The following is a 56,079-nucleotide window of genomic DNA, read 5'->3' as shown; positions in this document are numbered from 1 at the left end:
CTCGACGGCCGTGGGCTGCTCCTCGTCCCGACGGTCTTCGGGGCCCACTACCCGCTCTTCGACCACCCGGAGGACGGCCGCCCCTGGGTCTCCTTTCCCATCCGCGACGGCTTTCGCTCCACGCTCGCCCCCGTCGCCCTCACCGCCGGCGCGCTCGCGGACGCACCGGCGTCCCTGCGCGCCCTGCTCGGCCGGACCCGGGCCGTCGTCCTGTGCGCCATCGCCGAGAACCCGGGCTGCACCACGAGCCAACTGGCCGCGCACGCCCGCATCTCCCCGGCCAGCGCCAGCGAGCACGCGAGTGTCCTGCGCAACGGCGGTCTGAGCACCCTCACCCGGTACGGAAAGCACGTGCTGCACTCCCCCAGCCCCACCGGGCAGGCACTTCTCGACTCCGCGACGCAGGCCTGACCGGCCGGCGCACCGACCGGGCCGCGGCGGTCGTTTCGGCCTCACCCGAAACGAATCGACGCCCCCTGGGTCGCCGGTGCAGGCTGAGATCGCTCCGCCGGGCACGGATACGGGGGCGTGCCCGGCGGAGCAGACAGCGACGGCAGCGACAGCGACAGCGACAGCGACAGCGACAGCGACAGCGACAGCGACAGCGTGGAAACGGAACCGGCAGCCCGGAGGGGGCGGCGCGGTGATCGCGTTGTCAGTGGCTTCTCCTATGGTTCCTCCATCGAGACCCGCCGGAGTCGCCGCGGGTCCGCCCTGGGGAGGGGTCTGTCATGTCTGCCGGGTCCACGGTGACGAAGACGTATCTGGAGCTTTCGCAAGAGGGCGCGGGTGCGCACAAGTTCTACGAGGTGATCGTCGACGACCAGACGGTGACCGTGCGGTACGGGCGGATCGGCGCCGCCGGGCAGACGCAGACGACGACGTTCGCCTCCGCGGCGAAGGCGCAGGCGGCGGCCGCCAAGAAGATAGCGGGGAAGGTCAGCAAGGGGTACGCCCCGGCGATCCAGGGGCAGCGCGCGCCGCGCGCGGTGACGCGGCGGCAGGTGACGTCGGCGCCGTCGACCGCCCGCGCCGTCGCCCCGGTCCTGTGGCGCTTCCGCACCGGCTCGTCGGCGTTCGGCATCCACGTCGACGACGAGCACTGCTGGGTCGGCAACCAGGCGGGCGACGTGTACACCCTGGACCACAATGGCGGCGTCCTGGCCCGCTTCTCTCTGCCCGACGGCGTCAAGTGCCTGGTCGCGGACGACTTCTGGATCTACGCGGGCTGCGACGACGGCAGCGTGTACGACCTGTCGTCGAAACTCCCGTTCGCCGCCTACGACATCGCCGCCGACGTCGACATCTTCTGGCTGGACATCCACCAGGGAATCCTCAACGTCTCGGACCACGACGGCCGCCTGACCGTCATCGACCACGAGGACGAGCACCAGTGGGCGCGCCGCAGTCCGGGCGAGCGCGCCTGGATGGTCCGCGCCGACGACCGGGCGGTGTACCACGGACACAGCGGCGGGGTCACCGCCTACGCCCCCGACGGCGGCGGCGAGCTGTGGCACACGAAGACCCGTGGAGACGTGCTGTTCGGCTGGCAGGAGGACAGCGCTGTGTACGCGGGCACGGCGCACCGCGTGGTCCAGCGCCTCGCGAAGGCGAGCGGCGCGGTCGAGGCCACGTACGCCTGCGACAGCGCGGTGTACTCGTGCGCGACCTCGCCGGGCGGCCGGTTCGTGTTCGCGGGTGACGCGGCGTCGTCCGTCTACTGCTTCGACCGGGACGGCACGCGGCTGTGGAAGCTCGGCACGGGCGGGGGCTCCGCCCTGTCCATGCAGTACCGCGACGAGAAGCTGTATCTGGTGACGACGGACGGCGCGCTCGTGTGCGTGGACGCGAGCGAGGCGGCCATCACCGCGGCGGAGCAGGGCACGGTGCCCGCCGCCCGGGACGTCAAGCTCGCCGCGGCCCTGCCGACCTACGCTCCGGCCACGGCGGCGGCCGCGGTCACCACCGTCGACCGGGCCCCCACGGGCGCGGTCGTCCTGGAGTGCGTCCAGGACGGCAGCCGCCTGCGGGTGCACGTGGTGTCCGAGGGCTACAACGGGTCCTGGAACGTCCAGTTCCCGCACGCGATACGGCAGCCAGGGGCGCGCTACGTCGTGGACGCCCTGCACGCGGCGGCTGGCGGCTTCTACCGCGTCCGGGGTGACATCCGACGACTCCAGTGATCGCCCGCGGCGCCGAGGCCGTGGCTCCGCTTCGTCAGCTTCTCTGTCTCCCGGCGTAGTTGCTGTGCACAATGCTTCCTGTGCCGCATTACGACTACCTGGAGTTCGCCCTCGACGACGGAGCATGTGTCCGGCTCGAACTGGCTGCGGCCGGTGAGGCACCGGCCGCGCCCGGCGACGGGGACGCCGATCTGCCGGGCGGCATCTCCGGCGTGACGCCGGTGGGGCGCGCGCGGGGCGCGCGTGGGCACGCTCGCCACCGACGCGCTGCGCACCGTGCTGAGTCCGCTCGGCCCGGTCCTCCAGCAGGTCCACGACGCCGTCAGGGACATCCCCGACCCGCCCCAGGAGATCTCGGTCGACTTCGGCATCCAGGTCGGCCAGGACCTGCGGCTCGGCATCGTCGGCGCGGGCGGTCAGGCGAGCATGACGATCTCCGCGACCTGGCAGCTGACGCCGCGGACCCGGACGTGGCCTGGTCCCGGACGGCCGGTGACGACCGGCACGCCGACGCCCGCGGAGCACTCGGGCCGTGCACCGCTGCCACCGCCGGGGCATCGTGCACGGTTCGCTCACGCCGGGCGCGATCCTGGTGACGGAGTCCACGCTGCACATCATCGGCTGGACGTCGGCGCGCCCCGGGCCGCCGTCCCCGCGCGTCGCTCAGTCGAGGCGCCGTGCGAACACGTCGGGGACGCCGTTGGTGTCGCCGGGGACGAGGTTGCTCGCCGGGGAGTCGAACACCACCGTGCCGCCGTCCCCGCTGACGCCGGTGCACGGGCCCGGCGCGGTGTCCTCGCTCACCGGTTCGCTCTCGACGCTGACGAGCCGCACCGCGCCGGTCAGCATGTCCCGTACGAAGACGTCGGCGCTGCTGTCGTCGGGGTCGGCGGTGAGGTTGGAGGCGGTGGAGGTGAAGGCCGCGTGTCGTCCGTCGCCGCTCAGGGAGACGTGGTCGCTCTCGCCATCGGCCAGTGTGCCGTCCTGCGCGGCGCTGACCAGGCGCATGCGCTGGGTCTCGCGGTCGTGGAGGAAGACGTTGCGCGTGCCGGTCGGGGCGGGGCCTTCGGGGCGGAGCACCCTGGAGGACGAGGTGAACGCCACATACCGGGCGTCGCCGCTGAGGGCCGCGTCCCAGGACGGGGTCTTGCGGTTGTGGGCCTTCGGGACGCTGATGAGTTCCGTGGTGCCCTTCTCGCGGTCGCGCAGGAAGACGTCCGTCGCTGCGGAGTGGTCCTCCACTCCGGCGAGGCCCGAGGCGTTGGAGGTGAAGGCGACGTACCGGCCGCCGGCGTCGCCCGCGAACGCGGGGGCGAACGCGTCGCCTTCACCCTGTTTGCCCGCGTTGTCGAGTTGCACGAGTTCCGTGGTCTTCTTCTCGCGGTCGTACAGGAACACGTCGTCCCGCTGGTTGGCGTCCCCCGCGACGAGGTCCCCGGCGCCCGACGCGTACGCCACGTAGCGGCCGTCGCCGCTGACGGCGGGGTCGTACGTCAGCGGGGTGCGCAGCCCGTCGTAGGAGGCGCCCGTGGGGCTGATCCGTTCGGTTCTGCCGGTGCGCCGGTCGTGCAGGAAGACGTCGTCGAGGTCGTTGGGGTCGCCGCGTACGAGGTCGTCGGCGGTGGAGGTGAAGACCACGTACCGCCCGTCGGGGCTGAGGGAGATCTCGCGGACGACTCCGTGGCTCGGCTTCCCGTTGCTCTTGACGCTGACGCGCTCCGTCGTGCCGCTGCTCAGGTCGCGTACGAAGGCGTCGGGGGTGCCGTTGGTGTCGTGCGCGACGAGGTTCCTGGACGCCGAGACGAACGCGACGTGGCGGCCGTCGGCGCTGATGGCGGGGTTCGTGGAGGCGGTGTTGCCCTGGGTGCCGCCAGGGGCGACGCTCACCCTCTCGGTGCGCGGCGCGGCGCCGGCGGTGTCCGCGGCCGCGGACACCGGCACGGCCACGGCGCAGAGGACGGCGAGCGCGGCTCCGGCGGCCGCCGTGCGGTGCGGGACGGGCATCGGTTCCTCCTGCGTCGACAACGGTCGCGTAGGGGAGCGAACACCGCGGGACCCCCGGGGGTCAATGCGCGGGTGTCGGCCACGGTGCGGATGCGTCGGTTGCATCAGCCGGGCAGGGCGCCGCGGCGGACTTCTGGGCCGTACTCGCGTGGCTGGGGCAACCCTCGGTGCCGTCCTTCGACACCCTCCTGGGTGCCGTGGTCGGTGCCGTCCCGCGGACCGGCGGGCGGCCCGTCCGGTCCGCGGGTTCCTCATGTGTGCCGCGGGCACCTCATGTGCTCAGGAGTCCGGCGCGGAGTTTGCCGAGGATGCGGCTGAGCAGCCGGGAGACCTGCATCTGGGACACCTTCAGCTCGCGTCCGATCTCCGCCTGGGTCATCTCCTGCCCGAAGCGCATCTCGATGATGGCCCGTTCGCGCTCGTCGAGCTGCTGCATCGCCGGGCCGAGCGCGTGCAGGTTCTCGAACAGGTCGAGGGCCGGGTCGACTTCGCCCATGGTCTCGGCGTACGTCATCCCGCCGTCGCCCGAGTCGTCCTCGTTGCCGGGGGTGTCGATGGACCCGGCGACATAGCCGTTCGCGGCGACCAGGCCCTCGACGACCTCGTCCTCGGTGAGCTCCAGGTGCGCGGCGAGGTCCTTCACCGTGGGCGGGTGCCCGAGTGTGGCGGAGAGGGTCTCCTTGGCCCTGGCGAGGGTGACGCGCAGTTCCTGGAGGCGGCGGGGGACATGGACGGCCCAGGTCGCGTCGCGGAAGAATCGTTTGATCTCGCCGACGATGTAGGGGATCGCGAACGAGGTGAACTCGACCTCACGGGACAGGTCGAACCGGTCGATGGCCTTGATCAGACCGATCGTGCCGACCTGGACGATGTCCTCCATGTCGCCGCTGCCCCGGTTCCGGAAGCGGCGGGCGGCGAAGTTGACCAGGGAAAGGTTCATCTCGATCAGCGTGTTGCGGGCGTACTGGTACTCCCGCGTGCCCTCTTCCAGGGACTGCAGCCGGTCGAGGAACAGCTTCGTCAGCTCGCGCGCGTCCCGCGGCGCGACGTCGGCGCCGTCCTCGATCCACGGCAGGTCCTCGGTGGCCTCGGCCGGTGCCGTGCGGGAAGCGGTCGCTTCTGGGACGTTGACGGAGTAGGTCACGTTGCCGCCTTAAAAGTAAGGGTGGAGAACAGAGTCAGCGCCGGGTGCCCACTGCTGGAGCATCCATGTTCACTGCGCACCCACTTCTTCCACGACGACCGAGAACACCCGGTCGTCACTTCCCGGACACGCCCGTGCCCGCCTCCGCGGTGCGGAGGCGGGCACGGGACCGGAGCGCGGTCGTGCGGGTCAGACGCCCGACGGGTTCCTCTCCTGCGGGTGCGGGGCCACGGGCCGCGGCGCGGGCGCGGCCTCGGGGCCGTTCTCGCTCAGGCCGAACCGGTCGTGGAACCTGCGCAGCGGCCGGGGCGCGTACCAGGCGGAGCGGCCGAGCAGCCGCATCGCGGCCGGTACCAGGACACCGCGGACGGCGAGGGCGTCGATGAGGATGGCGAGGCCGCTGCCGAGGCCGAACATCTGCAGGAAGCTGATCTTGGCGGTGCCGAAGGCGAAGAAGCTGACCGCGAGCAGGACGGCCGCCGCGCTGACGATGCGTCCGGTGTGCCCGAGGCCGTTGGCGACGGCGGACTCGTTGTCCTCGCCGAGTTCGTGCAGCTCCTTGATCCGGCTGGTGACGAACACCTCGTAGTCCATCGAGAGCCCGAAGGCCACGCAGAACATCAGCACGGACATCGAGGTCTCCATCGGCTGCGCGGTGAAGCCGAGCAGACCGGAGAGGTTGCCGTCCTGGAAGATCCAGGTCATGACGCCGAGGGTGGCGCCCAGGCTGATCAGGTTGAGGACGAGGGCGCGCAGCGGCTGCACGACGCTGCCGGTGAAGAGGAAGAGGAGCACGAAGGTGGTGACGGCGATCAGGCCGATGGCGAGCGGGAGCCTGCCGCCGATGGAGTCGTTGGAGTCGACCAGTTCGGCGTCGCCGCCGCCGACCAGCGGGTCCGTCCCGGCGGGCGGCGTGGCCGACCTGACCTTCGCCACCAGGTCCTTGGCCGCGTCGGACTTCGGCGTCAGCTTGCTCACCACGTTGAGCTGCTGGCCGTCGTCGCGGCCGAGCGCCGCGTTGCCGGGTCCGGTCGCCTCCGCCCGCCCCTTGGCGTAGACGCCCGCGCTGGTCTCGACGCGGGCGACGCCGTCGAGTGCGGAGAGCTTGGTCGCGTACGAAGCCAGCGGGGCCTTGTCCACGGCCTCGTCGATGACGACGTGGAGCGCGGCGGCGTCGTTGCCGTTGAAGTTGTGCCGCAGCGACGCCGAGACCTGGCGGCTCTCGGCGCCCTCGGGCAGCACCCGTTCGTCCGCGGTGCCGAAGGTGATGCCGAGCAGCGGGCTCGCGGCGAGCAGCAGGACGGCGAGCACGGGCAGCGCGGTGAGCGAGGGCCGGCGCATGACGGTGCGGGCCAGGCGTCCCCACACGGAGGACCCGGAGTCGGCGGTGCGCCCCGGCTTCACCCACGGCATCCGCCCCTTGTCGACCCGGTGCCCCAGGACGTTCAGCAGGGCCGGCATCACGAAGAGGGTGGCGAGGGCAGCGATGAGGACGACACCGACGCCGGAGTAGCCGAACGAGCGCAGGAAGTACTGCGGGAAGACCATGAGCGCGGCGAGCGCCGCCGCCACGGTCGCGGCGGAGAAGGCGACCGTGCGGCCCGCGGTGCTCATCGTCCTGCGGACGGCGTCCTCCACGCTCGCACCCGCCGCGAGCTGCTCCCGGAAGCGGCTGATCATCAGCAGGGCGTAGTCGACGCCGAGGCCGAGGCCGAGTGCGGTGGTGAGGTTGATGGCGAAGAGGGAGACGTCGGTGACGCTGCCGACGACGAAGAGCTGGGCGAACACGCCCACGATGGCGATGAGCGCGATGGCGAGCGGCAGCAGCGCGGAGACCACGGTGCCGAAGACGGCGAGGAGAAGCAGCAGGATCAGGGGCACGGCGATGGACTCGGCGAGGACGAGGTCCTCCGTGGTCTGCGGCCCCATCTCGTAGCTCACGCCGGCACTGCCGCCGGCCTTGACCGTGAGCGTGTCCTCGTACGTTCCGGCGTAGTCGTCGATGAGCGCCTTGGCGTTCTCCTGCAGCTCCGCGTCCTTGCCCGCCACGCGGGCGAGCACCACGGCCTCACGGCCGTCCTCGGAGCGCAGGTCAGGGCTCCTGGTGTCCCAGAAGGAGACCACGTTGGCGAGGTCCTTCTCCTTCTTGAGGTCGGCGACCAGCGCCTTGCCGCTCTTCTCGGCCGCCCCGGAGTCGACGCGGCCGTCGGCGGAGCGGACCAGGAGGACCAGGTTCGTCTCGCCGCCGAACTTGTCGTCGATGACCTCCCTGGCGCGGGAGGACTGCGAGGCCGGGTCGTCGAAGCCGCCCCCCAGCAGCTTCCCGAACGCACCGGCGCCCAGGGCGCCCATGAGGACCACGACCACGGCGGCCACGACGAGTACCAGCCGGGACCGGCGGATCGCCAGTTCCGCTATGCGTTCGAACACGCTCTTTCTCCTTCGGGTGTTGCGGTGAAAGGAGGGCCAGGCCCGGTGATCCGGGCCCGGAGCGCTGCCTTGCGCTCCCCGGCTCCGTCGATGACGCTAGCGGGGTTCAACTTGATTGAGCAGTGTTAGATTTTCTTCACAGGCGACGGATTCCTGGTGCCGTGCAAGGGAAATTGGACGTACGGTCGCCTCATGTCCCCAGACAATGCGCAGACCGCCCGACCGACCCTGCGTGAGCGGCGCCGGGCCGTCGCCGTCCAGGAGATCGTGAGCGCCGCCGAGGCCCACATCGCCGAGGACGGACCGCACGGCCTGTCCCTGCGGGCGGTGGCCCGGAGCCTCGGCATGACCGTGCAGGCGCTGTACCACTACTTCCCGAGCCGGGACGACCTGGTGACGGCGCTCATCACCAAGGCGTACGACGACCTGGCCGACGCCGTGCAGCAGGCCACCGAGATCGCACCCGAGGACCCGGACCTGCCCGGACTCGTCGTCGCCGCCGAGGGCTACCGCCGCTGGGCCATCGACCATCCCGAGCGGTTCCAACTCCTGTACGGCACGCCCCTGCGGCACTATCACGCGCCCGTCGACGGTCCCACCACGGAGGCGAACCGCCGGATGAGCGCGGTCTTCGAACGGGAGCTGTTCGGCGGCTTCACCCGGGCCCAACTGGCCGCGGCCGACGTCCGCTCCCTCTCCCCCGAGTTCCTCGTGCACCTGGAGCACATGGCGCCGTCCGACGGCCTCGCCCTGCCGCCCGCCGCCACCGCCCTGCTCCTGAGCGTGTGGGGGTACGTCCACGGCATGGTCGTCCTGGAGGTCTTCGGCCACACCGGGTTCCTCGGCGTCCACCAGGCCGAGCTCTACCGCATGGCGATGCGGAACCTGTACGAGGACGTGCACCGCAGGGTCCCGGGGCCCGGCGCGGCCTGACCGGCCGTCATGCGCGGGCGCGCCGGGACCCGGCACATCGCGGTCAGGGCCGGTCGAACCAGGAGAAGGCCGCGATGCGCCAGCCCTCCGGCGTGCGGACGAACTGGATGGTCTTGGTGCCGCCGCCCTCGAAGGGCTCGCCGTCGAGGACCCCGGACTTGCGGTACTCACCGAACCGTGACGCGATACTGCCGACGATCTCGGTCCGTTCCGATATCTCCCACTCGGAGAACTCGACGAGCCGGCCGTCGGCGAGGAGCCGCTCACGCGGCTCGATGAACTCCTCCACCGTGTAGGCCGCGTACTCCGGTTCGGTCACGACGATCACTCCGCCCGGCAGCATCAGCCGACGCAGCCGGGCCACGTCCGCGGCCTTGCCGCCCCGGTTGTCGAAGGACCCGAAGAACTCGGCGGTCAGCGTGTCGATCTCAGCCTTGGACATGTCGGGACAGTAACACCGCCCCCTTCAGCCCCATGAGCCGTGACCTGGATCACAGGCGTCCGGCATGGCGGGGAGCGGGCTCCGGTGCGTTTACTCCTGGCATGATCCGAGGTCTGCGCCTTCGTCCCGTGGCGGAAGAGGACTTGCCGCTCCTGCACGCGCTGCACAACACCGACCCCGAATCCGGTGCGGCCTTCGACTGGTTCGGGTTCTCGAACCCGGTGAGCAGGCGGCGCGACTGGGAGGAGAACGGCCTCCTCGGTACGGACTCCGGACATCTGGTCGTCGCTCTCGACCGGGAGTTCCTCGGGTCCGTGTCCTGGCGCAGGACCGCTTTCGGCCCGCTGAACCACGGCTGGAACATCGGCATCGGCCTGGTGGCCGAGGCCCGCGGACAGGGCATCGGCACCGAGGCCCAGATCCTCCTCGCCCGGTACCTCTTCGCCCACACCCAGGTGAACCGGGTCGACGCGCACACGAACGTGGCGAACATCGCGGAGCAACGGGCCCTGGAGAAAGCCGGGTTCACCCGCGAGGGAGTCATGCGGGGCGCCCAGTTCCGCAACGGCTCCTACCACGACATGGTTCTCTACAGCATCCTGCGCGGCGAAGTCCCGCCCGCCTGAGTTCTCCCGGGCGTGCGCGTGCGCCTCCCTGGCCGCTCGTCCGGCCCTTCCCGGCGGGCTCACACGACGAGGGACGTGAGGGCCGCCCACAGCAGGGGCGAGTGCTCGATCCCGCCGTCCGCGCGCCAGCGGGCGAGTTGCTCGCGCTGCCAGCGGCCGAGGCGGTGCACGGGGTCGGGATCCTCGTGGGCGGTGTCGACGGCGACGACGGCCTCCGTCAGCGGACGTACGGACGCGGGCACCCCGGCGAAGCGGTGGAACGCGAAGCTCGTCGGCAGCACCCAGCGGGTGGCGGTGACCAGTTCGGCGCCGTTGTGCAGCATCGCCGTCGCCAGGCCGAACGACTCGGCGAACCGGAGATCGCCGCCGCTCTCGCAGCCCAGCAGCGCCACCCGCCGCGGCGCCGGCCACATCCGGGCCCCCGGCTCCCCGTCCGCGCGCAACGGCAGCGTGCCGAGGAGGAGGTCCTTGGCGGAGAGCGGACGATGCGTACGGAGCGGTACGGCGAGACCACTGCTCCCCGGGCCGCAGCACAGGTGGAGCGCGCCGTCCTCGCTCTGCCCGCCTTCGAGGGGCGCGCCGCTCACATGCCCGACGTAGAGGAGCCGGCGGGCACCGGCGCGGAGCACGCCGCCGAGCCAGTCCCGATCCAGATCGGTACGGCGCAGGGCTTCCTCGGGCGTCGTGACGTCCGGTACGACGGCACCCGCGTCCAGGCGCCTCCGGACGAACGACAGGAGCTCCGGGTCCGACCCGGGCGGACCGAGCACTGAGCCGAGCGGGGAGTCGGCGCGGAAGCCGGGGACGCGGGGGTCGAGCACGAGCACGACCGGGCCGACCTCGCCGGGAGCAGGGCTCGCCCCGGACACCGGCGCCCCCGCCCCGGCCGGACGGGCCTCCCCCGGCCGGCTCCGCCGCAGCGAGGCGGGGGCCGTGGTCACGACGTCCGCCAGCTCGACCAGCCGGACGTCGTCGTCCACGGCGAGCAGTTCCCAGGGCACCTGGGCGACCCGGGGTGAAGGCTGGACGCGTACCAGCGGTCGGCCCGCGCGCGCCGTCACCTGCCGGATCTGCGCGGTCAGGCCCTCCGGCCAGAGCGCTTCGGCGAGGAGTCGCGCCAGCCGCCGCTCGGCCGCGCGGTCGGCAAGCGCCCCGGACGTGAACGCGCGCCGCACCCCCTCCGCGCCCATGCCCGCCCCGTCGGCCCCGGGCAGCGCGGTGGCGAGCTCCCGTACCGCCGCGTCGACTTCGGCGGCGGGCCCGCGGCCCGTGCCGAACCCGCGCGCCCCGCCCGCCCAGGTCCAGGTCATGAACAGATCACCGGCGTCGACGAGGCGTACCTGCACCACCGGACGGCTCGTCAGACCGCCGGTCGCCCAGAACGGCACCTCGTGCTCGTCGACGATCCGGCGCCGGTAGCGGTGCTCGGCCGCCGCGATGTACTCCTGGAGCGCGACGCGGCCGGACTCCGGCGACATCCGCACCTTCGGCGGCGGCGCGACGCGCAGCCCGGCGGAGACGGCGGCCTCCGCGGCCGCACCACCGAGCACGTCCGGGCCTCCCGCGTCCCCGTACGCCTTCATGGCCGCGTCCGGGGACACGGGCACGGCGTCCCGGCGGGGCGTGCGCTCCAGGGCCAGGGAGGCACCCGCACACCGGTGTTCCACGACTTCGAAGAGCAGCCCCTGGTCCTGACGGCGTTCGACGAGGCGGAGGACGAGACGCATCGCGTCGTCCGCGAGGGCCAGCCACTGGCTGCGGGCGTGGGCGGTGACGAAGTCGTAGCGCGCCGCCTCCAGGGCCAGCGCCGCCGGAAGGGCGAGCGAGAGCGCGGTGTCCACGGACTGCCGCTCGTGCGCGCCGTGGTCGGTGCGGTTCAGGTTGTCCTCGAGGGTACGGGCCAGCATCAGGTCGACCTGTGCGCACCGTTCGTACACCGCCCGCTCCTGGTACACGTCGCGGGCCCGCTGCGCGAGGCGCTGCATCTCGTGGACGTCGCCGCGCTCGTACGCGTGCTGGGCGCCGAGGAGCACGGTGTCGGCGGCGGCGACCGACGCGCCGATCTCCTCGAAGCGGGCCAGGCTCGCCGCCGCCAGGTCGCTCGCCCCCGCGCCGTCGCCGCGCCGTCCGGCGAGGTACGCGCGGGCCTGCTCGCAGACCGCGAGGTCGCCGGACCGGCCCTGCGCCTCGAAGAACGCGGACGCCCGCGCGAACAGCCGCTCCGCGAGCTCCAGGTCGCCCCGCTGCATCGCGACGTGGGCCCGGTGCGCGAGCAGGGACTGCTGCTCCCCGGTGTCGCCGATCGCCGCGAAGGCGTCCGCCGCGCGGGTGAGGTGGTCGTCGGCCGCGTCGTACCGCCCGGTCGACGCGCAGATCAGACCGAGGGCGGTCAGAAGGCGCGGCGGGACCTCCACCGCGGTCGCGGGGGTGGTCGAGACAAGCGCCGTGGCCTGCTCCTCGGCCGCTCCCCACGCGCCGCGCTCCATCAGCAGGTGCACCCGGTTCAGGCCGAGTTCGGCCGCGCGCAGCCCCTCGGGGTCGTCGAACTCGGGGAGCGTGAGCGCCGCGTCGTCGAGCGCCGCGAGGGCCTCGTCCAGGCGCCCGGTCCTGCGCAGCAGGTCGGCGTCGGCGAGCAGCGTCTTCAGGAGGACCTCCAGCCACAGCTGGCGGCCGCGCGGGCCCATCGGCGTGTCCGCGACGCCGTCGAGGAGCCGACGGGACCGGTCGACGGCGTCCTCTGCCCCGGCCAGGTCCGTCGCGGTGAGCCGGACGCTCGCGAGGTCGGACAGGAGGTGCGCGCGGAGGAACCGGACGTCGGGCGAGTCCTCGACGCTCTCCGCGAGGGACAGCAGCTCTTCGTAGACCGCGCCCGCGGCCGTGTGGTCGGCGGCCAGCAGGTGCTGCTCCGCCAGGGCGATGCCGCCGTCGAACGGCTCCCCGTACAACTGCGTGCCGTGCGCGTCGTGCGTGCCGTGCGTGCCGTGCGCGTCGTTCATGTCGTCCGTCTGTCCGTCCGGGCCGGGCATGGGTCAGTAGTCCTCGTCCGCGGCGGTGGCAGTAGCGGCGGTCTCGGCGAGGAACGGCGTCGAGACGGCGGTGTGCGGTGCCTCGCCGTACGGGAACGACTGCGCCGCGTCGTACGGGAACGACTGCGCCTCGCCGTACGGGAATGGCTGTGCCGCCGTGGCCAGGCGCTGCCGGGCCAGGGCGCGGACCGCGTCACGGGCGGCGCGGTCGTCCGCCGCGTGTGCGGAGGCGGCGCCGGGGTCGAAGCCCGGCAGCAGGACTCCGACCTCGACGCCCGCCGGCCCCGGGCCCGTCGGCGGCTCCGCGTCCAGGTCCACGTCCGCGTGCCCGGCCCACAGGTCGTCCCGCCGTGCGAGCGGCACCCGCCCCCGGTGGCCGCCGTGCACGCGCACGTCGGCGACGAGGAGGGTGCCGGTGGCGGCGGGCGCCGCGCGGTGTGCGACGACCTCCACCTCGATCCGCCGCCGGGCACCGAGCGCCCGCGCGGTCCACGACACCGCGTCCTCCGCCGCGTCGACGTAGCCGTGCGGGTAGCGGCGCCAGTCGTTGGCGCCCGCGCCGCGGGCGATCACCCGGCCGCCCGTGGCTGTCGGCGCGCCCGCGGCGAGGGCGTAGCCGTCGTGCCGGGCGAACAGCGCGCCGAGGTCGACCGGTGCGCCGGGGCCGGCCGGGGCCCCCGCCGGGTGCCGCTCGCCGAGGGCGGTACGGAGGTGCCGCAGAGCGGGCCCGTCGAGTCCGGCTCCGTCCGCCGCCGCGTCGACGAGCGTCAGAACGGTTTCGAGGTGGCGTGCCGTGTGCGCGGGGTGGTGCGCTGTCGCGTGCCACCACTGGATCAGCGGGGCGAGCGCGGCCCGGTGGTCCTCGATCAGTTCGGCGGCACGGTCGTCGGGCTGGTCGCCGCCGTCGTCGAACAACTGCTGGCAGCGGTGGGTGAGCGCGGCCAGCTCCACGCCGAGCACGTCCGGTTCGAGTGCCGGGATGCCGTCCGTGTACGAGGCGGGCCACCACCGGGCAGCCCAGTGCCCGAGGCCCAGACGGGCCGCGACGTCCGCGAGCGCGGTCCGGTCCGCGGCCGTCCGGCCCAGGGCCCGCTCGTGGACGGCGAGGGCGACCCGTTCGCCGTACAGCGCCCACAGCCACTGCTGTGCCCGGCCCGCGTCGTGCACGTACGCCGTGGGCGGCACGGGTCCGCCGAGGACGGGCCACGCCAGGACGGCACCGGCGACATCGAGTACGGCGTGCGTGAAGTCGGGGCCCCGGGGGTCGGCGTACGTGAAGTCGGGGCCCGGGGGGTCGGCGGCGGCAGCGGGAGTGATCAGGACCGTGCCGTCATCGCCCGCCGAGACCCGCACGGGGACGGGCACGGCCCGGTCCGGGGTGTCGGCGGCGCCCCCGGTCCCCCTCACGCCTCGCTCCCCTCGACCGCGAGGGCCGGACCGACGCCCGGGGTCGCGGTGCTGGTCGCGGCCGGGACCATCGCCGAGTCACCGGCAGAGACCGCGGCGGCCTCCGCACCAGCCGCCAGATCGCGCAACGCCGACCTGACCTTCGCACGGTGGTCCATCATCACCGAGCGGGCCACCCCGTCGAGCACCGCCCAGGCCGACGCCAGGTCCTTGAGGGGTGCGTCGTGGACGTCCCGGCCGTGCAGTCGCACCCACAGCCTCCGCATGTATGCGGCCCACGGGGTACGGAGATCCTGGGCGAGCGCGTCCAGCGTGCCGCCGTCCGGATCGGGCCGCGGGGAGACGGTCGTCCTGCGGGCGCGCAGGACCCAGGCCTCCCGCTGCCATCGGCTGTTGACGGCGCGGTGGGCCGCCGTGGCGCCCGCCGCGCGGGGTGCGGTGCCCAGCGGGTCGAGGCCGGCCGCGAGCCGGCCGCCGAGGACCACGGCGACGCGCAGGCTCTTGTCGTACAGACCGAGGGGGGCACAGCTGCGGCCGGTCTCGCGCGTCACGAGCTCGGGCACCGCGGGCAGTTCGTCGCGCCGCGACGACGACTGGAGGACGGCGAAGAGCCGCTCGAAGAGCGTGCGGTCCAGGGGGGCGGGCAGCGTGGCCGTCGACGCCCCCCGGCCCACTTCCGGCCGCTGCGGCACCGGTCGTGCGCTCAGGCCCAGATGATCGGGCAGGGGACGGCCGTCCGCCTCCCACACCCCCTGGGGCGCCGCCCACAGTGCTCTGCCGAACAGGCCGCCGTGGTCGGCCTCGACCATGGCTGCGTACGCGGGCGAGTCCGCGGCCGTCCCCGCCGGTGTGCCGCAGGCGTCGAGGACTTCGGCGGCCGGCGCGACGGCAGCGCGGGCGTCGGCGGCCGGGGGGCGGTTCTCCCAGGCGGTGGCCAGCTCCGCCGCCAGCAGGGAGCGCCGGGCGGTGTCGGCGAAGTGGCTCTTCAGGGCTTCGACGGTGCGCCCGCCGGTCGTGCCGGCGACGTCCTCGACCACTGCCTTCGCGGTGACGTCCGCTCCGGCCCCGGGGGCGCCGTGCTCGACGGCGAGTTCGTAGCAGCGCTGGAAGTAGAGGTCCTGCGGGTTCCCCGCCACGACGCCCAGCGCCCGTCGTGCCTTCTTGAGCAGCGTGAACCACTGTGCCGTCGCCACGAGGCGCGGACCGGACCCGCGTATCAGCCCGTCGAGGTGCGCGGCGGCGGCCGCTTCGAGGAAGTCCCCGGCGAGTTCGGGGTGGTGGGCGGGTCTGACGATCAGCGGCAGCACGATCAGCTTGACCGTCCGGGTGAGCGGTGCCCCGTCGGGTCCGCTCAGCGCTCGCAGGCCGGGGCCGAGGTCACGCCAGGCGAGGTCGATGACCATGGCGCGCGGTCGGCGCTCGCCTGTCGAGTGTCCCGGGGGCGGCATGGCAGGAGAGTACGCCGTGGACGTGCGGCGCACGAACCTGGGATCGGTAGGGGCTGCGGCCCGCCTAGCGTTCCCCTCGTCCGGAACCGGAAGTCGGCACCGGACAGGGCCGTACGGGGCCAGACACAGGACCGGACAGGACCGGACAGGGCCGGGCAGAGCCGGACGGGACCAGAGGGGAAGAGCACCATGGGAATCTTCGGACGGCGCAGGGGCCGGGAGGAGCGGGCGGCCGGGATCGCCGGCAAGGTGGCCTCCGGCAAGGGCTTCTACGGCCGCACCACGCGCGCGTTCCTCGGCGACCAGGACTTCGCCCGGGTACAGCAGTCCATCGGCGCGTACCACTCCGGCCTCGACGTACGGCAGTTGCTCGCGGCGGGCGCGCCGACGACACCCGCCGTCGTCGTGTCGATCACCGACACCGGCAAGCTGGTCAACTTCGACCCGGTCGTGGACCTGGTCCTCCAGGTGTCCGGCGGCACCGGGCCCGTCGCCCTCCAGACCATCGTCTCCAAGCTGCGGATCCCGCGCACCGGCGACCAGGTGCTGCTGATCGCCGACCCCGGTCGGCCCGGCTCCTACCTCTACGCCGGGGACGGTGTGTCCCCGTGACCGCGGCGCCCCTGTACGAAGCACCCGCGTCCGACTCCGTCCTGCTCACGTTCGACGGCCGGGTCCTGGAGGTGTTCGGCTACGTCGACGCGGCCCGCTACCACGTGTGGGAGGGGCCGCGGATGGAGTTCGGCACCGGCCGGTTCCGCCGGGTCGTCATCACGGTACGGAGCGGCAGACGCCAGTCCGTACCGTACGACGCGGACCGGCGCGCGGGTCTGGAGGAACTGGCGGCCGTGCTGGCGCGGAGCGTGCCGGAGAGACCGGGTCCCTGAGCGGGCCGACCATGAGGACGGGGGGCGGATGACTGCTGTCGGGGACCTGCTGGAGCTGTGGTGGGTGGTGCCCGCCGCGTGGGTCGTGGTCGGTCATGTGCTGTCGTGGCTGGGGCTGAGTCCCGCCCAGCGGGCGGTCTGGGCGACGGCGCGGATCGTACGCGTGGAGCAGCCCGCGCACGGCGCCTCCAAGCAGCCGGGGATACCGGTGACGCTCGCGTTCCGGGATCCCTCCACCGGCCGGGAGTTCACCCTGCCGAACACGGGTCGGCACGGAGTGGCCGTCAAGGAGGCGTGGGTGGGGCGTGAGTTGGAGGTGCGCTATCCGCGGGGCAGGCCCGACCGGTTCCGCGTCGTGTTCGACCCCGACGAGAAGAAGGGCCGCACTGGACCGCACTGCGCGCTCGTTCCGCTCCTCGTCGGTCTGGTGATCCACACGGCCGTCGCCCGGGGCTTCCCGTGGGCGCTCCTCGGCTTCGGTGTCCTCCTCGTCGTGGCCGCGGCGGTCAGCCCCGACATCCGTCTGGCACGGGCCCGCGACGCCCTGCTCGCGTCGGCCGTCGCCGTTCCGGCCCGCGTCGTGTCCGTCACCAGGGACGTGTACACCGACGGTGAGGGCGCAGAAATCGTCAACCACGCCCCCGTCATCACGTTCACCACTCGCGAGGGCACCGACGTCACGGTCCTGTGCCTCGACGGCATCCCCGACCCGCGCCGCTCCCTCGGCCGCGCCCTCACCCTCCACTACGCCCCGTCCGATCCGGCGGTGTACACCCCCGACCCCGCCGCCGACCGCAGGAGCAACGAGCGGGCCATCGGCGCGATCGTCCTGCTGGCGGTCGCCGGAGTGGCGGGGATCGTGGCGGGCGCCGTCACGCTGTGAGCACCGGCGCGACCCGCGCGGGCGGGCAGAGCCCGGCCCCGGTCAGGCCCGTATGCGGCCGATCGCGCCGTACCCCATGATCTCGGTGATCTCGGTCTCCTCGTCCGGGCGCCATTCGAAGAGCGGGACGAGACCGGGTTCGACGATGTCCATGCCTTCGAAGAAGCGCAGCAACTGCTCGATGGTGCGCGGCTGATAGGGCAGGGCGCCCGGTGCGGAGGAGTAGACCTCGCACGCGGCGATGATGGACGGCGTGGGGATGTCGTGGCTGAGCATGAGGCAGCTGCCGGGGGCGAGGTGGGCGAGGAGACGTCCGACGACGCCGTGGGCCTCTTCGTCCGAGAAGTGGCCGAGGACGCTGCTGAACGTCAGCATCACGGGCTCGGTCAGGTCGAAGCGGTCGGCGACGTGGTTCATGATGACGTCGGTGTCGCGCATGTCGGCGTCGATGTAGCTGCTCAGGGGCGGGTCCTGATAGGCGCTCTGGTGGGCGAGGACGACGGGGTCGTTGTCGACGTAGAGCACCCGCGCGTCGGGCCGGTACCGGCGGACGATCTGGTGGATGTCCGGTTCGAGCGGGAGGCCCGCGCCGAGGTCCAGGTACTGGGCGACTCCGGCCTCCGCGGCGGCCCAGCGCACGGTACGGCGTAAGAACTGGCGGGCGGAGCGCGCGTCGGCGGTGATGCCGGGCGCGATCTTCTCCACCGCCTCGACGGCGGCCCGGTCCCGCTCGTAGTTGTCCTTGCCTCCCTGGGCCGCGTTCCAGAAGCGCGCGCTGCTCACTTCTCCGTCAGCGGAGGGCTGCTCGGGGGTGCGGGCCAGGGATTCGCTCATCGTCGGGCTCCTCAGGGGTCGTTCGGGCCGGCCGTGCGGTCCGGATGATCTCCATTATTGTCGTGGGACCTCCGGCGGGGGCACATCGGGGTCGCGGGCCTTCACCGGCTCCTCACGGGCGCGGGCCCGCGCGGCCCCACGACATGCGCCGTCAAGATCTTTCCCGGCTCTACCATCCCCTCATGGCCTTCTTCCGCGTCGAACGCGTCACCCCGCTCAGCCCGGCCGAGGCCTGGCGCCGTCTGACGGACTGGGAACGGCACGGGCAAGTGGTGCCGCTGACCGAGGTCACCGTGTCGGGCTCGCCGCCGTACGGCGAGGGCACCGTGTTCACGCCCCGCTCGGGGATCGGTCGCTTCGCCTTCGACGATCCGATGGAGGTCGTCGTGTGGCGGCCGCCGCGGGCGGAGCGGTCCGGGCTGTGCCGGCTCGTCAAGCACGGTTCGGTGGTGACGGGATGGGCGGAGATCGAGGTGCACGCGCGGGGGCGGGGCTCGCGCGTGGTGTGGCGTGAGGAGCTGCGGGTCCGCGGGGTGCCCCGGTTCGCGGACCCGGTGGTGGCGCGGGTCGCCTCCCGGATGTTCGGGCGGGCGGCGACGGCACTGCTGGCCGGGAGGGATCGCCCTCCTGAGGGGCCGCCTTCCTGAGGGATCTCCTTCCTGAGGGATGGCCCTCCTGAGGGACCGCCCGCCTGGCGCCGTGTCCCGCCGGCGACCGGTCCACCCGTCGTGTCGTCCGCCCGTCTGCGAGGCCCGCTCCCCCGCCCGGCAGGTCGGCTCCCGGCCTCAGTCCGCGGGCTTCTCCCAGACCGACACGTGCCGGGTGCTCTCGCTGGTGAACGGTGTCCGCGCCCACCCCTCCCACCGGTGGCGCAGCCGCATTCCGGCGAGCCGCGCCATCAGGTCCAGTTCGGCGGGCCAGACGTACCGGAACGGCAGGGACCGGTGCACGGTCCTGCCGTCGCGGGTGACGACGTGGTGCGAACTCATCGCCTGGGTGGCGACGTCGTACGTGTCGAAGCCCAGCCCGTCGGCGTCGACGCGGAACGGAACGGCCGTCTGCCCCGGTGGCAGACGGCGCAGCTCCGGCACCCCCACCTCGACCAGGAACGTACCGCCGGGCCGTAGCTGGGCGGCGGCGTTGCGGAAGCAGTCGACCTGGGCGTCCTGCGTGGTCAGGTTGTTGATGGTGTTGAAGACGAGGTAGACGACCGCGAACGGGCCGCCCGGGACCGTGGTCGTGGCGAAGTCGCCGATCGTCACGTCGACGGTGTCGCCGCCCGGCTTCGCCCGCAGCCGGTCCGTCATGGCGCGGGACATCTCGATGCCGTGCACCGGCGTCCCGCGGGCGGCCAGGGGCAGCGCGATCCGGCCGGTCCCGGTTCCGAACTCCAGCGCCGGTCCGTCGCCCGCCAGTTCGGCGAGGACGTCGACGGCCGGGTCCACGGCCTCGGGGCGGAACATGTCCGCGGACGACTCGTCGTAGTCGGCGGCGACGGTTTCTCCGAAGTATCCGTCCTCATCGGGCGTCCCAGGCTCAGCAGGCATCCCAGGACCGTAACGGCCGTGACATGGGCGACGCACGGGATTTTCGCGGCGCGCCGTCAGGGCCGCCCACGGCGCCCCGCACGGCAACCGTGCCTCAGCAGCCAGATCCGTCCCAAAAGGCTGTTGACTCCCCGGTGGCCCCCGGCGGAAGGTACCGCTGACCGGCTTGTCATGTTCTTGTCCACACCCCCAAGGCAAGAGGTGAGCCTTGTTCCTCCGCCGCACCAGTACTCGACTGCACCGCGCGGGACCGCCACGGGGCAGAGCCCGCCGCGCGGCCGTCCTCGCCGCGCTCCTCGGCCTGCTCGTCTCCCCGCTCGCCGTCGGACCCGCACGGGCGAACCCCGAGCCCACCGGTGAGTCCTCCGGCAGGCCTCCGCTCGTCCAGCCGATCGATCCGCAGCGCTGGCAGAACCCCGACGACATGACCTGGGCGGATTACAGGTCCGTGCCCGGCACCGACTGGGCCGACCCCGCCCGGAAACCCACCCAGCGCACCTTCAAGGGCGCCCTGGTCCTGCTCGACTACCCGGACGAGGAGTTCACGGTCAGCAAACCGGCCGGGTCGACCCTGTTCGGCAACCCGCAGACCGGCGCGTCGGGCATCCCGCGCGCGCAGCTGCCCTCCTTCTACCGGGACTTCCTCAACAAGCCCGGCGCCCTCAACCGCGGCCACACCATCAACGAGTACTGGATGGAGGACTCCGGGGGCCGCATCGGCGTCGACCTGACGGCCTTCGGCGTCTACCGCATGCCGCACAAGTCGTTCCAGTACGGCATCGAACCGCAGATGAACCCCGGCGCCTGTCCGACCGGCAGCACCTGCGGCAAGAACATCCGCACCGACGGCAAGGCCGCGTGGGTCGCGGACGTCGGCGAGGCCGAGACCGCCAAGTTCGACTTCATCTTCTACCTCACCGCCGGACAGGACGAGTCGTCCGTCTGGCAGGAGTTCGGCCAGATGAAGTTCGCGTCCCCGCAGGACGTACCGGCCAAGTGGGGGCCGCCCGCCCCCATCGCGGGCGGCGGCAACTCCGCGAGCACCCGCTACGTCCCGTGGACGTCCTGGGCGGCAGCGGCCCGCATCTGGCCCAACGCCTCCAACGGCTCCTCCACGCAGGCGGAGAGCTCCGGCATGGGCGTGTACGCCCACGAACTCAGCCACATCCTCGGCATCGCCGACAACTACAACAACCCCTACGGCACCCCCCTGCGCCGCGCCTACACGGGCATCTGGAGCATGCTCTCGCGCGGCTCCTTCAACGGCCCCGGCGGCCCGCACACCCGCTGGCACATCCCGGCCACCAACGGCGCGTCCATGGGCTCCCAGCACATCCTGCGGGACAAGCTCAAGCTCGGGATCGTCGACGAGAAGAACGTGCTCCGCCTCGACCGCGACGCGCTCAAGGACTCCGGCACGGTCGTCGCCCGCGTCACCGCGCGTTCGGCCCCGCCCGGCGCCAAGGACCTCAGCGGCGTCAACATCGCGATGAACCGCGACCTGTCACCGGCCTGCAAACCGGAGACCGACCCGCTGTGCGACGGCGGCGGCTACGAGAACTACACCGTCGAGGTCGTCGACCGCATGGGCATGGACTCCTTCACGCCCGACCACGGCGTGCTCCTCAACAAGACCAAGAACGAGGACAGGGCCCCGTTCGCCTGGGTGATCGACTCCCACCCCGAGGACATCGGCATGGTGGACTACAAGCGCCCCGACGGCTCGCCGCAGAAGATCACCATGGGCGACTACCGGCAGCTCAGCGACGCGCTGCTGCACGCGGGCGCCGACTCGGGCAGCGAGTACGAGTACGTGGACCGCGCCAACCGGCTGCACTTCTACGTGCTCGACCTCAAGCGCACCCGCTCCGGGATCCTCTCGTACACCGTCGCCGTCAAGTCCCTGGACGGCGACGGCAAGCAGCGCCGCGGGGTGAAGCTGCGCCGCGGTGACGCCGAGGGCAACCCCGCGCGGCGGGCCGTGTGCTCCTTCGACCTGGCCAACACCGGGCGCGCCAGGCCCGGACAGGCCGGGCACCCGGAGAACGTGGACCGCTATCTCGGCTCGGACGTCTACCGGCTCTCCGCCAAGTCCTCCGGGCGCGGCTGGTCGGCGTGGCTGCCCAACCGGCTCGCCACCGCACGGGCCGGCGGCTCGGTCGAGGTCGACGTCGCCGTGACGGCGAAGCCCGGCGCCGAGCGGCAGAACCGGGTGCTGCTCACCGCCCGGTCCGAGAGCGACCCCCGCAGGACCGCGACGGCCGTGTGCGAGGTCAGGAAGTCCGGCAAGCCGTAGCGGACACCTCGCGGACGCGTGGTCGTCGTCACCCCTCGGACCCTGCTGTCCCCGGCCCCGTTGCTCCTAGGCTTACGCCTGGAAAGGTGGGAATGATGGACATACCAAACGTCGTCGGGGACTGGCAGGAGTACCAGTCCGAGGAGTGGGCGGGGCTGCGCGTCCGCGTGCACCATCTCCGCAGGGCCACACCGCAGCGCGGGCGCGACGAGGACGCCAAGGGCCTGACGTACGTAGCCTTCGACGTCACCTTCGACAACCGCGGCTCCACCTACTTCGGCATCGATCTCTTCGACCACCCCCGCCACTACGACGTGCGCGTCGGGCGGGACGGGCACGGCGCGTTCGTCGACGAGTTCGGCGCGGCCGTGATCCGGGACTTCAACCTGTATCCGCAGCGCCGCGTGACGGCGACGCTCTATGCCGCCGCACCCGCGGCGAAGCTCAAACAGCTCGACATCCAGATCAGTCCGCAGGTCCACGACGAGCCGGCCTTCGGCTACGTGTGGAGCGGCGGCCTCGGCGTCCACGAGGCCTCCACCCGCACCGGCGGGCGCGCGTCGTCGGCGAAGGCCGGGGTCGCCAGCGAAGTGGAGCGGTTCCTTCAGGACAGCTCGGGCGACTGAGCCGCCCGTGCACGCGCCGGAGCCCGGCCGACCGAGGTCGACCGGGCTCCGGTGCGTCAGCGAGAGTGCGGGGGCCACGCCCCCGGCCTCAGCCGGTGTCGCTGCTCAGTTGCCCCAGGTGCCCTGGTTCACCGCGCAGTTCCAGCCGGAGCCGCGGACGCTGAACTTCACCTTGTACGAGCGGGTGTTCAGCAGGCGGGACTCGACCCGGACGCCCAGGCTCGCCTTCTTCTTGAGCGTCTTGGTGTAGACGGAGACGGTCTTCGAGGTCTTGTGGGTGACCTTTCCACCCTTCGGCCTCGCCGTGCCGAAACGGACGTTCTTCACGTTGGTGACCGTGAAGGTGACCTTCTTGAAGCTCTTGTTGCTCTTGTTCTTCAGCCCGAAGTACAGTCCGTCGCCGGTCACCCAGCCGCCGGAGCCGATGTAGAACCTCGACGTGTAGATGATGTCGATCGGGCAGGCCGCGCTGCGCGGCGCGACCTTGGACGCCGTCGCGGACGGAGCCGGCGTCGAAGCGGATGCGGAACCGGCCAGTCCCAGCTGGGTGGCGGTGAGTGCCCCGGCCGTGGCCAGGACTGCGGCGGTCGTACGCATGCGGTTCACTCGGTGGTACCTCTCCCCCTGCGGCCCCTCGTGGGGCCGAAACTGACAGCACAGTGAAATGCGCTTCCGCGGAGCGACTCACGTCGCCGTGCGGCGCCCCGTATATCTAGCACGAGTGCGGCGCGGGGAAACAAATGAGCCATCGGTCCCGCGGCACTGTGACAGAAGCCGGACAATCGTAAAGCACGCGGCGCAGTGCCCGGGAACGGTTTTCCCGCACGCGCATGCGGAGGGCATTCCGGTTCCGTTCCGCTTCCGCTCCGGTTCCGTTCCGCCTCTCCTCCGGAAGGGACAGGCATGGCCTGTCTCAGCCGTCACGGGAGGCCCCATGGCAGGTGCAATGGACGGTGCGAGGAAACGCACCCGTTCGTGCGGGCGCTCCCCGCGGCCCGCACCCGTCAGAAGGAGACGCACCTTGGCGGCGAACGATCACGGCACCGATCCCGGCACGAGCGGCGCGCCCGTTCCAGGGCCGGACGAAGTCGGCGCGATGTACGACCAGTTCGGCGACCTGCTCGCCATGACCCTGGGCTCGGCGGCCGTGCACATCGGCATGCTGGTGCCGCACGGCGAGCGCACGCCCGTCACCACCCTCGTCGGCCTCGCCGACCTCGCGCAGGACCGGCAGACCGAGTTCCTCATCGACGCCCTCCACCCGAAGCCGGGGGCGCACGTCCTGGACATCGGCTGCGGCACCGGCGGCCCGGCGCTGCGTCTGGCGGAACGCACCGGAAGCCGGGTCTCCGGCATCACCGTCAGCAAGCGCCAGCTCGCCCAGTGCGAGGAGCGGCGCACCGGCCACCCGGCTGCGGCCCGGGTGGACTTCGCATACGGCAACGCCATGGCGCTCGGGCACGCCGACGCGTCGTTCGACGCCGCCTGGTCGATCGACTGCCTTCCGCATCTGTCCGACCGGCCGCTCGCGCTGCGCGAGGCCCTGCGGGTGCTGAAGCCCGGCGGGCAGCTCCTGTGCACCGAGTTCACGCTGCGCGGCACCCCGACCGAGGCGCAGACCTCGGCGTACCGGGAGCTGTGGGCGTGTCCGCCGCTGCGTTCCTTCACCGCTCTCGTCGGTGACGTCGAGGAGGCCGGCTTCCAGGTCGTGCGCGTACAGGACATGACGGCCAACGCGGTGCTCTCCTCGGAGCTGATGACGGCGCTGTACCAGGACCGGCGCGCGGAGATCGAGGAACGCTACGGCAAGGAGGTGCTCGCCCGCACCGATCCCCTGATGGGTCCCTACCGCGAATTCTGCACGAATCACGTGGGGTACCACTTGATGCTGCTGCGCAAGCCGGGCGCGTAGCGGAGGGTCCGCGGCGGGGGCGGGCTTCCTCCGGCGGTCGGTCAGCCGCCGGAGCGCCCCTCGCCGGAGCGCCCCGCCTCGCCGGACGCGTCCAGGAGGCCGTCGAACGTCTCCAGGAGGCCGAGGAAGGGTGCACGGCCCCACGCCCGCACCGCGAGGGCGGCCGCGAGGACCGCGGTGCCGTGGGCCCCCGACACGCCGTCCTGCCACCAGGTGCGCGCCGGTGTGCCGTCCCCGGCGGCCCAGGCGCGCACGGCTTCGGTCACGGCGAACTCGTGGTGCGGCGGCCCCGCGGCGGCGAGCGTGGCGGCCGTACGCGCCACGTCGGCGGGGGTGAGGCCGCGCGGCGCCGACGTCACGATGCCGACGACGAGCCGCAGGATGTCCCCCGTCACGGACGGCAGTTGACGGGCGACCACGCGGTCCGCCCCTGCCAGGGCGGCGTCCACCGCGGCCGGCTCCTCGCGCGCGTAGGCCCGTACGAGCGCGAGCCCGCGACGCGTCGCCTCACGCCCGGCCGCGTCCGCAGGCACGGCTTCGCGCGGCCGGGACGTCCCGGACCCCTGTGGCGCCGCGCACGGCCCGAGTGGCGCGGAGTACGACGTCATGCCCCATCCCCTTTCGCGTGCCCTGCCCGTTCGCGGGACAACTCCGATCCTTCTACTTGAAGTGCGCTTGAGGTCAAGCTCCGGGCGAGAGGCCGCTCGCGGGAGTGCGAGCGGCAGGGCCGCGGAACGGCGACAGTGCCGCGGCACCCGGGCCGTGAGCACATGGAGACGCCGTCACATGCCCCCCGCACGGCATCGGCCCGCCGGTTGACTTCTCGCGCGCACCTGCCCAGGGGTGTACTCGTGTCCCGTCGGTCTTCAGAGGGCGGTTCGACCGGTGGTGGTCCTGGCCGGGACGGTGAGGCGGCACAGGTGGTCGACGACGTCGTGGAGGCTGTGGCGGCGGGAGTAGGCGGCGCGCTGGCGTTCGGCGCCGCCGCCGTGGGCGGTCATGCGGTCCAGTGCGGCGACGACCGTCGCCCACTCGCCGTAGCCCTCCAGGGCCGGGCGCAACCGGTGGGCCAGCTCCCGGGCCAGCCCGGCGGCGGGGACCAGATGGCCGGTGTCGGGATGCGGGAGGTGGCCGCTGAAGCCGTCTCGCGCGGCTCGCCAGTAGGCGGCGCGCAGGAGGCTGTCGCACAGCGGCGCTCCGGGGTCGCCGCGCCGCACGCGGGCGTGGGCGGTGTGGACCATGGCGCGGACCAGGGCGGCCAGGGCGGCGGCGGCTCGGGGTTCGGTGGTGGCGTCCATCACACGGATCTCGATGGTGGGCAGGTGGGCGCTGGGGCGTACGTCCCAGAACAGGGTGCCCTCGTCGACGGTGGCACCCGTTTCGTGCAGGGCCGCGGCCAGGGCGTCGTAGGCGTCGGCGCCCGCGAGGTAGGGCGGCGGCCCGGCCTGCGGCCACTGGGCGGCGACGATGCTGCGCCAGCTGGCGTAGCCCGTGTCGCGGTGCCGCCAGAACGGGGAACTGGCGGACAGCGCGACCAGCAGCGGCAGCCAGGGGCGCAGATGGTTGCCCACGAGTACCGCGTGCTCGCGGTCGGGCAGGTGCACGTGGACGTGGAGGGCGGACAGGGCGAAGTCGTCGACCATGGCCCGGTAGGTGCGCGTGCCGGCGCGGTGGCGGGGATCCGCCCGGACCGGCAGCGGGCCGCCGGGGTCGATGACCGGCGTCCCCGAGGCGGCGATGCGCAGGCCCTCCTCGCGGGCGGCCAGCGCCAACCCGGCGCGGATGCGCAGCAGTTGCCCTTCGATCTCGGCCGCGGTGCCGCAGGGCGGTGTCTTGCCCTCCACCTGGTAGTCGGTGAACTCCCCCGACACCAGATCGCCCAGCACCTGCCGGGCCCGCCGCAGGACGCGGGGGCCGGCCGCGGCGACGGCACCGCTGTCCGGGTCGACGAGGAAGAACTCCTCCTCCACCCCGAGCGTCATCCCCGTACCGCTGATGGACGCCATGGGAGAGCCGTCCCTCGCTTCTGTCGGCCTGACGGGACCCGGCACGGGCTGCCTCTGCCCTCAGTGTCACGCGCCCCAGGGCGACCGGCGCGCCGTGCTGCTCCGCCCGGTGGCGCCGTCCTCCGTATGGACGGTGCGAACTGCGGGCCCGCACGGTGTGGGGCACGGTGATCGCGATGGAAGCCGGACAGCGCGGAACCCGCGCAGCGCGGACACAGGACAGGGGTCGACGGTGACCGGCACGCAGCAGCAAGTGCCCTGGTGGCACGAGGACGGCGGATTCTTCGGCGATCTGTACCGGGAGGCCGATCACTCCCTGCACACCTTCTTCGCCGGCGATCGGGGCAACGACGCCCGCACCGAGGCGGAGGCGGCCGGTGTCGTCCGGCTGTGCGGGCTCAGCCGCGGAGACCGCGTCCTCGACTGCCCCTGCGGTTACGGGCGCCACAGCGTCGCACTGGCCCGCCACGGCCTGCACGTCACCGGTGTGGACATCAACCGTGAGTTCCTGCGGACCGCCCGGTCGGCCGGTCGGCAGTGCCCCTCGGTGGACTTCCAGCACGCCGACATGCGCGCCCTGCCGCCGATCGAGCCGGTGGACGCCGTGGTCAACCTCTTCTACTCCTTCGGGTTCTTCTCGCCCGAGGAGGATCTGGAGGTCCTGCGCGGGTTCGTCCGCTGTCTCAAGCCGGGCGGCCGGTTCCTGATGCACACCATGGTCACCGTTCCCGCACTGCTGACCGGCCGCATCCCGGCCGAGGAGACCCGCCCCCTGGCCGGAGGCGGGACCCTGACCATCCACAGGCGCCTGAACGAGGAGACGATGCGCGAGGAGGGACAGTGGACGCTCACCGACCCCGGTGGCCACCGCCGCACCACCGCCCCTTACGACGTGCGGATCTACCACGCCGAGGAGTTCGCCGCCCTGTGCCGGACGGCGGGCTTCACCGACGTGCGCCTCTACGGCGGCTGGGACGGCGCACAGCCGTACCACGACGACTCCCCTTGCCTCATCGCGGTCGCCACCCTCTGACCCGGCCCTGGCGGCAGGGCCGACGGCATGGGGCGGCTGCCGCAGGGCGCGCCACGCTCAGCCGGACCGCCTCCGGCACGGGCGGTCCCGCGGCATCAGCCGGTACGCAGTGTGCGGCCCACTCACCGCACCTGAACTCGTTCGTCGAACATCCAGCGGTACTCGTCGCTCCCCGCGCTGCTGCCGAGGTGTGGCTGGACGCCGCTGCCCTTGTTGCTGCCCGGGGTGTGCAGACAGGTACCCGCGGAGTCCAGTTCGAGCTGGAGGCCGTCGCCGTCGGAGTGCGGGGTGAGGCGCCAGGTGTGGTGGCTGCCGTTCTCCTGGGTGGCTCCGCTGCCGGGATGGCAGGTCAGGTACTTTCCGCTGCGCTCGCAGCGCAGCCGGTAGGTGCCGCTGCCCGCCGTTTCGAGGGCCCACCGCTGCTGGGGAAGACCGGAGTAGGTCCATTGGACGACGGACGTCTGGGCGGTTCCCCCGTCGAGGGCGTTTCCAGTGCCCCTGTTCCAGACCACGTGGGACTTGCCGGCCTGGAGGGTCGGGCGCTTGAAGGTGTTCAGGCGGATCACCGATGCGGTCTGATCGATGTCGGCGGCGTCCCAGTTGGCGTCGGGGCTGTCGACGTAGTCCATGGCGATCACCCCGGTACGGTGCGTCTTGTAGTAGTACTGCCCTTCGAGAAGCTTGCGGGTGTAGGGGTTGGGGTCCTTGGCGTAGCTCCAGGGGGTCCATGTGCTGCCGCCCCAGCCGTTGGCGCTGAGGTGGTTGACGTACATCTTGTTTCCGTCGAACTCCCAGATGGCGGCGCGCAACTGCTTGTCGACCGCGGTCTTCTTGTTCGCAAGGGTGGGGTCGTCGTACAGGTCCTGGTTGGAGAACTGCGCGTCGCTGGAGAAGACGAGGCCTTCGCCGACCCACGGCCAGCCGGACATCAGCACGATCTTGCGCCGCGCCGTCCTCAGCGTGGGGAAACTGTCGCTGATGTGGAAGTACGAACGCCAACCCTTCTTGTCCAGATAGTCCTTGAAGATTCTCTTGAACCTGTCGTTGTCCTCGGAGTGCTCCTGCTGCACGCGCATCAGGATCGTCTCCGACGGATACTTGCCGAGGAAGTCGGTACAGATCTCCAGGGCCTTCCCCGAACACCATCTCCTGGTAGACGTAGCCGTGGTGGATCGTGAAGTAGTCGTCGTAGTTCCGGCAGCGGATGTCGACGTAGCGCACTCCTGCACGCAACTGCCAGTCGAGGGTCTGGTTCTGGCACTGGGCGAAGCCCGCGCTGCTGCCGGCTAACCGGGCGCAGGTCTCGTGCGTGCCGGGGATAGACATGCGGCGGATGTCGGTGTCGTCCGGCACCCGGTCCATCCACTGGACGGTCGCCGCCCGCACCCCGCCCAGGTCGGCGGAGCGCGGCAGCACCTCCCGTGCCTCGACGAGCGGGCGGGCCGAGGGCCCGGCCCACGCCGGGGAGCGGCCGGAGAGGGCCGTCGGCACTCCCACCCCCGCCGTCAGGGCCGCCGTGTTGCGCAGGAACCGTCGACGGTCCACCTCGTTCATGATTCCTACCTCTTTCTTCGGCAGCGGCCGGCCGAGTCGGGGTGGCGGGGAGCCCTCCGCCGAGCGACCCGTCGAGTCGCCCTCCGGTGAGCCGCCCTCCGTGGCGTCACCCGGCTGCCTGGCCGGGTAGGGCGGGGCCGGGGGGCCGGGACGGCGTCGGCCGGTTCACCGGGCGCGGACGGTGTAGTGGACGCGGGCCTTGCCGAAGCGGCCCTGGACGACCGCCGAGTGCGTCCCCGCGGACTGGCTGCGCTGGTCCCAGACGTGACTGCCGCCCTCTTCGGTGAGGGTGTCGATGACCTTGTTCTGGACCGCCGGCTCACTCGGCATCCCCGCGTGGGAGGGGCAGACGCCGCCGAAGGTGTTGTCGGAGTTGGTCACCTTGTAGTTGATCGCGCCGCCCAGGCTCGTCGAGTCCAGCGACGTCTTGTCCACTTGCACCGGTACGTGCAGCGGAACGTTGAACCAGTCCTCGTCACAGGCGCTGCGCAACGTCGTGAACTGGGTCTGGGAGTTCTCACCCGTCTCGCCCAACCAGTTGTAGGCGTCGCCGTTGTTCGCCGTCCTGACCGCGGGGCTGCCGGGCTTCACGTCCCAGATGAAGTTCCTGTAGATCCCCGTGTCACCCCACCAGCCCGCTGCCTGATTGCCGTGGTTCGGCCCCGACAGCGAGACCCAGTTGACCACGTCACTGCCGCGGTGCGAGCCGTTCGCGGTGGCCATCCAGTACCGCGAGATCAGGCTGCCCAGGGAGTGCGAGACGATGTCGAACTCCTTGCTCCGCAGCTTCTTGTCGATGAATCGACCCAGGTCACGGGCTGTCCCCTCGACTCGGGAGCCCTGATCGGTGGGGTAGTCGAAGCGGTGGATCTGGGCGTCGGTGTAGCCTCTCGACTTCAGCTTGGCCACCATGCTGTTCCAGGCGCTGCTGCTGTCGTTCATCCCGTGCACCAGGACGATCTCCCGCGGCCCCGAGGCGGCTGTGGGGGCTTTGGCGGTACGGGTCTCGGCTGTGGGGGCCTCGGCGGCCGGGTCGTCGGGCGAAGCCAGCGCCGGTGGGGCGGCTGTCGCGGCGGCCAGCACGCCGGCGGTCAGTGCGACGGTCATCAGGTTCCGTGAACGCGCGAGCATGTCTTCCTCCAGAACGGTGCACTTCCGCGCGGGAAGTGAGGGAAAGCGCAATGGCTCGACGGAACGTCCCGGGCAGCTTGACAGCGCCACACCAGACTGGGCAAACAAGGCAAAATGAGGTGAATGGTTTCTCCGGTACGTCTCCGCACCGAAGTCCCGCACGCATCGCGAGGACCAACAGGAGCAGCGCCGATATACCGGGGTCCGTTTGCGCCCCGCCCCGGAACGCTCCATTCCGCGGCCTCGCGGCACATCCGCACCGCTCGCCCCCTGCCAGTTCCTGCGGCCCCCGGGTCGGCCGCACGCAGGCGCACGCCGCCACCCCCGGTCGAGCTCCCGCATGCCTCATCACCTCCGCGCGCGCCCGCGGACGCGACACGGGCGCGGCGCGGGCGGTTCTCGTACGGCGGGGCGTGGGTGCGGGTGCCGTCGACGGCGGCGGTGTGACGACGGCGGCGACGGCGTCTGCCTCCTGATCCTTCTCCTGATCCTTCTCCTGATCCTTGCGTCCGCCGGGTGCTGCTCACGGCCCGCGCGGACGTAGGGTGAACGGCTGTGACTGACAAGTACGCCGACTGGAACGAGCTGGTCACCGACAGGGACCCGGACACCGGCGAGCTCGTCAACGTCGAGGGCCGGGACTGGTACATCGGGCTCCGGCCCGGCTCGGGCGTGTACCTGTTGCACATGGCCATCCACGGAGGCGCCATCGAGGCGCCGCCCGAGCAACTGGCCGACCACGCCTCGACGGGATGCCCGTTCTACACCTTCGCCGGGACCAGGAGCAGCGGCAACACGTCGCTGCACATCACGTCGACGCGTTTCGACGAGCCGCGTGCCCTCGACCTCGCCCGGCGCGCCACCCGCATCGTGTCGTGGCACGGGTCCGCCGGGCCGTCGGGCGAAGCCGTCACCTACGTCGGCGGCCTGGACTCGGAGCTGGGGCCGCTGATCCGGGCCCGGCTGGCCGAGGCCGGGTTCCGGTGCGATGACCCGCCGGACGACCTGGGCGGCATGAACCCGGGGAACATCTGCAACATCGGGCTGCGGGCCGCCGGGGTGCAGCTGGAGATGTCCCGCACCCAGCGGCAGCAGTTCTTCACGCCCGACCTGCGGCGGTCGACGATCGAGGACCCGGCGAACCGCACCGCGGCCTTCTACGCGTACGTGGAGGCCGTGAACCAGGGGATCGCCGACCTGTCTCTGCCGGTGGGCCCCGGCTGACGGGCCTCGTCCCGGTCCGCCGGGGTCAGAACCAGTGCACGCAGAGCGGGCAGCGCTCGGCGCCGAAGAGGGCGTCGGCGACGGCGGCCGCACCGGGGCGGTGGGCATGGATGTGTCCGGCCCGCACGAGCGTGCTCGGGACCGTGCCGCCGAGGTAGATCGCGCCCAGGTCGCGCACGTCCAGGGACAGGTCGGGCGCGCGATCCGTCGGTACGCACTCGGCCTTGTGGTCCCGTACCGTCAGCGCGTAGCGGCCGTGCTCGCCGAGGAACGGGTCCCGCACGTCGAGCACGAGCTCGCCGTCCGTGAACCAGCCGCGCGCGGTCAGGGCACGCGGTACGTCGAGGAGGCGCACCCAGAGCCCGTCGGTGTCGCCGCTCACCTCGCCGGCGCGGAAGTCCGCGAGCTGCCAGCGCAGCGGGTGCCCGAGCGGGACGTGCTGGAACACGACCTGCGCGATCAGGTCGTGGCCGAGAACGAACCGGGCGAGGGCCGTGAAGACGGCGTCGTCGACCGCGATGGTCTCGTCGACCGTCAGCGTCCTGGAGGGCGCGAACTCCCCGACCGCGTAGCTGGCGTATCCGTCCGGGACGCCGTCCTCGTCCCGGTGCACGGCGACGTACCGCGGCTCCGGCGAGATCGGCGGCCTCCCCGCACGCAGCGCCCACCAGCGGCGCGGCCGCGAGAGCGCGCCGGGCTGGGCCCGGCGGTACCGGTCGTAGACCTCCTCGATGATGTCCCCGCACTCGGCGCGGGGCAGCACCTCGACCGTGCCGGTCCCCGAACCGTCCGCCGGGTCGGCGACCGCTCCGTGCGCCCGGGGGACGGCGGGAGCGGCCTTGTGGCGCTGCACGGTCAGCCGCGAGGTGTAGGTGGCGGGTCCGTAGCCGAACCTGCCGTAGATCCCGGCCTCGGAGGCCAGCAGCACGGAGAGGAACTCCCCGCGGCCCCGCAGGTCGTGGAGCTGATGCCGCATCAGCGCGCTGAGCACGCCCTGGCGCCGGTGCGAGGGCAGGACGCCGACGGCGGTCACCCCGGCGGCCGGGGCGAGGACCGCGCCCGGCAGGGTCAGTTCGAAGGCGTACGAGGCCGCGGTGCCGACCGGCCGACCGGCCTGCGTCCGGGCGAGCAGGCAGCGGTCCGCCTCGAGCGCCGACCACCACAGCCCGCCGCCCTCGACCGGGGTCCCCGGGAAGAGCCCGAACGCGGTGTGCACCGTGTCGACGAAGACGTCGAAGTCCTCGTCGGTCGTGGTACGAATCTCCATGGTCGCCGCTGCCTCCTCGGTATGGCGGCGCCACTCCTCGTGGCGCTCGGTCCAGTGCAGCGGCGACCCGTGTCCGGAGCAAATGATTTACGCACATGACGGCGCGCGCACCTCACAGCACGGCACCTCACAGCACCTCACAGCACGGCACCTCACCGCACGGCACCCCGCCCGGGGTGTGATTCCTCCTGGCCGTACGCCTGGTTGGCCCGGTCGATCTCCGGCATGCGTGCCTCGGCCCACTCCCGCAGCGCGGGCTTGACGCGGGCGCGTGCGCCGAAGGGCGCTGGTTGCTCTAGTCGGCCCGGTCGAGCGGGCCGAGGAGCCAGTTCCCCGCGGCCTCCGGGTCGTCGCTCAGATAGAACTCACTGATGGCGGTCCTGAACTCGGCGTGGCTGAGCGAGCCGTCCCCGTCCCGGTCGAGCCGCCGGAACGCCGCAGCGGAGTGCACCGGGGGAACGCCCAGGGCGTCGTACATGCGGACGTACTCGGACTGGCTCAGGACACCGTCCTCGTTGGTGTCCAACGCCCGCATCAGCGCGTCGACGATCGCCAGCACGGCCTCCTCGAAGTGCCCGGGGTCCGTGACATCGGCCTTCATGACGGCGATGAACTCCTGCCGGGAGATCTGCCCGTCGCCGTCGGAGTCGCCGTGCGTGAGCAGCAGACGCCACCATGTCTCGAAGGCGTTCCGCATCGCCGCGGCGTTCTCCTTGTCGTCCTCGCGCGCCAGCCCCTCGAACAGTTCGGTCATCTGCCGCAGGTCGTCGTGCGTGAGCCTGCCGTCCCCGTTCTGGTCGAACCAGCGGAAGAGGGTGCTGAACTTCTGCGCCTTCACGTCCTCCGTCATGGGTGCTCCCCTGTCCCTGCCGTTGCCTGTCATGGGCTTTCGGCGCGACAGTCCGCGCCGCCCTGGAGACGTTAGGAGCGGGGATGCCGCAGGACCAGGTCGGTTAGGGACAACTGCTGCGGAACGGGCCCAGGTCCTGTCGTCAAACTCCCTCCTGCCACGTGACGACAGGCCCTAGGAGTCCGTCGCCTCCCCCGCCTCCTCGATCAGCGACCGCGCCTTGGTCTCCGCCTGGTCGTAGCGCTCGGGGAAGGCGGAGCGCTGTACGGCCTGGGCGATCTCGCCTGCCGTCCTGCCGGGGTCGCGCCGGTCCTCCTCGACGGCGCGCCGGAGGAAGGACGCGGTGGCGTGCGGTACGTCCCCGCACTGCTCGGCCGTGCCCCAGCCCTGGCTGGGGCGCTGTTGGAAGACGCCGACCGAGTCCTTGTCCCCGCAGGGGAGGTTGTTCATGTGCGACTCCACCCAGCCGGCCTCGAAGGCGGCCAGCCGGACCTTGCTGCTCACACCGTGGTCGGCACAGGCCTGGTGGACGGCCCTGGTCACCTCGGGGTCGTGCTCGGCGGGCACGGGGCATCCCGCGTCGGCGCCGAGCGCCGGGACGGGCACCCGGTCCGTCGCGTGGCTCTCCTTCATCTCCAGCCTCCTCGCTGTACGGCTTCGCGGCGCACGGCGACTCGGTCCCAGCCGTGCCAGGGCCCGTCGTCGGACTCCCTCCGGGCGACGAAGGGAGTTCGACGACAGGCCTAGGCCGGTGCGCGCAGGACGAGACCGGGGGTGATCTCCTCCGCTGCCGTCACGGCGGGCCGGTTGGCGATCAAAAGGCGGTTGACGGCCTCGGGGTCGTTGTAGGCCCGCACCGCCATGTCGCGCAGCGTCTCGCCTTCCCGGACGGTGAAGAAGCGGGGGAAGATCCCTTCCTGCCCGGCCGTGACCCGGTCCTCGACTTCCGTGACACCTGCGACGTTGCCCAGCGCGAGCAGGATCTTCTCCTTCTGCTCCTGCACGGCGGAGTCCCCGGCGACGACGACCCGGGACTCCTCGACGCTCACCTGGAAGTGGTCGTGCGTCAGTTCCAACTCCTCCAGCCGCTCCTTGAGCTGGGCCGCCGCCCTGTCCGGCTCGCCCGACAGGCACGCGTCGAGCCGATGGCCCGCGTCCCGCGTGAACGTATACCTCGTCATGCGCACTCCGAATGCCGCGAGACCGTATTCCTCACAGCTACCCAATTCCTCAGGGCTACCCGGTTTCGGGCGACACCTTTCCGTACGGGGCTTCTCCCTGTCGTCTTTCCGCCGTTCGGGTGACCTCGTACCGGTGCCCAGGGGCGGGAGTGGCTCCTGGGCACCGGCTGTTCTCTGGCTCAGCGGTCAGCGGTCAGAGGTCAGCGGGTCACCACATGGCGCTCGTTGGGCACGCAGTGCGTCATGATCAGGCCCGACACGTCGCGGGGCGGGTTGTCGCCGAGGCGCCCCAGGCGTGTGCGGTCCTCCTCCGTCAGGGTCTGGTCCGCCAGCGGCTCCAGGTGCGCGACGTCGGCCGCAGCGATGCCGAGGCCCTCGCCGACCCGCAGGCCGAGGTCGTTCTCGACCAGCAGGAAGTGCCACACCATGCGCTCCTGGACCGGGCGTTCGCACTGGGAGATCAGGTCCACGAAGTTGTGCACCAGGTCGTCGCGTTCCCAGTCCTCCATCAGCAGATAGCGCTGACCGGCCTGCGCGTAGTCGTTGGTGCGCGGGATCCGCTTGCGCGTCAGCCGCCCCTGGAGCTGCGGGCCCTGCTCGTCGTGCGGAGGGTACCGGTCCTCGCGGAGGCCGCCGGTGATGGACGGCTCGTAGTTGACTTCCGGGTTCTCGTTGGCCGCGCGGTTGTCGAAGGCCATGAAGCCGTCGCGCTGATTGGTGCGCACCTCCGCGCTCTTGGCCTGGTTGACCGGCAGTTGGAGATAGTTCGGGCCGACGCGGTAGCGCTGGGTGTCGCTGTAGGAGAAGGTCCTGCCGACCAGCATCTTGTCGTCGGAGAAGTCGAGCCCGTCCACCAGGACGCCGGTGCCGAAGGCGATCTGCTCGTTCTCGGCGAAGTAGTTGTCGACGGTGCGGTCGAGGACCAGGCGGCCCACCGGCCTGGGCGGGAAGTCCTGCTCCGGCCAGGTCTTGGTGTCGTCCAGCGGGTCGAAGTCGAGCTCCGGGTGCTCGCCGTCCTCCATCATCTGCACACGCAGCTCCCACTGCGGGAAGTCGCCGCGGCGGATGGCCTCGTACAGGTCCTTGGTGGCATGGCCGAGTTCGCCGGCCTGTACGTTCGCCGCGTCCTGCTCGGTCATGCTGCGCACGCCCTGTTCGGGCATCCAGTGGTACTTGACGAGGACGGTGGTGCCCTCGGCGTTGACCCACTTGTAGGTGTTCACGCCGAAGCCCTGCATGTGCCGGTAGTCCGCGGGGATGCCCCGGGGGCTGAAGAGGTTGACGAGCATGTGCATGCTCTCCGGGGTCTGCGACATGAAGTCGAAGATGCGGGCCGGCTTCTGCTCGTGCGAGACGGGGTCCGGCTTGAGAGAGTGGATGACGTCGGGGAACTTCATGGCGTCCCGGATGAAGAAGACACCGAGGTTGTTGCCGACGAGGTCCCAGTTGCCGTCCTCCGTGTAGAACTTCACGGCGAAGCCGCGCGGGTCGCGGGCGGCCTCGGAGGAGTCACGGCCTCCGATGACCGTGGAGAAGCGCAGGGCGACGTCGGTGCGTTTGCCGCGCTCCTGGAACAGTTTGGCGCGCGTGTACCGGTCGATGGGCTCGTCGCCCCAGGCCCCGTACGCCTCGAAGTAACCGAAAGCGGTGACGCCGCGGGCGTGCACGATGCGCTCGGGGATACGTTCCCGGTCGAAGTGGCTGATCTTCTCCAGGAAGTGGTAGTTCTCCAGGGTGGCGGGCCCTCGCGCACCGACCGTCCGCTGGTTCTGGTTGTCGTGGATGGGGTGGCCCTGCCGGTCGGTGAGGACCGGCAGGGAGTCGTCCGCGGGTGAACCCATGCTGGATACGTCAGTCATGACCGTCGGCTCCTTGGCGGGTGGCCGCGTGTCCGGCCTTGTGCGTGGCGGCGGACGCGCGGGCTTGTCGGGGGTCTCAGCACCCCCCAGTACTCACCCCGGGAGCCGCCGCACGGCGGTCATACGCGGTGTGTCGGGTGAAGTGCGCACGTCCGGCGGGTGCCCTCCGACCCTTTTGTCACAGACCTCCGGCCACTGGGGTGACCGCTGCGGAGGCGGGCCGACCGCTGCGGAGGCGGGCCGACCGCTGCGGCGGCGCTCGCCCGCAGCGGCGCGGCGGGCGAGCGAGGGCGGACTGCCGCTGGACAGGGCCCAGCCGACGGTGCTCCGGACTCAGCCGTTGCGCACGCCGTTGCCGGAGAGCGCCGAGATGTCGTTGAGGAGGTGCGACAGCGGCTCGTCGCCCTTGGCCTGCGTGGAGTTCTCGGTGCAGATCTGCTTCTGCTCCGCCGAGAGGACCGGGATGTCCTGAACGGCGACGTTGATCAGGAGGAGCAGGGAGCCGACGTTGGCGTCGACGGGGATGCCGAGGCAGGGCTTGTTCAACGAGCCCTCGATGAGGGAGAGCTGGGGGCTCTTGTCGCCCTGGGTGCCGCTGTTGCCGAACGACTGCTCCGCACCGTTGCCGCTGGAGCTGGTGGTGCCCGAGTCGTCGCCGACGGCGGTCGCGCTCCCGGCGCCGCCGACGAGAGCGAGGGCGGCGAGGCTCAGGGCGAGGGGGAGGTTACGGGTGCGCATGTCTCTCCAGTGCAGATGCGGAACGTACGGGGGCAGAAGGGACCAGTACATCCGCCCGCGCCCCGGGTCGGCCCGATTCGCCCGTTGGCGGAGTGTCGGTGTCACGAGGCTGACGCCGGCTGCTGCGGCGCCGTGGGGCTGACGCCGACCGCTGCGGCGCCGTGGGGCTGACGCCGACCGCAGCGGCGTCATGGGGCCGCCGGTCGGCTGCCGCGACGGCATGGGGCCCGGCGGTCGACCACCCCTGTGTCACGGGGCTGACGGTCGGCCGGCGGGTGTGTGCGGCTCGCCCCCCTCCCGGTCCTCGACGGCCCGTACCGCCGTCCGCACCTGCTGGCGCAGCCAGCCGTGCGCGTGGTCGTCCGCGTTGCGCCGGTGCCAGGACAGGATGAGCGGGGCCGGTGGTACGGGGAACGGCAGGGGCCGTGCACGCAGGCCGAGTTCCGCGCGTACCGGGCGGGTGGTCAGGTCGGGGACCACGACGAGGACGTCGCTGTGCAGGGCGATGCGGAGGGCGGCTACGGCCGTGGGCGCCGTCGCGACGACGCGGCGGTCCAAGCCCTGGGCCCGGAGCAGGTCGTCGACGGGGTCGCGCAGCCGGCCACGGCGGGAGACGGTGACGTGGTCCGCGGCCGTGTAGCCCGCCAGGGTGAGCGGCCCGTCGGCGGCGGGGTGCGCGGGACGGAGCGCCACGACCAGCGGGTCGTGGGCCACGGTCTCGTGGTGTACGTCGGCGTGCGCGGGCACGCTCGCGCTGACCTCCAGGTCGACGCGGCCGTGGCGCAGGTCCTGGGTGTCGGTGTCGGTCTCGGCCAGCAGCCGCAGCCGTACGCCGGGCGCCCGGTCGCGCACAGCGGCGAGCAGCGCGGGGCCGATCGCGTGGACGACGGCGTCGTTCAGACGCAGTGTGAAGGTGCGCTCCAGGGTGTCCAGGTCGGCCCTGCCCTCGGGAGCCAGGACGGCGTGGGCCTCCTGGACCAGGGCGTGGACCTGCCTGCGGATGGCGAGGGCGCGCGGGGTGGGGGTCATGGTGCTGCCCGTGCGGACCAGGATCTGGTCCTGGGTGACGCGCCGGATGCGGCCGAGCGCGCGGCTCATGGCGGGCGGCGTGAGGTGCAGCCGGTTCGCCGCCCCGGCCACGCTGCCCTCCTCCAGCAGGGCGTCGAGCGCGGTCAGGAGGTTCAAGTCCAGTTGCATGGCGCTCACTTTAGGGATGACGAACATGCACTGGACGTCATTCCGCTCCCCTCCCTACCGTGAAAGCCGGGCGGAGCGAACGCACCCCGCCCCCCACCCCGACCCCCTTATGCGAAAGGCCGGTTCGCCATGCCCGCACACTTACGGGACGACGCGGTCCCGCACGTCCGCCCCGGTGCCCTGTACACGTCCAACCCCCGCCTAGCCGAGGACGAGGCGCTGCTCGGCGGCGTCGTCGCTGCGGTGCGCGCCGCGGGCGCCCAGGTACTGCGGCGCTTCCCTCCTGCGGTCCTCCCGGCCGACCGGGCGCAGGTCGTGGCCGCGATCCACGCCAACGACGCGGTGTCTCTGAAGTCCCTGCGCCCGGCGCTCACCGCGGTACGCCCGCGGGCCGGCTGGGTCGAGGACGAACTGGACACCGGGGCGCTGCCGCCCGGCGAGTGGTGGGTCACCGACACCGTCGAGGGCAACATCAACCACGTACACGGGATACCCGACTGGTCGGTGACGGCCGCGCTCGTACGGGAGGGGGCGCCGGTACTCGCGGCCGTGCACGAGCCGCTGACCGGGCACACGTTCACCGCCGTGCGGGGCGGCGGCGCCCACCGGGACGGCCTGCGGCTGCGGGTGTCGGCGAAGACGGCGCTGGACGGTGCCTTCGTGGGGACGGGGCAGGCCAGGCCGGGAGAGGACGCCGCGACGCTCGGGCGGATCGCCGCGTCGACCGTCGCGATGCTCCCGCGCGCCCTGGTCACCCGCGTCTCGGTCCCCGCCACCACCCAGCTCGTGTACGTGGCGTCCGGCCGCATGGACGTCTTCTGGCAGTACAGCGACGTGCGTTCGGGCCTGGTGGCCGGGGCACTGCTCGCCGCGGAGGCCGGCGGGGTGGTCACCGACGTTTGGGGGCGGCCCTGGGACGCGTCGAGCCCGGACTTCCTGGCGTCCGCGCCGGGGCTGCACGCGGCGGCGGTCGATGTGCTGTCCGGGGTGCGGTGAGCGGTACGCGGCGCCCGGTACGGCCGCCGGGACGCCGTCCCTTCCCTCCCTCCGACCGCCCTCTCACGTCTCCGCACAGCACCCACGTCAGGAGTACGCCGTTGACCACCACCTCAAGGACAAGTCCGGGCACGCCCCGGAGCGCCCGGCACCCGCGCACCGGCCCCCGTGTCGCGATCGTGGGCGCGGGCCCGGGAGGCCTCGCACTCGCCCGCGTCCTGCACGTCCACGGCATCGACGCGACGGTGTACGAACGGGACGCCTCGCGTGCGGCGCGTCCGCAGGGCGGCAGTCTCGACCTGCACCCCGAGTCCGGGCAGTGGGCGCTGCGTCTGGCCGGTCTGGAGACGGAGTTCCGGCGCCGGGCGCGCCCCGAGGGCCAGGACCTGACCCTGATGGGCAAGGACGGCACGGTCCACCATCGGCAGTCCAGTGCGGCGGCGACGCGGTCCGAACCGGAGATCGACCGGGGTGTGCTCCGTGACCTCCTGCTCGACTCCCTGCCCCCGGGCACCGTCCGGTGGGGCCACGAGTTGCTCCGCGCGGTGCCGCTCGGCGACGACGGCCGCCATGAACTGACCTTCGCCGGGGGCGGGTCGGCGGTCTGCGACCTGCTGGTCGGTGCCGACGGGGCGTGGTCGCGGGTCCGCCCGCTGCTGACCGACGCGCAGCCCGTCTACACCGGCGTCACGTTCGTCGAGACGATCGTCCCCGACGTCGACGCCAGGCAGCCGGAGCTGGCGCGGTTCGTCGGGCGGGGCAGCCTGTTCGCCTTCCAGGACGGCAAGGCGCTCATGGCCCAGCGCAACGGCGGCGGGCTCATCCGCACCTACGCCGGTTTCCTCGTGCCCGAGGGCTGGACGTCCGCCTCCGGCCTGGAGGGGGCGGCACCCGACCGCGCCCGAGCGCTGCTCCTGGACCACTTCGCCGACTGGACACCCCGGCTCACCGCGCTTCTGCGGCACTGCGACGACACCGTCCTGCCGCGCCCGCTGATGATGCTCCCGATCGGCCTGGAGTGGCCCACCACCCCCGGTGTCACGCTGCTCGGCGACGCTGCCCACCTCATGTCGCCCTTCGCCGGGGAGGGCGCCAACCTGGCCCTGCACGACGCCGCGGCACTCGCCCTCGCTCTCGCCCGGTGCGCGCCGCCCACCGGGGACGCCGTCACCGGGGTGGCACTCACCACGGCACTGCGGCACTACGAGCAGGACCTGTACGAGCGCTCCGCTCCTTGCGCGCGGCAGTCCGCGGAGCGGCTGCGGCTGTGCTTCACACAGGACGGCGCGCGAGCGGTGGCCGAGCTCATGGGCAACGGTGGCGCGCCGTGACCGACTGGGTGGGCACGGCCGAGTCCCTGATCGCCTCACCGTGGCTCTACCCCCTTCTCCTGGCGGCCTCGTTCCTCGACTCCTTCCTTCCCGTCGTGCCGAGCGAGCCCGTGATCATCGTTGCCGGGGCGCGCGCGGCCGGCGGCGACACCCAGTTGTTCCTCGTGATCGCCGCCACGGCGCTCGGCGCGTTCCTGGGCGACCTGGTCCCGTACGGTCTCGGCCGCCTGCTGAGCCGTCCCCTGCTGGCCGGGCTCCGGCCGGACACCCGGCGCCGGGCGGCGTTCGACTGGATCGCGGGCCGACTCGCCGCGCGAGGGGGCCAGGTGCTCATGACGTCGCGGTTCATCCCGGTGGGCCGCTACTTCGTCACCCTGTCCGCGGGCGCCGTCGGCTATCCGGTCGGCAGGTTCGTCCTGTTCACCGCGCTCGCCGCGGCTGCCTGGAGCACCTACACCGCGCTGACCGGCTACGCGGGCGGCCTCCTGTTCAGGGACGACCCGCTGACGGGAACCCTGGTGGGACTCGGCCTCGCGCTCGTCCTCCAAAGGGTGCTCGTGGCGCTGCGGCGGGTGCGGCGCCGTCCCTTCAGCGTGCGGCGCCGGGCCAGTCCGCGCAGGGCACGACCTCGACTCCCCTGCTGGGGAAGACGGCGTCCATGAAGAAGTCGTGCATGGCGTCGTCACCGTCGGCGCAGCCGTCCCGCAGCACGGTCACCCGGTAGTCACGGTCCGCCGCGTCGTAGCAGGTCGCCGCCACCATGGCGCTGGTCGCGACACCGGCGACGGCGATCCTGCCGATGCCGCGCGCGCGGAGCACCAGGTCGAGGTCCGTGCCCGCGAACGCGCTGGCGCGGCGCTTCACCACGACGACGTCCTCCTCGGCGACCGGCAGGGCGATCTCCGTTCCGGGCGCACCTTCGTGGAAGGTGTCCCCGGCCTCGTGGAACGCCTGGAACAGCGCGTTGTCCCGGGGCAGGTCGGCGCCGTTGCCGCGGAGGGCGAAGTGCACGAACACCACGAGGGCGCCGGCCGCGCGGGCACGCGGGATCAGTTCGGTGAGGGGCGGCACGACCCTCTTGGCGAACGGGTAGGTGCCCGTGACGCCCTGCTGGATGTCGCCGATGATCAGTGCGGTCGTCATGGCAGGGTCCCCGTCCCGTCCTTGCTGGCCGGCGCCCCGGGGCCAGCGGGGCAGCCTCGTCGACGATCACGATCATACGGTGGTCAACAGTGCGCGCAGTATGGGTGTTTACCCGGCTCGGGGGCGCGGGCGTCGGGGACGCGGCTCGGGGGCGCGGGCGTCGGAGGCACGGCTCGGGTGTGCGGGCGTCGGGTGCGCGCGCGTCGGGTGCGGGGGCGCGGTCCCGCCTCTCGGGGCAGGCGTGGGCGGTGGCTCCGCGTGCGGGCCGCGATGCTCGCCCCGAAGAGTTCCCCAGGCGTCCGCAAAAGCGGGAGCGGACCGGCTGACCTGCGCGAACGGCCGAACGCGGCCTGTTTCCGTACCCTGGCGGCATGCGCATGCGCCCCACCCTGAGCTGGACCCCCACCGGCGACCTCCCGCCGGGCACCACGGACCTGCGGCCGGTCGCCGACGCCCTGGGCAGCGGAGGTGTGCTGGTGCTCAGCGGGGCGGGCCTCTCCACGGAGTCGGGCATCCCCGACTACCGGGGCGAGGGCGGCAGCCTGAGCCGGCACACCCCGATGACGTACCAGGACTTCACCGCGCACCCCGACGCCCGGCGCCGGTACTGGGCGCGCAGCCACCTCGGCTGGCGCACCTTCGGCCGCGCCCTGCCCAACGCCGGGCACCGGGCCGTGGCCGCGTTCGGGGAGCACGGCCTGCTCTCGGGCGTGATCACGCAGAACGTCGACGGCCTGCACCAGGCCGCGGGGAGCAAGGGCGTCGTGGAACTCCACGGAAGCCTGGACCGGGTGCGCTGCCTCTCCTGCGGCGCCTTCAGCGCACGCGCCGAACTCGCCCGGCGCCTTGAGGCCGCGAATCCGGGCTTCGAGCCGGTGGCCGCCGGTATCAACCCGGACGGCGACGCCGACCTCTCCGACGAACAGGTCGCGGACTTCCGCGTGCTGCCCTGCGCGAAGTGCGGCGGCATCCTCAAACCGGACGTGGTGTTCTTCGGGGAGACCGTGCCGCAGCAGCGGGTCGAGCACTGCCGCCGGCTGGTCCGCGAAGCGGCCTCGCTGCTGGTCCTCGGCTCCTCGCTGACGGTGATGTCCGGACTGCGGTTCGTCCGGCAGGCCGCCCAGGCCGGAAAGCCGGTCCTGATCGTCAACCGGGACCCCACCCGGGGCGACCCGCACGCCCGCACCCGGGTCGCACTCCCGCTGGGCAAGGCCCTCACCACCGTGGCCGAACGGCTGGGCGTGCCCACCGACGCGCCTTAGTCCGCCAGTCCGCCAGTCCGCCAGTCGCCGGGCGCCGCCACCGGCAGCCCGCGGCCCGCGGAACCAAAACCAGTGGAACCGCACACGCGAGTGCCGTTAGCGTCCCTCTCGCCCCTGTCTCCCCACCGAGGACGTGCCGTTGTACACCGTGTGAGACCTCCTGAGCGCTGATCCGTCGCGCGTCGCACCTGTGCGGCGTGCCCCTTTTCGCTGCGGACTTCTCACTGGAACCGGTGCATCACTGTGTCCGAAACCTGGGTGGTCGTTCCCACCTGTCTGCCTCTCGTCCTCCGCCGTTGCCACACCTGCGCCTCCGAGCGCTTCCGCGCACACGGCAAGTTCCGCGTCAACGCCCATCACAAGCTCATCGACGCCTGGCTCCTCGCGCTGTGCACCCTGTGCGGGGAGACCACCAGGATCACGGTCCTCGAGCGGGTGAACGTACGCTCCGTACGGCCCGGATTCGTGGACCGGCTGCACGCCAACGACCGCGGCCTCGCGGCCGAACTGCTCCAGGATCCGGTCGTGCGGCGCCGCAACCACATCGCCCTCGACTGGAGCGCCGCCTGGCGTCTGGACACCGGTGCACCTGACCGGCCGGAGGGCGAGGCCGTCGAGGTCTCGGTCCGCTTCGCGGCACGGATACCCGTCCGGCCGGTGCGGCTGATCTCCGAGGGCTTCGGCCTCTCGCGCGCCGAGGTCGAAAGGCTGCTCGCCGAGGGGCGCGTCGTCTCCGCGGTCCGGCTGGGCGGAAGGCTCACCGGGGACTTCACCTTCACGCTGAAGCGCCGAGCCCTCCCGGGGCCCGGCAACGGCCCGCCAGGCACGAACCGCCGGGAGGGCCGTCCCAGGACACTGTCCCAAGAGAACGTAATCCTCGCAGGTCAAGGGCCGTCCCACCGTTCCAGCGTCCAGTGTTCCTCGGAGATCGTTGCGGGTGCCGCCGCGCCCCGCGAACCTCGTTGCTGCCGGACGGTGCGGGGTCTTCACGCTCGTACCGACGGGGACATTCCCATCATTACGGGGAGACCCATTCCATGCGCGACAGCCTCATCCGCACCACCGCTCTGGCCGCTTCGGCGATGGCCGCCGTCCTGGCGTCGGCCGCCTGCGACAAGGACGGGGACGACTCCGCCGGTTCGTCGCCCAGCGCTGCGCCGTCCACGGGCGGAGGACAGAAGGACGGGGGCAGCAGCCTGGAGACCGACAGCATGACCGTCGACGGACCGGTCGTCACCAACTGGCACCCCGAGCCACAGGGGGCCGTGCCGGGCGACGGCAGGCAGGGGTGACGGGGAACGGCCCGGACGCCACGGGCACCGGACCGGAACCGGCACCATCACCGGGTGGTCGACCACCCGGCACCCCGCGCCTGTGCGTCCTGGGGTGCCGGGTGGTCACCGTGCCGCCCGTGCCGTCCGAGCCGTCCCGCCCGCGTCGGGTCAGCCGTTGCCCGTGCCGTTGCCGGAGAGCACCGAGAGGTCGTCCAGGATGTGCGACAGCGGCTCGTCCTCCTTGGCCTGCGTGGAGTTCTCCGTGCAGATCTGCTTCTGCTCCGCCGACAGGATCGGGATGTCCTGGACGGCGACGTTGACCAGGCCGACCAGGGAGCCCACGTTGGCGTCGACGGGGATGCCCAGGCACAGCTTGTTCAACGAGCCCTCGACCAGGGAGAGCTGAGGGCTCTTGTCACCCTGGGTGCCGCTGTTGCCGAACGACTGCTCCGCACCGTTGCCGCTGGAGCTGGTGGTGCTCGAGTCGTCGCCGATGGCGGCCGCGCTCCCGGCGCTGCCGACAAGAGCGAAGGCGGCGAGGCCGAGGGCGAGGGGATTACGGGTTCGCATGTCACTCCAGTACGAAACATTCGATTGACCAGAAGAGCCCAGTACATCCAGCATTGTCGGGAGAATGCCGCTATTCGCCCGTTGGTGGAGTGTCGGCGGAGCGAGGCTGACGACGACCGACCGCTCCCGGGAACCAGGGCCTCCCCCGGGGACTGTGGCCTCTCCCGGGTACCGCTTGTGTCTCCCGTAGGGGGAGACGTCAGGGTGTGCCCATGAACGACGACGACACCCTCTGCTCGATCGGTGAACTGGCCCGGCGCACCGGTCTCACGGTCAAGACGATCCGGTTCTACTCGGACCGGGGCCTCGTCGAGCCGACGGACCGCACCCCGGCCGGCTACCGACGCTACGGCGCCGACGCGGTCGCCCGCGTCGAACTGGTGCGGACCCTGCGGGATCTCGGGCTCGACCTCGACACGATCCGCGGGGTGGTGACGCGGGAGGTGTCGCTCGCGGAGGTCACCGCGGCGCACGCCGAGGCCCTCGACGTACAGATACGCGATCTGCGGCTGCGCCGGGCGGTGCTGACCGCGGTGTCCGGGCGGGACTCGACACCCGCGGACCTGGAGCTCGCGCATCGGCTCGCGAAGCTCTCCGGAGCGGAACGGCGGCGCCTCGTCGACGACTTCCTGGCCGCCGTCTTCGACGGACTGCACGGCCACCCGGCGTTCGCGGGCGTCATGCGCTCCATGACGCCGGAACTGCCCCGCGATCCGAGTCCCGAACAGATCGTGGCCTGGGTGGAGTTGGCGGAGCTGTTCCGGGACCCGGACTTCTGCTCCAGCATGCACGGCATGGCCCACGACCTGGCGGCCGACCGGGCCCCCGACGACGCCTTCGGGCTGCCCCGCATCCTCGCCGAGGCCGTCCGCGCCCGTGTCGCGCCGGCCCTCGCCGCCGGCATCGACCCGGCGTCCGCCGCCGCACGACCGATCGTCGACGACCTCACCGCCCACTACGCGCGCATCCTCGGCGAAGGCCCGGACACGCCCGCCGCACACGCCTGCGCGTCGCCCCATCCCCAGTCCCGTACCCAGTCCCGTGCCCAGTCGCGTACCCAGTCCCGTCCGCAGGGCGCCCTCCGGTCCCGCCTCCAGTCCCGCCTGGAGACCATGAACGACCCGCGGCGCGACCGGTATCTGGAACTGCTCGCCGTGGTGAACGGCTGGCCGCCCCCGGACCGCCTCGCGCCCGCCCTCGACTGGACCCTCGCCGCGCTGCGCGCCCGATGATCGCGCGGCCCGCAGAAGACCTGTCCGGAGCCCTGGAGCACCTGCCGCCGTCCGGATACCGCGCGCTCGCAGCGGTGCCCGGCTTCCGGCGCATCGCTCTGACGGGACTGGTCTCGAAGCTCCCGTCGAGCATGACCGGCCTCGCTCTCCTCCTCCTGGTCAGCCGTCAGCACTCTTACGCCGTCGCGGGGGCGGCGGTGAGCTGTGCGGCGGTCGGACAGGGGCTCACCGCTCCGGCGCGGGGGCGGCTCGTCGACCGCTACGCGCGCCGGCCCGTGCTGCTGAGCTGTCTCGGCGCGTACCTGCTGGCCCTCGGGCTGCTTGTCGTCACCGCACGTGCCCCGGGGGCGCCTGTGCCCGGACTGCCCGGATCACCCGGGCTGCCCGAGGTGCCCGTGCTGCTCGTGCTCGCGGCGCTGTCGGGCGCCACCACCCCGCCGGTCGCCGTCATGATGCGCGCGGTCTGGCACCGGGCGGCGGGGCCCGCCGCCATGGGCCCCGCCATGGCGCTGGACTCTGCGGCGACGGGAGCCTCCCTGGTCGTCGGGCCCGCGCTGGCGGGCTGGCTCGGCGTCTCGGTCTCGCCGCTCGCGCCGTTTCTGGTCGTCGCGGTGCTCTCGGCCGGATCCGTATGGCTCCTGACGGGGCTGCCGACCGCGCCACGCCGGGCGCCGGGGCGCGGGCCCCGGAGCGGAATGCCGAGCGGGATGCCGAGCGGGCCACTGCGCCGACTCCTCGCCGCGGACATCCTGTTCGTGTGCGCCGTGACCGGAATGGACGTGGTGCTGCCGCGCTACGCCCAGGAACACGGCGTCGCCTCGTACGCGGGATGGTGTCTCGGCGCGCTGTCCCTCGGCAGCGTCCTGGGCAGTCTCGCTCTCGGGGCCGTTCCCGCCCTGGCGAAGGCACGGTGGCACGGGGCGGCGCCGCTGCTGTGCGTCTTCGCGGCCGGGGCCGCCGTGCTCGCCTGTGCGGCGGCGCTCTCGCCGACGGCCGTGCTGCTCGTCTGCCCGGTGGCGGGGTTCGCCGTCGGGTCCGTGTTCGCGGCGCTGCGGGCCGCGGGCGGCGACCTCGCACCGGAGGGCCGCGTCACGGAGACCATGTCGTGGCTGAACACCGGCGACCTGGCCGGGGGCGCGGCGGGGGCGGCGCTGTTCGCCCAGGTCGCGGTCGCCGACGGCGCCGGGACGGCGCTGGCGTTCGTACCGCCGGTCGTCCTGACGGCCGCCGTCGTCACCACCACCGCCGCCGCCAGCGTCGGCAGCGGCAGCAGCGAGCGGGCCCGCTCCGCTACTCCTGGGCCTCCGCCGCCACCGGCTTCGGGATGAGGAAGGACGTCAGGAAGGCCGCCGCGATGAGCACCACCCCGGCGATCATGCCTGCGGAGTAGCCCGCGGCCGAGGTCTTGTCGGCCGGTTCCGCCGCGGTCTGGACCGCGTACAGGAGGGCGAAGCTCAGGCCCGCGCCGAGGTTGAAGGCGCCCGCGTTCAGGCCCGGCAGGAAGCCGGGGTTCTCCTTCGGCGAGAGCACGATGCCGAGGCCGTTCAGGACGATGTTGCCGACGCCCGCGTAGGTGACCCCGATGAGGACCGACGAGACGAGCAGGAGCGGGCGCGAGTCGGCCTGGAGGGTGAACAGCATCAGGGCGACGGTGGCGGCGGAGCCGATGAGGCCGAGGCGCAGGACGCGGCCGTAGCCGTGCGTGGCGGCGAGGCGGCCGGCGATCGGGCCCATGGCAAGGCCCGCGAGGGCGTACGGGGTGAGGGTCCACCAGGCCGACTGCTCGGCGCTCATCCCGAAACCGGCGTCCGCGTTCTGGGCGAACGCGGGGATCATGCCGTTCATGACGGCGAAGACACCCGTCATGGTCAGGACGGTGGTGAGCAGGAGGGCCCAGGTGGAGCGCCTGCGCAGGTGCCGGGTGGCGACGAGGGGGTGGCTGCTGCGGTCCTCGGCGCGCCAGAAGGCGGCGAAGGCGAGGGCGGCGACGACGGCGAGTCCGGCGACGAGTGGCCAGTTCGCGGCGCCGAGCTTGCCGGCCTCGTTCAGGGCGATGAGGGCGGCGCCGACGGAGACGACGAGGAGGGCCACGCCGGGCCAGTCCATGCGGTTGTCGGAGCCGGAGACGCGGGCGGTGGACTCGGGGGTGAGCGTGGCGACGAGGACCATGGCGAGTCCCGCGACCACGGCCATGACCCAGAACACCGACTGGAAGCCGTAGTGGTCGGCGAGGGAGCCGCCCGCGATGGAGTCGACGCCCGCGATGCCGCCGTTGACGGCGGTGATGACGCCGAGCAGGGTGCCGTACCGCTTCGGCTCGTGCACCTCGTTGCGCAGCATGATCAGGCAGAGCGGCACGGTCGGCCCGGACACCCCCTGGATGACGCGCCCCGCGAACAGCATGGGCACGCTCTGCGCGAGCGCGGCCACGACACAGCCGACGGCCATGAGCGCCATCATCGCGGCGAGGACGCGGCGGCGGCCGACGAGGTCGCCGAGGCGCGGCAGGAACAGGGAGAAGAGGGCGGCGGAGGTGAAGAACGCCGTCTGGGTGAGGCCGACCTCGGCGGAGGTCGCGTCGAGGGAGTCCTCGACGCTCTTCAGGGCGGGGCTGAGCATGCTCGCGTTCAGCTGGAACGCGAAGCAGGCCACCAGGAGGGCGGCGACCAGGACCCAGACGCGGACGGGGCGGCCGCCCCCGGCGGCAGGGGACGCGCCGGGGTGTGCGGGTTCAGCGAGGGGGGTGTTCACGCGGCCACGTCACCGATCCGCTCGAGGGCATCCACGACAAGGTCCCAGAATCGCCCGTGGTCCAGGTCGACGGCCACTTGGGTGCGGCAGTCGGCGGGGGCGGGCGCGCGGAGGTCGGCGACGGTCATGCCGAGGGTGAGGGTGCCGGTGAGCTCGATGTCCACAGGTGCCTTGCGTACGGTCATGACGCTCGGGTCGATGACGTAGGCGACGGCGCAGGGGTCGTGCACGGGCGGCGCCTGGAAGCCCTGGGCCTTGAGGTACATGGCGCCGAAGAAGTCGAGGAGCTCGTTCACGAAGACGGCGGGGCGCGTGCCGACGCGTGCGATGCGCTCGACGACCTCGGGGGTGGCGAGGGCCTGGTGGGTGAGGTCGAGGCCGACCATGGTGACCGGCCAGCCCGCGTTGAAGACGATGTGCGCGGCCTCGGGGTCGATCTTGATGTTGAACTCGGCGACGGGACTCCAGTTGCCCGTGTGGTAGCCGCCGCCCATCAGGACGACCTCGCGGACGCGCTCGACGATGCGGGGCTCCTTGCGCGCGGCGAGGGCGATGTTGGTCAGGCCCGCCGTGGGCACGAGGGTGATCTCGCCGGGCTCGTGGGCCATGACCGTGTCGATGATGAGGTCGACGGCGTGGCGGTCGTCGAGGGCGAGGGTCGGCTCGGGCATGACCGGGCCGTCGATGCCGCTCTCGCCGTGGATCTCGGGGGCCGTCTCGACGGTGCGGACCAGGGGGCGGGGGCAGCCGGCGGCGAAGGGGACGCCGGTGATGTCCGCGATGCGGGCCACGGAGAGGGCGTTGCGGGTGACCTTCTCCAGGGTCTGGTTGCCGACGACCGTGGTGACCGCGACCAGCTCGACGTCGGGATTTCCGTGCGCCAGGAGCATGGCGATCGCGTCGTCATGTCCGGGGTCGCAGTCGAGGATGATCTTCTTGGCCATCGCGGAACCTCTTTGTTCGGCTGAGCGGTCACCGCCGGGTGACGCTCGGGAAAACGTTCTCCGAGCACTTTGTGCAGGAGTGCGACTTCTGTCAATAACCTGCACCACCTCTGAGCTGTGCGTTTCTCGTCACAGCGGCGTTCGGTGCCCTGTCCCGGAAGCTGGCCCGCTGATAACGTTTGCCGCATCGCACCGGAGGGCCGGAGGGTGGAGGGGTGGACCCAGGCGTGGCTGATGTGACTGTGCGGGACGCGGTGACTGTGCGGGATACAGCCACGCGGGGTACAGCCACGAGGGATGTGACCCTGCGGGACGTGGCCCGCGCCTCCGGCTGTTCCGTCGCCACCGTGTCCCGGGTCCTCGCGGGCACCCGTCCGGTGGGGGCGGACACCGCCCGCCGGGTCCGCGCTGCCGCCGAGGAGCTCGGCTACCGCCCGAACCACGCGGCCCGCGCCCTGCGCAGCCGCGCCACCGGCACCGTGGGCCTGGTCCTGCCGCAGATCACCAACCCCTTCTACCCGGCGCTCGTGCGCGAGCTGACGCACGCCCTGCACGCCGAAGGCCGCGCCGTGCTCCTCGCCGACTGCGACGACGACCCGGTCGCGGAGGCCGGGTACATCGACGACCTCCTCGCCCGCCGCGTCGACGCCCTCCTGGTCGTCCCGGCCGACGAGCGCCGCAGCCGGGACGCGGTCGCCGCGGCCGCCGCACGGGTGCCCCTCGTCCTGATGGACCGCGGCTGCGGCCCGGGGGTCGCGGACTCCGTGGCCGTGGACAACTCGGCGGGCATGGCGCTCGTGCTCGACCACCTGGCCGCGACCGGCCGTCGGCGCGTCTGGTTCGTCGGGGCCGAAGGAACGGCGTCGGCAGCGGCCGAGCGCCGCGCGGCGTACGCGGCCGGTGCCGCGGTGCTCGACGAGGGCGCGGCCGGGCGGATCGCGCTCGGCGACTTCTCCGTGGCCTGGGGCCGCGCCGCCGTGGACCTGGTGTGGGAGGCCCGGCCCGACGCGCTCGTGTGCGCCAACGACCTGATCGCGGTGGGCGCGTTGCAGCGGCTCCAGCAACTCGGCGCGGACGTGCCCGGCGACGTCGCCGTCACCGGCTTCGACGACATCCCGATGGCGGCGCTCGCCGCTCCCGGCATCACGACCGTCCGCCAGCCGGTGCCCGAACTGGCCGCGGAGGCCACGCGGTTGCTGAACCAACGCCTCGCCGGTGGCGAGGAGGGACCGCAGCGGGCGGTACGGCTCGCGCCGGAGCTGGTGGTACGGGAGTCCAGCGGACCCCGGCCGACGGCAGCGGGCGACGAGCGTGGCGCTGAGGCCGCACCGGGCGACCGGCGGGGCCCGGCGGAAGCTCCCGGCCGGGCCACGCGAGTGCCGGCGCCCCGGCAGGTCACCGGACCGGAGTGATCAGGCCTGCGCAGGCCCCCGACCACACCCGAACGCGGCGTCGGCGCAGGCGGTTCCGTACGCACCGGCGGCTTCGCCGGTGCCGACGACGGACGGACACGTCGGCACCGGCGGCCAGGAGCGGGCGCGGACGTCAGTCCCGCAGCACCAGGAGCACGAACGCGGCGGATATCACCCCGAGCGCCACGGCCGCGACACCGCGGGCGAACCGGTGGTCACGGAGTCCGGGCAGGAGCTGGTCGGCGGCGAGCCTGCCGGGGCCGATCAGGGCCACCGCCACCGCGCCGGAGGCGAGCACCACTTGGTACTCGATGCCTTCGGGGAGGAAGAAGCCGTCGTCCCAGGTGATGGCCATGGCGTTGATCATGACGCCCAGGACGCCCGCGGCCGCGAGCGGGGTGAGCAGCCCGATGGCGAGGCCGAGGCCGCAGAAGGTCTCAGTGAGGGCGGCGACGTACGCCATCGTCTTGGCGGCCTTGTAGCCCTCGGCGGCGAAGAAGTCCGAGGTGCTGTTCAGGCCGCCGCCGTCGAACCAGCGGAAGAGCTTCTGCGTGCCGTGGCCGGCCATGATGAGGCCCACCACGACACGCACCACCAACACTCCCGCGTCGAGACCGAGTTGCTGGTCCTGAGCCGGGGACAGCTGGCGATGCGCCGGGTCCGCCGGGGTGCCGCCGGGGACGGACGGCGGGGGCGGGGGCTTGGGGTCGGCGGAGTGCGGGGGAAGGGAGGGGGAAGACATGCTGGATCTCTCCTTGAGCCGTGGGGATCGGGGAAGACGACGCCGCGCGGGCGCCCGGGGGCGGGTGTGCGGGCGTGAGCGGGAGGAGAGAGTCCCGCCTACGTCCGGATCACCCGGGTGCTGTACAGGTCGACCGCGCTGACATCGGGCGCGGCCGTGCGGCCGAGCGGGGCCAGGCCTTGGCAGGAGTCGTGCCGGGCGGAGGCGGGCCGCTGCCCCTGCCCGCCGCCGGGCTGTTCGGGCACGGGGAGCACGGCGGCACGGGACGCGTCGCCGTCGTCACCACCGTGGCAGCCGCTGCCGCCGCCTGCTGCACTGCGCACGGCGAGCGCGTCGGCCGGAGGTCCGAACGGAGTCGTCGCGACTACGCCGTCACTCCTGTGCGCGGAACTTTCGGGGAAGACCGCAGCCGACGCGCCAAGCGCCGTGACCAGGCAGAGCAGGGCGACGAGCAGCCACGGGGCGCACCCTGCGCCGGTGGCGCGCACGCCCGTTCCCCTCGCCGGGCAGCCCTTCGGGAGCCGAGGCGTACGCTTTGGCCCGGATCCGAAAGCGGCAACGGCGGTGACACGCGGGGGGAACGCTGGCCCGCTCATGACAACGGATGATAGGTCCAGACCAACGTCGGACTGAACCCCTTCGACACACACAGCACCCGGCCGGACGCACAGAGGCCGGATTTCACCCCTGCCGGGACGGGGTGGCAGCCACCGCGAGCGAAGCCGGTCGCGGCACCGGACGCCGCATGCACACCCGTGGCCAGCGGTCCAGGCCGAGCCGCGCCTCTTCCTCGCGGACGGCGCGCAGTCCGGGGCCGACGGCTCCGTCGTCCAGGGTGAGGAAGCCGCAGCGCGCGTAGTACGGGCCGTTCCACGGCACGTCCCTGAACGTCGTCAGGGTCAGCGCGGGGACCCCGTCGGCCGCGGCCCGGTCAGCGAGGTGTTCGAGGAGGGACCGGCCGATGCCGCGGCGCGCGTACGCGGGGTGCACCGACACCTGCTCGACGTGGAGGTCGCCGTCCACGTGGTCGGCGATGAGGTAGGCCACCGGCACGTCGGCGGCGCCCGGGTCGGCGGCCACCCAGGCGAGTCCGGCGCGCAGACGGCCCGCGAGCACCTCCAGGGCCGGCGGCTCGTCGTCGGCGATCTCCGGCATGCCGACGTCCCGGAAGCAGTGGCCCGCGGCTCGTTCGATGTCCTGGAGACGCGGCAGTTCGCTGTCGTGGACCGGTCGGATGCGCATGCGTCCATTGTCGCGCGGCCTGCGTGGCACGTCGGCGGCGGGGCGAACTCGGCAGTCTCCGCGACACGTCGGCGGCGGGCAGATTCGGCAGTCTCCGCGGCACATCGGCGCCGGGCAGATTCGGCAGCCTCCGCGGCACATCGGCACCGGGCAGACCGGCAGCCTCCGCGACACATCGGCGCCGGGGCCGGGCCGACGTGCCGCGGGGAGGTCCCCGGCGGCCCAGAGGCCACCAGGCCGCCGGGCCGCCGGGCCGCCGTGTCAGCCTTCCGTCATTCGTCCTCGTGCAGCGTGATGGCCCGCACCGGGCAGGCCCGTGCCGCCTCCCGCAGCATGGGGTCGCCCGCCCTGTCCGCCCATCCGGCGAGCAGCTCGCTGAAGCCGTCGTCGTCCTGGGTGAAGACCTTGGGCGCGGTCAGGACGCACTGACCGGCACCGATGCACACGTCCGTGTCGATGGTGATCCGCATCAGGGGCGCCCCCAGGTGACCGGCAGTTCGACGAGCCCCTGGATGGTGTCACCGGGTTTCATCCGGAGCTCCTCGGCGGACACGGCCAGGCGCAGGTCGGGGATGCGGGCGAGCAGGGTCCTGAGGGCGATGTCGAGCTCCAGGCGGGCGAGGTTCTGCCCCAGGCACTGGTGGATGCCGAAGCCGAAGGCGAGGTGGTGCCGGGCGCTGCGGCGCACGTCGAGGTCGTCCGCGTCCGCGTAGACGGCGGTGTCACGGTTGATGGTGGAGGCGGCGAGGACCACGCCCTCGCCCACACGGATGGTCTGCCCGGCCACCTCGACGTCCTCGGTCGCCACGCGCAGCAGCCCGTCGGCGATGGACAGGAAGCGCAGCAGTTCCTCGACGGCGCCGGGCGTCAGCTCGGGTTCGGCGCGCAGGGCCGCGAGTTGCTCGGGGTGTTCGAGGAGGGTGAACATGCCGAGCGAGATCATGTTGGCGGTGGTCTCGTGCCCGGCGACGAGCAGGATGAGGGCGACGCGTACGAGTTCGTCACGGTCGAGGGAGCCGTCCGCGAGCCGGTCCCGGATCAGCTCGTCGAGCAGGCCCTCGGGGGTGTCCCGAACCGCACGGTCCTGGGCCGCACGGTCCCGGGCCGCACGGTCCCGGGCCGCACCGGCTTCGCGCGGCCTTTCTGATTCGCGCGGCCCTTCCGAGGTGCGTGCGGCGCCCGGGGCCGTCCCCGCGTCGACCGTCCTGCGCTTGCGGTCGACCAACTCGCCCAGGTAGTCCATCAGTTCCTTGCGGCCCGCCTCCGCATCCTCCGGCGTGTCCGACCGCAGGATCCGGCGCGACGCGCCCTCGAAGAAGTCGTGGTCGGCGTACGGGACACCGAGCAGTTCACAGATCACGATGGACGGCACGGGCAGGGCGAACGCGGTGACGAGTTCGACGGGCGGCCCCTTGGTGACGACGGCGTCGAGGAGCTCGTCGACGACGCGCTGGATGCGGGGCCGCATCGCCGCCACCCGCTTCACCCCGAACGTGGGGATCAGCATGCGGCGCTGCTTGTTGTGCAGCGGATCGTCGACGCCGAGCAGCGCGAGCTGCACGTGCCGGGAGAGCTCGAAGCGCGGCGCGGTCATCGGGAAGTCGGGGTTCTGCCGGTCGGCGGAGAGCCGCGGGTCGGTGAGCAGGGCCTGGGCCTCGGCGTGTCCGGTGACGAGCCAGGCCTCGCTGCCGTCGTAGAGGGTGACGCGGTTGAGCGGCGCGTGGTCGCTCAACGGCCGGTATCCGGTGGGCGGGTGATAGGGGCAGGTGCGGTCCTGAGGGAAGGGGGCGGATTGCGCCATGGCGTCCTCCGATGTACTCGGACGGGTCGTACGGGTCGTACGACGTCCCGCACCCTCACTTCATGCCCCATGCACCTAGCCGGACCATGACCGGTTCGGCCAACTTCGCCACGGTCGGCCCCGAGTGCTCCCCGATGGCCGAATTGCCACGCCGGCCGGCGGCTGTCAACCCCGCACGACCTCACCGGGGGCACCGCGCCACGCCCGCACGCTGGCGTCAGTCGCTGACACGAATGGCGTGATCGCGCCGGACGCCGTCCCGGCCCACCCCCATCGCCGCCTTGACGTCGGCCCAGAACCCCGGCCCCTCCCCCACGCGCGGGCCGAGCCGGTACACGGTGGTCGTGGTGGCGCCGCGCACGTGCAGCCGGACCTCGGCCGCGCCGGGGTGGGCGCGCAGGATCTCCTTCAGGCGCCGGACCGTACGCGGGGTGATCTGCGCCTGCCGCAGATCGATGCGGACGACCGGCAGCCCCTCGGCCGCGCTCAGGTCGGGGACCTGCATCTCCATGGCGACGAGGCGGGGCACGTCCTCACGCTTGTCGAGCCGGCCCTTGACGAACACCACCGCGTCCTCGACCAGCTGCGTCGACACCAGCTGATACGTCGCCGGGAAGAACATGCACTCGATGGAACCGGCGAGGTCCTCCACCGTCGCGATCGCCCACGCGTTGCCCTGCTTGGTCATCTTCCGCTGCAACCCCGAGATGA

General features: G+C 72.6%; 52 protein-coding genes and 2 pseudogenes (1 of these 54 only partly in view). 23 read left to right on the top strand and 31 right to left on the bottom strand.

Going from position 1 to position 56,079, the window contains the following annotated elements:
• The 3 genes and pseudogenes from GPA10_RS33140 to GPA10_RS43880 all read left to right on the top strand — a co-directional run.
• A protein-coding gene (locus GPA10_RS33140; RefSeq protein WP_246260260.1) for an ArsR/SmtB family transcription factor crosses the window boundary here: on the top strand, positions 1-411 show its 3' portion. 591 nt of this gene lie to the left of the window's left edge; the window shows 411 of its 1,002 coding nt (coding positions 592-1,002); its start codon lies beyond the left edge, outside the window; its stop codon occupies positions 409-411.
• Between the two features lie 320 nt (positions 412-731).
• Positions 732-2,183 (top strand): WGR domain-containing protein, encoded by a 1,452-nt coding sequence (locus GPA10_RS33135; RefSeq protein ID WP_157168697.1) that lies wholly within the window; start codon positions 732-734, stop codon positions 2,181-2,183.
• A 243-nt stretch (positions 2,184-2,426) separates the two neighbouring features.
• Positions 2,427-2,570 (top strand): annotated as a pseudogene (locus GPA10_RS43880) (CU044_2847 family protein); the annotation flags it as partial.
• Between the two features lie 276 nt (positions 2,571-2,846).
• On the opposite strand, the gene GPA10_RS33130 reads toward GPA10_RS43880, so the two are convergent.
• The 3 genes from GPA10_RS33130 to GPA10_RS33120 all read right to left on the bottom strand — a co-directional run bounded on the left by GPA10_RS33130 (position 2,847) and on the right by GPA10_RS33120 (position 7,761).
• Positions 2,847-4,187, bottom strand: a complete 1,341-nt coding sequence (locus GPA10_RS33130) for a TolB family protein (protein WP_157168696.1) — start codon at positions 4,185-4,187, stop codon at positions 2,847-2,849.
• Positions 4,188-4,458: 271 nt separating this feature from the next.
• Positions 4,459-5,331 (bottom strand): RNA polymerase sigma factor SigF, encoded by an 873-nt coding sequence (locus tag GPA10_RS33125; RefSeq protein WP_058847154.1) that lies wholly within the window; start codon positions 5,329-5,331, stop codon positions 4,459-4,461.
• A 189-nt stretch (positions 5,332-5,520) separates the two neighbouring features.
• Positions 5,521-7,761: an MMPL family transporter gene (locus GPA10_RS33120; protein WP_343041601.1), complete on the bottom strand. Its 2,241-nt coding sequence runs from the start codon at positions 7,759-7,761 to the stop codon at positions 5,521-5,523.
• A gap of 192 nt (positions 7,762-7,953) precedes the next feature.
• Between GPA10_RS33120 and GPA10_RS33115 the strand changes: the two genes are divergently transcribed.
• A complete protein-coding gene (locus GPA10_RS33115) occupies positions 7,954-8,694 on the top strand; it encodes a TetR/AcrR family transcriptional regulator (protein WP_058847156.1) in 741 nt (246 codons plus the stop codon).
• 43 nt (positions 8,695-8,737) lie between these two features.
• On the opposite strand, the gene GPA10_RS33110 is transcribed toward GPA10_RS33115, so the two are convergent.
• The gene (locus GPA10_RS33110; protein WP_058847157.1) at positions 8,738-9,136 is read right to left on the bottom strand and encodes a nuclear transport factor 2 family protein; all 399 of its coding nucleotides are present in this window, start codon (positions 9,134-9,136) and stop codon (positions 8,738-8,740) included.
• A 101-nt stretch (positions 9,137-9,237) separates the two neighbouring features.
• Here GPA10_RS33110 and GPA10_RS33105 point away from each other — a divergent pair, with 101 nt between their 5' ends.
• Entirely contained in the window at positions 9,238-9,762 is a 525-nt protein-coding gene (locus GPA10_RS33105) for a GNAT family N-acetyltransferase (protein WP_157168695.1), read from the top strand.
• A 59-nt stretch (positions 9,763-9,821) separates the two neighbouring features.
• On the opposite strand, the gene GPA10_RS33100 is transcribed toward GPA10_RS33105, so the two are convergent.
• From GPA10_RS33100 to GPA10_RS33090, 3 genes are read right to left on the bottom strand one after another with little or no spacing between them, the layout of a single operon-like run.
• Complete coding sequence (locus GPA10_RS33100; protein ID WP_157168746.1) at positions 9,822-12,758, bottom strand: CHAT domain-containing protein; 2,937 nt, start codon at positions 12,756-12,758, stop codon at positions 9,822-9,824.
• A gap of 33 nt (positions 12,759-12,791) precedes the next feature.
• Positions 12,792-14,195, bottom strand: a complete 1,404-nt coding sequence (locus GPA10_RS33095; RefSeq protein WP_343041600.1) for a hypothetical protein — start codon at positions 14,193-14,195, stop codon at positions 12,792-12,794.
• Positions 14,192-15,643: a hypothetical protein gene (locus tag GPA10_RS33090; RefSeq protein ID WP_246260237.1), complete on the bottom strand. Its 1,452-nt coding sequence runs from the start codon at positions 15,641-15,643 to the stop codon at positions 14,192-14,194. The genes GPA10_RS33095 and GPA10_RS33090 overlap by 4 nt, the downstream gene beginning before the upstream one ends.
• 189 nt (positions 15,644-15,832) lie before the next feature.
• On the opposite strand from GPA10_RS33090, the gene GPA10_RS33085 reads away from it, so the two are divergent.
• The 3 genes from GPA10_RS33085 to GPA10_RS33075 are packed head-to-tail and all read left to right on the top strand — an operon-like array spanning position 15,833 to position 17,413.
• Positions 15,833-16,255, top strand: coding sequence for a hypothetical protein (locus GPA10_RS33085; protein ID WP_157168694.1), 423 nt, complete (start codon positions 15,833-15,835; stop codon positions 16,253-16,255).
• Positions 16,252-16,530 carry a hypothetical protein gene (locus GPA10_RS33080; protein ID WP_058847161.1) on the top strand — a complete coding sequence of 93 codons (279 nt, stop codon included), beginning with the start codon at positions 16,252-16,254 and terminating at the stop codon, positions 16,528-16,530. Before GPA10_RS33085 ends, GPA10_RS33080 begins: the two co-directional genes overlap by 4 nt.
• Positions 16,531-16,558: 28 nt before the next feature.
• Positions 16,559-17,413 (top strand): DUF3592 domain-containing protein, encoded by an 855-nt coding sequence (locus tag GPA10_RS33075; RefSeq protein ID WP_157168693.1) that lies wholly within the window; start codon positions 16,559-16,561, stop codon positions 17,411-17,413.
• Between the two features lie 42 nt (positions 17,414-17,455).
• On the opposite strand, the gene GPA10_RS33070 is transcribed toward GPA10_RS33075, so the two are convergent.
• Positions 17,456-18,247 carry an SAM-dependent methyltransferase gene (locus GPA10_RS33070; protein WP_157168692.1) on the bottom strand — a complete coding sequence of 264 codons (792 nt, stop codon included), beginning with the start codon at positions 18,245-18,247 and terminating at the stop codon, positions 17,456-17,458.
• A 182-nt stretch (positions 18,248-18,429) separates the two neighbouring features.
• Between GPA10_RS33070 and GPA10_RS33065 the strand changes: the two genes are divergently transcribed.
• Positions 18,430-18,894, top strand: a complete 465-nt coding sequence (locus GPA10_RS33065) for an SRPBCC family protein (protein ID WP_157168691.1) — start codon at positions 18,430-18,432, stop codon at positions 18,892-18,894.
• A gap of 138 nt (positions 18,895-19,032) precedes the next feature.
• On the opposite strand, the gene GPA10_RS33060 is transcribed toward GPA10_RS33065, so the two are convergent.
• Positions 19,033-19,794, bottom strand: coding sequence for a class I SAM-dependent methyltransferase (locus GPA10_RS33060; RefSeq protein ID WP_157168690.1), 762 nt, complete (start codon positions 19,792-19,794; stop codon positions 19,033-19,035).
• A gap of 208 nt (positions 19,795-20,002) precedes the next feature.
• Here GPA10_RS33060 and GPA10_RS33055 point away from each other — a divergent pair, with 208 nt between their 5' ends.
• Complete coding sequence (locus tag GPA10_RS33055; RefSeq protein ID WP_246260235.1) at positions 20,003-22,090, top strand: M6 family metalloprotease domain-containing protein; 2,088 nt, start codon at positions 20,003-20,005, stop codon at positions 22,088-22,090.
• Positions 22,091-22,182: 92 nt separating this feature from the next.
• On the top strand, positions 22,183-22,716 hold the full coding sequence (locus GPA10_RS33050; RefSeq protein WP_157168689.1) for a hypothetical protein: 534 nt from the start codon (positions 22,183-22,185) through the stop codon (positions 22,714-22,716).
• A gap of 105 nt (positions 22,717-22,821) precedes the next feature.
• Here the strand turns inward: GPA10_RS33050 and GPA10_RS33045 are convergent, their stop codons facing one another.
• A complete protein-coding gene (locus GPA10_RS33045; RefSeq protein ID WP_157168688.1) occupies positions 22,822-23,313 on the bottom strand; it encodes a hypothetical protein in 492 nt (163 codons plus the stop codon).
• 424 nt (positions 23,314-23,737) lie between these two features.
• On the opposite strand from GPA10_RS33045, the gene GPA10_RS33040 reads away from it, so the two are divergent.
• Positions 23,738-24,628 carry a class I SAM-dependent methyltransferase gene (locus GPA10_RS33040; protein WP_246260233.1) on the top strand — a complete coding sequence of 297 codons (891 nt, stop codon included), beginning with the start codon at positions 23,738-23,740 and terminating at the stop codon, positions 24,626-24,628.
• Positions 24,629-24,669: 41 nt separating this feature from the next.
• On the opposite strand, the gene GPA10_RS33035 is transcribed toward GPA10_RS33040, so the two are convergent.
• A complete protein-coding gene (locus tag GPA10_RS33035; RefSeq protein ID WP_157168687.1) occupies positions 24,670-25,236 on the bottom strand; it encodes a hypothetical protein in 567 nt (188 codons plus the stop codon).
• A 258-nt stretch (positions 25,237-25,494) separates the two neighbouring features.
• Entirely contained in the window at positions 25,495-26,634 is a 1,140-nt protein-coding gene (locus GPA10_RS33030; protein WP_157168686.1) for a carboxylate-amine ligase, read from the bottom strand.
• A gap of 232 nt (positions 26,635-26,866) precedes the next feature.
• Here GPA10_RS33030 and GPA10_RS33025 point away from each other — a divergent pair, with 232 nt between their 5' ends.
• Positions 26,867-27,667, top strand: coding sequence for a methyltransferase domain-containing protein (locus GPA10_RS33025; protein WP_157168685.1), 801 nt, complete (start codon positions 26,867-26,869; stop codon positions 27,665-27,667).
• Between the two features lie 122 nt (positions 27,668-27,789).
• Here the strand turns inward: GPA10_RS33025 and GPA10_RS43875 are convergent, their stop codons facing one another.
• Together GPA10_RS43875 and GPA10_RS33015 are read right to left on the bottom strand one after the other, a co-directional pair.
• Positions 27,790-28,737, bottom strand: coding sequence for an RICIN domain-containing protein (locus GPA10_RS43875; protein WP_157168684.1), 948 nt, complete (start codon positions 28,735-28,737; stop codon positions 27,790-27,792).
• Positions 28,738-29,386: 649 nt separating this feature from the next.
• Positions 29,387-30,352 carry an esterase/lipase family protein gene (locus GPA10_RS33015; protein WP_157168683.1) on the bottom strand — a complete coding sequence of 322 codons (966 nt, stop codon included), beginning with the start codon at positions 30,350-30,352 and terminating at the stop codon, positions 29,387-29,389.
• Positions 30,353-30,907: 555 nt separating this feature from the next.
• On the opposite strand from GPA10_RS33015, the gene GPA10_RS33010 reads away from it, so the two are divergent.
• Entirely contained in the window at positions 30,908-31,576 is a 669-nt protein-coding gene (locus tag GPA10_RS33010) for a poly-gamma-glutamate hydrolase family protein (RefSeq protein ID WP_157168682.1), read from the top strand.
• A gap of 25 nt (positions 31,577-31,601) precedes the next feature.
• Here GPA10_RS33010 and GPA10_RS33005 read toward each other — a convergent pair whose 3' ends face one another.
• The 7 genes from GPA10_RS33005 to GPA10_RS32975 form a co-directional block, all read right to left on the bottom strand.
• Positions 31,602-32,843 (bottom strand): GNAT family N-acetyltransferase, encoded by a 1,242-nt coding sequence (locus GPA10_RS33005; RefSeq protein WP_157168681.1) that lies wholly within the window; start codon positions 32,841-32,843, stop codon positions 31,602-31,604.
• 295 nt (positions 32,844-33,138) lie between these two features.
• A complete protein-coding gene (locus tag GPA10_RS33000) occupies positions 33,139-33,693 on the bottom strand; it encodes an EF-hand domain-containing protein (RefSeq protein WP_157168680.1) in 555 nt (184 codons plus the stop codon).
• Between the two features lie 174 nt (positions 33,694-33,867).
• Positions 33,868-34,326 carry a hypothetical protein gene (locus tag GPA10_RS32995; RefSeq protein ID WP_157168679.1) on the bottom strand — a complete coding sequence of 153 codons (459 nt, stop codon included), beginning with the start codon at positions 34,324-34,326 and terminating at the stop codon, positions 33,868-33,870.
• Between the two features lie 110 nt (positions 34,327-34,436).
• The gene (locus GPA10_RS32990) at positions 34,437-34,874 is read right to left on the bottom strand and encodes a BON domain-containing protein (RefSeq protein WP_058847176.1); all 438 of its coding nucleotides are present in this window, start codon (positions 34,872-34,874) and stop codon (positions 34,437-34,439) included.
• A 200-nt stretch (positions 34,875-35,074) separates the two neighbouring features.
• Entirely contained in the window at positions 35,075-36,733 is a 1,659-nt protein-coding gene (locus GPA10_RS32985) for a catalase (RefSeq protein WP_157168678.1), read from the bottom strand.
• A gap of 333 nt (positions 36,734-37,066) precedes the next feature.
• Complete coding sequence (locus tag GPA10_RS32980; RefSeq protein WP_157168677.1) at positions 37,067-37,471, bottom strand: rodlin; 405 nt, start codon at positions 37,469-37,471, stop codon at positions 37,067-37,069.
• A 249-nt stretch (positions 37,472-37,720) separates the two neighbouring features.
• Positions 37,721-38,668, bottom strand: coding sequence for a LysR family transcriptional regulator (locus tag GPA10_RS32975; RefSeq protein WP_157168676.1), 948 nt, complete (start codon positions 38,666-38,668; stop codon positions 37,721-37,723).
• A 129-nt stretch (positions 38,669-38,797) separates the two neighbouring features.
• Here GPA10_RS32975 and GPA10_RS32970 point away from each other — a divergent pair, with 129 nt between their 5' ends.
• From GPA10_RS32970 to GPA10_RS32960, 3 genes are all read left to right on the top strand, one after another.
• Complete coding sequence (locus GPA10_RS32970; RefSeq protein ID WP_157168675.1) at positions 38,798-39,664, top strand: inositol monophosphatase family protein; 867 nt, start codon at positions 38,798-38,800, stop codon at positions 39,662-39,664.
• 101 nt (positions 39,665-39,765) lie between these two features.
• Positions 39,766-40,995 (top strand): FAD-dependent oxidoreductase, encoded by a 1,230-nt coding sequence (locus tag GPA10_RS32965; RefSeq protein ID WP_157168674.1) that lies wholly within the window; start codon positions 39,766-39,768, stop codon positions 40,993-40,995.
• Positions 40,992-41,657, top strand: a complete 666-nt coding sequence (locus GPA10_RS32960; protein ID WP_157168673.1) for a VTT domain-containing protein — start codon at positions 40,992-40,994, stop codon at positions 41,655-41,657. Before GPA10_RS32965 ends, GPA10_RS32960 begins: the two co-directional genes overlap by 4 nt.
• Here GPA10_RS32960 and GPA10_RS32955 read toward each other — a convergent pair.
• Positions 41,584-42,138: a cysteine hydrolase family protein gene (locus GPA10_RS32955; RefSeq protein WP_157168672.1), complete on the bottom strand. Its 555-nt coding sequence runs from the start codon at positions 42,136-42,138 to the stop codon at positions 41,584-41,586. The genes GPA10_RS32960 and GPA10_RS32955 overlap by 74 nt on opposite strands.
• 371 nt (positions 42,139-42,509) lie before the next feature.
• On the opposite strand from GPA10_RS32955, the gene GPA10_RS32950 reads away from it, so the two are divergent.
• The 3 genes and pseudogenes from GPA10_RS32950 to GPA10_RS32940 all read left to right on the top strand — a co-directional run bounded on the left by GPA10_RS32950 (position 42,510) and on the right by GPA10_RS32940 (position 44,692).
• Positions 42,510-43,400 carry an NAD-dependent protein deacetylase gene (locus tag GPA10_RS32950; protein WP_157168671.1) on the top strand — a complete coding sequence of 297 codons (891 nt, stop codon included), beginning with the start codon at positions 42,510-42,512 and terminating at the stop codon, positions 43,398-43,400.
• Between the two features lie 243 nt (positions 43,401-43,643).
• A pseudogene (locus GPA10_RS32945) lies at positions 43,644-44,189 on the top strand (DUF1062 domain-containing protein); the annotation flags it as partial.
• 248 nt (positions 44,190-44,437) lie between these two features.
• On the top strand, positions 44,438-44,692 hold the full coding sequence (locus tag GPA10_RS32940) for a hypothetical protein (RefSeq protein ID WP_157168670.1): 255 nt from the start codon (positions 44,438-44,440) through the stop codon (positions 44,690-44,692).
• Between the two features lie 150 nt (positions 44,693-44,842).
• On the opposite strand, the gene GPA10_RS32935 is transcribed toward GPA10_RS32940, so the two are convergent.
• Entirely contained in the window at positions 44,843-45,244 is a 402-nt protein-coding gene (locus GPA10_RS32935) for a rodlin (RefSeq protein ID WP_157168669.1), read from the bottom strand.
• 212 nt (positions 45,245-45,456) lie between these two features.
• On the opposite strand from GPA10_RS32935, the gene GPA10_RS32930 reads away from it, so the two are divergent.
• Positions 45,457-46,476, top strand: a complete 1,020-nt coding sequence (locus tag GPA10_RS32930) for a helix-turn-helix domain-containing protein (RefSeq protein WP_157168668.1) — start codon at positions 45,457-45,459, stop codon at positions 46,474-46,476.
• Positions 46,473-47,804 carry an MFS transporter gene (locus GPA10_RS32925; protein WP_157168667.1) on the top strand — a complete coding sequence of 444 codons (1,332 nt, stop codon included), beginning with the start codon at positions 46,473-46,475 and terminating at the stop codon, positions 47,802-47,804. The genes GPA10_RS32930 and GPA10_RS32925 overlap by 4 nt, the downstream gene beginning before the upstream one ends.
• Here GPA10_RS32925 and uriT read toward each other — a convergent pair.
• Both uriT and uriH read right to left on the bottom strand, forming a co-directional pair.
• Positions 47,767-49,227, bottom strand: coding sequence for a uridine transporter UriT (gene uriT / locus GPA10_RS32920; RefSeq protein WP_343041599.1), 1,461 nt, complete (start codon positions 49,225-49,227; stop codon positions 47,767-47,769). The genes GPA10_RS32925 and uriT overlap by 38 nt on opposite strands.
• Entirely contained in the window at positions 49,224-50,171 is a 948-nt protein-coding gene (gene uriH / locus GPA10_RS32915; RefSeq protein ID WP_058847186.1) for a uridine-preferring nucleoside hydrolase UriH, read from the bottom strand. The genes uriT and uriH overlap by 4 nt, the downstream gene beginning before the upstream one ends.
• Before the next feature lie 314 nt (positions 50,172-50,485).
• Between uriH and GPA10_RS32910 the strand changes: the two genes are divergently transcribed.
• Positions 50,486-51,583 carry a LacI family DNA-binding transcriptional regulator gene (locus tag GPA10_RS32910; RefSeq protein ID WP_343041598.1) on the top strand — a complete coding sequence of 366 codons (1,098 nt, stop codon included), beginning with the start codon at positions 50,486-50,488 and terminating at the stop codon, positions 51,581-51,583.
• 133 nt (positions 51,584-51,716) lie between these two features.
• On the opposite strand, the gene GPA10_RS32905 is transcribed toward GPA10_RS32910, so the two are convergent.
• From GPA10_RS32905 to GPA10_RS32880, 6 genes are all read right to left on the bottom strand, one after another.
• Complete coding sequence (locus GPA10_RS32905) at positions 51,717-52,325, bottom strand: DoxX family protein (RefSeq protein ID WP_157168666.1); 609 nt, start codon at positions 52,323-52,325, stop codon at positions 51,717-51,719.
• A 98-nt stretch (positions 52,326-52,423) separates the two neighbouring features.
• Complete coding sequence (locus GPA10_RS32900) at positions 52,424-52,648, bottom strand: hypothetical protein (protein ID WP_157168665.1); 225 nt, start codon at positions 52,646-52,648, stop codon at positions 52,424-52,426.
• 358 nt (positions 52,649-53,006) lie between these two features.
• A complete protein-coding gene (locus GPA10_RS32895) occupies positions 53,007-53,567 on the bottom strand; it encodes a GNAT family N-acetyltransferase (protein ID WP_157168664.1) in 561 nt (186 codons plus the stop codon).
• A gap of 272 nt (positions 53,568-53,839) precedes the next feature.
• Positions 53,840-54,037, bottom strand: a complete 198-nt coding sequence (locus GPA10_RS32890) for a ferredoxin (protein WP_058847190.1) — start codon at positions 54,035-54,037, stop codon at positions 53,840-53,842.
• On the bottom strand, positions 54,037-55,368 hold the full coding sequence (locus GPA10_RS32885) for a cytochrome P450 (protein WP_157168663.1): 1,332 nt from the start codon (positions 55,366-55,368) through the stop codon (positions 54,037-54,039). Before GPA10_RS32885 ends, GPA10_RS32890 begins: the two co-directional genes overlap by 1 nt.
• 217 nt (positions 55,369-55,585) lie before the next feature.
• Positions 55,586-56,079 (bottom strand): OB-fold nucleic acid binding domain-containing protein (locus tag GPA10_RS32880; RefSeq protein WP_246260231.1); only part of this gene is annotated, 494 nt, incomplete at its 5' end.

It is taken from the genome of Streptomyces typhae, from assembly GCF_009755605.1.
GTDB classification, from domain to species: domain Bacteria; phylum Actinomycetota; class Actinomycetes; order Streptomycetales; family Streptomycetaceae; genus Streptomyces; species Streptomyces typhae.
The sequence above is the reverse complement of the archived record's forward strand: the minus strand, read 5'-3'. Positions and strand labels throughout refer to the sequence as shown.

Coding starts and splice junctions, on each gene's coding strand:
- GPA10_RS33135 (WP_157168697.1), top strand. CDS start 732: ATGTCTGCCGGGTCCACGGTGACGAAGACGTATCTGGAGCTTTCGCAA.
- GPA10_RS33130 (WP_157168696.1), bottom strand. CDS start 4,187: ATGCCCGTCCCGCACCGCACGGCGGCCGCCGGAGCCGCGCTCGCCGTC.
- GPA10_RS33115 (WP_058847156.1), top strand. CDS start 7,954: ATGTCCCCAGACAATGCGCAGACCGCCCGACCGACCCTGCGTGAGCGG.
- GPA10_RS33110 (WP_058847157.1), bottom strand. CDS start 9,136: ATGTCCAAGGCTGAGATCGACACGCTGACCGCCGAGTTCTTCGGGTCC.
- GPA10_RS33105 (WP_157168695.1), top strand. CDS start 9,238: ATGATCCGAGGTCTGCGCCTTCGTCCCGTGGCGGAAGAGGACTTGCCG.
- GPA10_RS33100 (WP_157168746.1), bottom strand. CDS start 12,758: ATGAACGACGCGCACGGCACGCACGGCACGCACGACGCGCACGGCACG.
- GPA10_RS33090 (WP_246260237.1), bottom strand. CDS start 15,643: ATGCCGCCCCCGGGACACTCGACAGGCGAGCGCCGACCGCGCGCCATG.
- GPA10_RS33085 (WP_157168694.1), top strand. CDS start 15,833: ATGGGAATCTTCGGACGGCGCAGGGGCCGGGAGGAGCGGGCGGCCGGG.
- GPA10_RS33075 (WP_157168693.1), top strand. CDS start 16,559: ATGACTGCTGTCGGGGACCTGCTGGAGCTGTGGTGGGTGGTGCCCGCC.
- GPA10_RS33070 (WP_157168692.1), bottom strand. CDS start 18,247: ATGAGCGAATCCCTGGCCCGCACCCCCGAGCAGCCCTCCGCTGACGGA.
- GPA10_RS33065 (WP_157168691.1), top strand. CDS start 18,430: ATGGCCTTCTTCCGCGTCGAACGCGTCACCCCGCTCAGCCCGGCCGAG.
- GPA10_RS33060 (WP_157168690.1), bottom strand. CDS start 19,794: ATGCCTGCTGAGCCTGGGACGCCCGATGAGGACGGATACTTCGGAGAA.
- GPA10_RS33050 (WP_157168689.1), top strand. CDS start 22,183: ATGATGGACATACCAAACGTCGTCGGGGACTGGCAGGAGTACCAGTCC.
- GPA10_RS33045 (WP_157168688.1), bottom strand. CDS start 23,313: ATGCGTACGACCGCCGCAGTCCTGGCCACGGCCGGGGCACTCACCGCC.
- GPA10_RS33035 (WP_157168687.1), bottom strand. CDS start 25,236: ATGACGTCGTACTCCGCGCCACTCGGGCCGTGCGCGGCGCCACAGGGG.
- GPA10_RS33030 (WP_157168686.1), bottom strand. CDS start 26,634: ATGGCGTCCATCAGCGGTACGGGGATGACGCTCGGGGTGGAGGAGGAG.
- GPA10_RS33015 (WP_157168683.1), bottom strand. CDS start 30,352: ATGCTCGCGCGTTCACGGAACCTGATGACCGTCGCACTGACCGCCGGC.
- GPA10_RS33005 (WP_157168681.1), bottom strand. CDS start 32,843: ATGGAGATTCGTACCACGACCGACGAGGACTTCGACGTCTTCGTCGAC.
- GPA10_RS33000 (WP_157168680.1), bottom strand. CDS start 33,693: ATGACGGAGGACGTGAAGGCGCAGAAGTTCAGCACCCTCTTCCGCTGG.
- GPA10_RS32995 (WP_157168679.1), bottom strand. CDS start 34,326: ATGAAGGAGAGCCACGCGACGGACCGGGTGCCCGTCCCGGCGCTCGGC.
- GPA10_RS32990 (WP_058847176.1), bottom strand. CDS start 34,874: ATGACGAGGTATACGTTCACGCGGGACGCGGGCCATCGGCTCGACGCG.
- GPA10_RS32985 (WP_157168678.1), bottom strand. CDS start 36,733: ATGACTGACGTATCCAGCATGGGTTCACCCGCGGACGACTCCCTGCCG.
- GPA10_RS32980 (WP_157168677.1), bottom strand. CDS start 37,471: ATGCGCACCCGTAACCTCCCCCTCGCCCTGAGCCTCGCCGCCCTCGCT.
- GPA10_RS32975 (WP_157168676.1), bottom strand. CDS start 38,668: ATGCAACTGGACTTGAACCTCCTGACCGCGCTCGACGCCCTGCTGGAG.
- GPA10_RS32970 (WP_157168675.1), top strand. CDS start 38,798: ATGCCCGCACACTTACGGGACGACGCGGTCCCGCACGTCCGCCCCGGT.
- GPA10_RS32955 (WP_157168672.1), bottom strand. CDS start 42,138: ATGACGACCGCACTGATCATCGGCGACATCCAGCAGGGCGTCACGGGC.
- GPA10_RS32950 (WP_157168671.1), top strand. CDS start 42,510: ATGCGCATGCGCCCCACCCTGAGCTGGACCCCCACCGGCGACCTCCCG.
- GPA10_RS32940 (WP_157168670.1), top strand. CDS start 44,438: ATGCGCGACAGCCTCATCCGCACCACCGCTCTGGCCGCTTCGGCGATG.
- GPA10_RS32935 (WP_157168669.1), bottom strand. CDS start 45,244: ATGCGAACCCGTAATCCCCTCGCCCTCGGCCTCGCCGCCTTCGCTCTT.
- GPA10_RS32930 (WP_157168668.1), top strand. CDS start 45,457: ATGAACGACGACGACACCCTCTGCTCGATCGGTGAACTGGCCCGGCGC.
- GPA10_RS32925 (WP_157168667.1), top strand. CDS start 46,473: ATGATCGCGCGGCCCGCAGAAGACCTGTCCGGAGCCCTGGAGCACCTG.
- uriH (WP_058847186.1), bottom strand. CDS start 50,171: ATGGCCAAGAAGATCATCCTCGACTGCGACCCCGGACATGACGACGCG.
- GPA10_RS32905 (WP_157168666.1), bottom strand. CDS start 52,325: ATGTCTTCCCCCTCCCTTCCCCCGCACTCCGCCGACCCCAAGCCCCCG.
- GPA10_RS32895 (WP_157168664.1), bottom strand. CDS start 53,567: ATGCGCATCCGACCGGTCCACGACAGCGAACTGCCGCGTCTCCAGGAC.
- GPA10_RS32890 (WP_058847190.1), bottom strand. CDS start 54,037: ATGCGGATCACCATCGACACGGACGTGTGCATCGGTGCCGGTCAGTGC.
- GPA10_RS32885 (WP_157168663.1), bottom strand. CDS start 55,368: ATGGCGCAATCCGCCCCCTTCCCTCAGGACCGCACCTGCCCCTATCAC.